Source organism: Hominiventricola aquisgranensis, assembly GCF_040096225.1.
Lineage (GTDB): Bacteria > Bacillota > Clostridia > Lachnospirales > Lachnospiraceae > Hominiventricola > Hominiventricola aquisgranensis.
In genome coordinates this window covers 1-57,671 of sequence record NZ_JBBMFC010000017.1, presented here as the reverse complement: position 1 = coordinate 57,671, position 57,671 = coordinate 1, and the positions used below count along the sequence as shown (strand labels likewise).

The window sequence follows — 57,671 nt, the reverse complement described above, 5'->3', positions numbered from 1 at the left end:
CCCATAGAGGTTATGAACTTGTCAAGGTACTAAAAGAGTGTAGGGATCATCCGGTATTACCAAATGATCCGATACATCCTATAAATAGGCAGGGAAGAAAGAACTTCTGCAAAGAGGAAAGAAAATTTAAAGAAAATCCAAAAATCAATATATAGAATATTTGAATTGACAAGCACTATATATTGTGTTAGAATTGCAATGTAATTGATTTTTGTGCGTTGCCCGTCAGGGTACACAGGCTTTAGGGCTTGTGTTGCGGAGTAATGACTGCATTGCACACGCTGTTAATTTTGTACTTGTGTCAGTAGTATCACTGCGCCTTTTCAGGCCGGTATATTGCTGGCTTTTTTTATTTTATGGGATTTACCCACCATTGCGAGAATGACATCGGTTCATAGGCAACTATGGGCGCCAGGCTTTATGCCGTCTGTCATTCTCGCTTTTTTATTGCCTGTAAGCCTGAAAGGGCTTTAAGGATAAATCAAAACTGAGAAAGGCAGGTCATGTACATGAATGTGAAGCAGAAAAGAAAGCAGAATGGTCGGCGGGTCAAGCCGGCACATTCCACGGACTGGAAGATGAAGAGACAGGCAGTATCTTCGCTCCGGCCCCGAAATGTTGCACCAATGGCGAGGGCAGTTATTTTGCCCCGAAGATCACGAAGGGGGATTTGATATGTCCGGCAGCAATAGTGCTGAACGAAAGCGGCATGAACCGCTGGTGCTGGTAGAAACGGCAGATATTTCAGAAGAAGACTGGCTGGATTACCGGCGCCGTGGAATCGGCGGCAGCGATGTATCGGCGATCTTTGGCACTTCTCCATTCCGGACAGCCAGGGATCTGTACTACGACAAACTGAACATAGCGTCAGTGGAAGATGATGAGGGCAACTGGGTTGCCATGGAAATGGGGCATTTGCTGGAGCCTCTGGTAGCAAAGATATTCGAGCGGAAAACCGGATATCGGGTCTACCAAATCAAAAAGATGTTCCAGCACCCACAGTATCCTTGGATGCTGGCTGATGTGGACTACTTTGTGGAACTGCCGGATGGCACCACAGCGATCCTTGAGATCAAGACCACAAACTATAATGCCAGAGATAACTGGTGGATGAATGGGAAGGAGACTGTTCCAGTCTACTATGAATCTCAGGGGCGTCATTATATGGCAGTAACGGATCTTGACCGATGTTTCTTTTGCTGCCTGTATGGTAACAACGAGGAGGAAGTTATTATCCGGGAGGTCAAGCGTGATTTCGAGTATGAGGCTGAGATGGTCTTTTTGGAGCAGTATTTCTGGGAAAACCATGTGCAGCGCCATGTGCCGCCGCCCTATACAGAAAGTGGGGCCTTGATTATTGAGAGCGCACGCAAACACTTTGGCCCGGCAGATAAAAATGCCCCGGCCGTTGCACTCGACCTGGATATGACTGCAAAACTCATGCAGTATTTGCGGCTTCTGGATGAAAAGAAAAATGCAGAGGTGTACTCCAAAGAAATCGACAAGGATATTCAGCGTCTGAAGGCGCTGTTGATTGCGGAAATGGGTACCAGCTGTACTGCAGTCTGTGAGCAGGAGGGAGTGAACTATACGGTTACCTATACCCCTGTTCGCAAGTCCATCATCGACAAGGATAACCTGCTTCGGTTGAAACTGGAGCATCCGGATATTTACGAACAGTTTGTTACAGTATCCGAATCCAGACGGTTCAGTGTTAGAGCCTCGATTATGGAGGCCGCTTAGTGAGGTGAAAAAGGATGAATTGTATTGGTACCTACGACGGGACGATTTTTTATAATCCTGCCAATAAGTTTTGTATCGTCAGTGTAAAAACCGCAGACCAGAGCGTGCCAGCTGAGGCCAGGTCAAACAGGCGGTACAAAGACCATTTGATCCGCTTTACAGCTGTGGGGTATGAGATTCCACGGACAGATGCGGTAGAGTTGGAACTGGATGGGGAATGGGCAAAAGGCAAGTATGGTGTCCAGCTCCAGGTGGAGCAGTGGCGTGAAATTGTGCCCAGAACAAAAAACGGCGTAGAGGGCTATCTTGCCTCCGGGCTTATCAAAGGGATTGGTCCCAAAACCGCCGCAGACATTGTGGAGCGGTTCGGTGTGGACACACTGGATATTCTGGAACACCAGCCGGAGCGGCTGTTGGAGATCCGGGGCATTACGGAAAATAAATTGGAGGACATCAAAGCTTCTTATGCAGAAAACCGTATGCTCCAAGGAATTATGACCTTGCTGGCACCGTTTAAGATTACTCCCAAGACGGCATTGAAAATATATCAATATTTCGGCCCGACCAGCGTAGAGATTTTGGAAAAGAGCCCATTTGAGCTTTGCCAGATCTCCGGCTTTGGATTTCGGCGGGTAGATGCAATCGTACAAAAGAGCGGGGGCAATCTCCATGACCCTATGCGTATCAAAGGGGCTGTCTTTTGTGCGCTGGATGAGGGCAAGAGTAAACGAGGCCATCTGTACATCAGTTCTGAAGAACTGGAGAAATCAGCGCTGAAACTGCTCAATGAGAAGATACCTGTACCGGAGCTTCGCCTGCATCAGCAGGAAGTCAGGGATATGATGCAGGAAATGATCCTGAATGGAGCAATCGTTTCCGTGAAGGATAATATCTATCTTCCCAGAGTGTTTGCCCAAGAGGACGAAACGGCGCGCCGGATCGCCCAGCGTCTGGTCGCCCAGATGCCAGTAGAGCATATTGCGCCGGTACTGGAACAGGTCAAGGTTGAAATGGGACTGCGCTTGTCTGCACAGCAGGAGGCTGCGGTCTATGCAGCATTTAGGCATGGCTTGTCAGTGATTACGGGTTCTCCTGGTACTGGTAAAACAACAGTGCTGCGGACGATACTTGAGGTTTACCGGCGGCTGTACCCTGATGGCAAAATTGCTCTTATGGCACCTACCGGTCGGGCAAGCCGCAGGATGTCGGAGAGTACCGGCTTTGAGGATGCCCGAACATTACACAGTGGTCTGGGACTGACCAGTGAAGAGGATGAGGGTAGCCGGAACAGAAAGTCAGAGCCACTGTCGGCCGATTTAATCATTGTGGATGAGTTTTCCATGGTGGATATGTGGCTTGCTGAGAAATTTTTTGAACGCATGAAGATAAATGCCAGAATCGTGCTGGTAGGCGACCCAGATCAGCTTCCGAGCGTAGGAGCCGGAAATGTGTTTCGTGAAATCATCGAAACCAAAATCGTCCCAGTAACGGTGCTGGATCAGATTTTCCGTCAGTCGAAGGATAGTCTGATTGCCTATAATGCCAAATTTATCAACGAGGGCAATACCAAACTGTTTTACGGACCGGACTTTGTTTTCGTGTCTGGTGATAGTCAGGAAGACACCGCTGAAAAGATTACAGAACGGTATTGTTTGGAGATACAGGAGAGTGGCATTGAGAATGTGCAGATTCTTTCACCTTTCCGTTCAGAAGGCGCCGCGTCGTCGGAACAGCTGAATGAGACCATTCGTGAATTGGTCAACCCATTCCGCTCTGCGGAGGAGGAAATCAAGTTTGGCCCCAAGATATTCCGGATCAATGACCGCATCATGCAGACCAAGAACACAGAAAAGGTATCTAATGGTGATTTGGGTTTCATCCGGTATATTAAGGACACTGACCAGGGCAAAAAGATCGGCATGGATTTTGGTGCTGGCAGGACGCTGGAATATGGCGTAGATGATTTGAGCAATGTGGATCTGGCTTATGCTACTACGATCCACAAGGCTATGGGCTCTGAGTATGAAACAGTCATTATGCCGCTGCTCAAAGCGCACACTATCATGATGTATCGTAATCTGCTCTACACTGGAATCACGCGCGCTAAAAAGCGGGTGGTGCTGATTGGGCAGAAACAGGTATTGTTTATGGCAATCCATCGTAATGAGATTGGAAAGCGAAATACGCTGCTGGGTATGCGTATCCAGATGTATTTCAAAGCCTACGCAAAGAAAGCCGGTATCCCCATTCCAGCTGCATTGGAAGAACAATTGAAGAACGCAAGTTAAAAAAGAGAGGTCAGATGCAGAAATAGCACTTGGCGTCTCCTATTTTTATGTCAGAAAGGAGTTTCCAACATGAACGAAAAAAGTAATCCGATGCCTATGATGTACAAAACAATTCCGGCAGTGGCAGAACTGAACAAGGTGCCGGGCTTTGACCCGCTCAAATTTCTGCGCCATAAGGTGTCCAGAAAGACAAATGAGGAAATGCTGCAGTTGGAATTGCCTTATCAGAAACTGTGGTTCCGTCTGCGCCACCCCCAGGGCCGCATGAAACTGACTACCCTGCGGATCACGGAACAGCTTGCGATTATGGAGGCCAGAGTCTATCTGGACCGCAGTGATGCAGAGCCCATTAGCAGTTACATCTCGCAGCACAGTGCGGAAGAAGGTACCGACTATGTGCAGGCTGCCCAGGATGAGGCATTGAGTGCTGCGCTGTCGGATGCCGGTTTTGGTCTGCAGTTTGCCGATGTTGCTGTTGACAGTACGGGCAAGGTGTTTGGAAGCAGTATTCCGCTTTCCGGGACAGCTCATATCCAGCAACCGATGCCAAATGCGGCGCAGAGGCCCGTAGAAGCCCCTGGAGCGGCGCTGCGGCAATCTGGTGGGGAAGTTCATGCCCAGCTGGAGAGAACGCCTCAGAACGCCGTAGAGCGCCGTAATGCGCCTGCTCGTCCGGCGCCTATTCAGAAACCTGCGGCAAAGCCGGTTCAGAATGAACAGTCCCCGGTTTCTCCGGTACAGCCCACTGTCCAGCAGATGGCTGCAGAAGAGAAGGAGAATATGGATACACTGCCTGCCGGCAAGGTAGAGGAGAATGCTCCCAATATGGAGCTGCCGGTACCGAGCCGCGAGGTTACATTGGATAGCAGTCCAAAACAGGATGATGCGTCTGAGCAGCCGGCCGCCTCCGTATTCCAATCGGATGAACCGGAAGAACTGCCTGTGGCGCCTGTTGTCCAACAGGAAGCACCCGATCAGCCTGTGGCGCCTTCTTATACGGAGAGCACTCCGGTAGAAGACATCTTGAAGGTAATGACCTTTGAAGAAGCGCAGAATGTGGTGGTGGATAGCGGTCTGAGCAAAGGAAAGACCATGGCAACAGTTGCCAAGGAGCGTCCGGTGAGTCTGAAATTCTACCTCACCCCAGGCAACAAGAGCACCAACAATATCGTTCGTGCTGCGGCGCAGATCATGCTCGATGGTATGGCCGCACAGAAAGCCGGATGATAAGCAGCCCCATCTATGGGGCCAAGAAGGGAGGGAGAACAGATGGACTCATATCCAGGAGATTTTCCGTTCGGTATTATGGATGTAGTGGAACTTCTACATCTACGAATCAGACGCCGACAGGCAAACAGTGTATATGTGGATTGCCCGTTTTGTGGTGACCGCCGCGGCAAGATGAATGTGAATTTCGTCAAAAATGTCTGGCGGTGCAATTATTGTGATGAGCATGGCGGTATGCTTGCGCTTTATGCGCGGCTAAACAATACGACTACATCCGATGCGTATTGGGAGATAGGAGAAGCCCTGTGCAACGATTTTCACAGGGAACGGCCGAACTCTGGATATGAGATGGCAGGAAACCAGCAGGCTGGCACTGGGTCCCCGGTTTCGGGGACTCAGACCGACCTTGCCGGATATGAGAGGAGGGGCGAACTAAAAACAGTGCAGCAAGCAGAACGGGCCAGCGGACAGGAAATTCATCAAACGCTTTCGCTGCTGCTCGCTATGCTGCCTCTTCAGCCTGCCCACCGCAACCATCTGCACTCCCCAAAACGGGGACTGTCGGATGAACAGATCGACCGGATTGGGTTCAAGAGCACTCCACCCCCTTTCCTTTGCCGCTCCATTACCGAGCGGCTGATGAAACAGGGATGCAAGGTGGAGGGGGTGCCCGGCTTTTATCTGGATGACAGCGGGCGCTGGACCATGAACTTCTACCGAAAAAACGCAGGGATTTTGATTCCAGCTGTGGGATACGACGGTATGATACATGGCCTGCAGATACTTTTGGATAGTCCGCTCAAGCAAAAAGATGATCCACCGGATAAGTCAGGAGCCAAATACATCTGGTTTTCGTCCTCGTCCAAAAATATGGGTGTCACATCCGGGAGCCCGGTACATTTTATCGGCAATCCATCTGCTCGGGTGGTCTATGTCATTGAGGGATTGCTGAAAGCAGACATCTCACACTGCCTGACAAACCGGACTTTTGCGGCGATTGCCGGCGCAAACAACACAAGCCAGTTGGATACGCTGTTTGCACTGTTGGCACAGAATGGCACTGAGGAGATCATTGAGGCTCATGATATGGATAAGTACAGTAACCAAATGACCTCTAATGGGGCATCTAAGATCTATCTGATGGCCCGAAAAAATGGAATGGCATGTCGTCGGCTGACCTGGAATCCGAATTATAAAGGGTTTGATGATTGGCAGCTTGCCCTTCGGGAGAAAGAACAGAGGGAAAAGGAGGTGCAGAGAATGAATTTTAAGCAGCAATATCTGTGCGGTAAGTGTGATTTTACTTATATAGATGGCTGCGTCGAGCTTTGGCACACCAGAGCGGAGAAAGATTTGGACCTGACAGAGTATCTGGGGCTGACAAAGGAAGAGTATCAGATATTTCTTGCTCAGGGCAATCAGGTGCTGAAGGATCTTCTGGACAGCCAGAGAGTTTTCCGGAGGTTTTGCATTTACCAGCTTTGCCTGGGTGAGACACAGACGGTACCTTTCGCGTTCAAGCAACTGGATGCACTGCGTAAGGCTGGATATGAACAGCCGCCTGCTGCCGCCTATCAGACGGTATGGAGCGCAGAGGTCTGTTGCCCAAAGGGGCAGAATGACATGGAAGTGCTGGGGCGCCTGTTCCTGGACTTTAATGAGCATTTGCCGGAAGATTACAGAGGCCGTCCGTTGGCTCCATCTGATGTGGTGGAACTGGACTGCCAAGGCAAACGCACATACTTCTATGTGAATGACTGCCGGGATTTTGCGCCGGTACGCTTCTCCCCATTCTTGTGTAAAAGACTTCCGGAGCCTGCTCAAAAACAGGAATGAAGGGATAGGGGTCAGATGCGTATTGCAGAAAAGAAGAAAAGCCAGATTACAGCACTGTATGAGCAGTGCTCCAATCTTCCGGCAGATGTCAGAAGTTGTCTGGAGAATGGCTACTTTACCGTAACGGTACCTCCACCCTGGAACATGAGCAATCAAAAGACTGCGCAGGAGGTGCAGGACAAAATCAAGGAATGGTCAAGGCAGTATACTGGCGTGGTCTGCTACTGTTTTGACAGCTTCAGCACACTTTTATATGTGCTGTGAGCAACACACAATGGCATGGAAAGGGTCATAACGGCCTACTCCATGCCATTTTTTGCGAAAGGAGATTTTACAATGGGTGTTTTTTCAGAAATAGCAATGGAGCAGCAAAACAGTATGTTCGATTCGTCTGCAGCCTTTGAGGATGATGAAGCCTTTGAGCTGGAGGAGATGGAATCTTTGCCTGTGCCGCCTGTAGGTACAGACACTGTCCCAGTATCGGCGGCTTCGGTTTCTGCCGGTGAGACTGCTTTGGCTGATGCAGAGGAGGAACCTGCGGATGAAGTAGCGCCTGCTGGGGAAGAGAAGTCTGCTGAGGAGGGGAATTCGGCACAACCGCCCGCCGCAGAAGATGAAGAAAAAAAGCGTGCGGAGCATGAGGCGGCTGAAGCCCAGCGCAAAGCGGAATTTGACGCCAAACAGCAGGCGAAGAAAGCCGCGGAGCAGGAGCAAATCGCCCGTCTGGAAGCGATGAGTGATGAAGAAGTAATCGCGGCCTCTACCCAGAGGGTGAGTACCGATGTAGAAAAACTGACACGGCGAAATATGAAGGAATGTGTGTCCGAGCATATCCAGATGCTCTGTATGGAAGATACGGCGTTTGCCCGTCTGACGATGCATCCGAAAAAGAACATGATCCGCTGTTTCCAGTACATCAACCGAAAGGCATGGGATTATGTGCAGGATGAACTAAAAGCAAGCGGAACCCGCCCTGGTCCCGGACAGCAGACATATGGCTGCGATGTGCCGGATGATATGTGCTATCAGTGGGCGGAAGATTATTTCCGTGACCCTGATGCCAAGGAAGACCATGAGGATGAGGAGAAGTTTGTTCCCAAGCCGTATGCTGGGAAGTCCTCTGCAAAGAGCAAACCCAAGAAGGCGGCAGAGAAGAAAAAGACGGAACCCAAGGCGGCACCCAAGCAGGAGGAAAAAAAGCCTTCTCAGGATGGGCAGATGTCGCTGCTGGATTTTGGGATGGCAAAGGCAGGCTGAGCCGGCAAAGGAGGAAAAATGCAGAATGATTGCTTATAAGGGTTTTCGCCCCGGGCTGATATGCCGTGGCTATCAGTTTGTGATGGGGCTCAATACGACTGAAAAAGCAAATTGCAGGGAAAATGGATTTCACTGTGCGGAAAATCCGCTCGACTGCCTTAGCTATTATTCCAGCCTGGAGCATTCGGAATATTATATTGTCAACGCCGGCGGCGACATCGATGAAGATGAGCATGACTCCAAAATCGCCTGTACGGAGTTGACTGTGATTAAGCGGCTAACCAAAGAGGAGCTGTTTTTACATGGTTTGGCCTACATGGTAGATCACCCGCGCAGGGTGTGGAGTTCCCATGTGGCAGCCAACCGGGCAATGGCGAACTGCGGTTATGCGGTGGTACGGGGGAAAGACCCCGTTGCCACCGGCAGACTGGGAGACATCCTTGCTTTTGCGAAGGAAGCGCCGGATTCGGAAAGTATCGTACAGGTTGCTGTAGGACAAATTGATGGTGTCACATTACTGCCGGATGTGTGGTATGGCGTGGATTTGACAAGAAGGACGGTGAATTGAGATGAAAAAAAGAGCCCTGATGGCACTTCCCAAGCTGACAGCGACGGATGAGATGAAGCAGATCGCGGCGTCAGACTTGCCAAGAAAAGAAAAAATCGCCTACGGATATGTTCAGGAGGTTTGTGAGTATTATGTTTACCTGAGATGCATCACGCAGGATGGGATATTGAAGGTGGCTTTCTTTTTCCCAGAGCATCTTCGCATAGACGGGAATAGCCCAGCTTACGAAGTGTATCTGGATAAAGAAAAGCGGCAATTTATTACTTATAATAGCCTGAACCAGAAATGGTGTGAGGCCAAACTGGACAGATTGGACTGGAAGCGCCGATACTGGTATACCAAAGCCTACTGGGTCAGCGAGGAAGATGAGACATCTATACAGGCATATCTGAACATCAATAAAAAAGCGGTAGAGGCAATCCGGCAGTTTCAGCGGAATGTGCGTGAGGAACAGCTCGAACAGCGGCACCGGCGGGAAACTGATCCATGGGATAAGGATATGGAACAGGTGCCGGAGCTTCCCAAGGACTGGAACCGCTGGGTGGATAAGGTTGCCATCCGGCAAAATTACATTTACTACCACTACAAAAAGGGCGGCGCCAAAACAGGTTACTGTACCTACTGCGAAAAGGAAGTGCCGATCAAGGTGCATCCCCATCACAATCAACAAGGCCGCTGTAGCTGCTGCCGACATCCGGTGGTATTCAAAGCCTATGGACGAGCGGGGTATATGCAGACAGAAAAACATTTTGCCTACCTAATCCAGCGATGCAAAGACGGTTTTGTAGTTCGTGAATTTCAGGCTGACCGGACATATGGGAAAGAAAGCCTTCCAAACTCCAAGCTTTATTGTCAGGAAATCCGGCGCACGATTTATGACCGGGAAAGAAAACCAAGAACCTACTATTGGGGTCTGTATAAACAGCGAAATATGCGCTGGATTTCCGGAAGCCCCTGTTCTTATAGTTGGTCTGGTTCACATGATGGACGGGTCTATGGAAAAACGCTGCCAACTCTGGAACAGAAGGAACTTCGATGCACAGGGCTGGTCAACTGGATTCGGAAGCAGAAAAGTGTTGACCCGGAAAAATATCTGGCAGTGCTTGAACGGATACCGCAAATGGAGCAGATCAGCAAGGTGAACCTGCCGAAGCTTACCAAGGAATGTTTCAGTTCCTGCGGAACAGTCAGTGAACTAATCAAAAACCATAGTGCCGGGAGTCTGATTAAAGCTCTGGGCCTTGACAGCAGGAGGTTTCAGCGACTTCGGCTCCATAATGGAGGCTGTGATCTGCTGCGGTGGCTGCAATATGAAAAGGGCACCGACAGGGAAATCCCAGATAATGTCCTTTTGTGGATGTGTCAGCAGAACATTAGCCCCAGGGATGTCCAGTTCATTGCTGACCGCATGAGCATGGTGCAGGTCTATAACTATGTACGGCGTCAGATGCCATCCTTCCGGAGAAACAGCCATGAGGTATTGCGTACCTGGGAGGATTATCTTTCCATGGCAAAGAAATTGCACATGGATGTATATGATGAGATCGTATATCGCACCAGAAAACTGCGGCGGCGCCACGATGATCTGGTGCTCAAATGCCAGGAGAAGGATATTGAACTGCAGGCCGAGGAGATGGAGGAGAAATTCCCCCATGTTAATGCTATCTGTCAGGAAATCAAAGCGAAATATGAGTACGCCGATGCGGATTACATGGTAGTGGTGCCAGACGGTATTCTGGACATTATTACCGAGGGGCGTGCGCTCCATCACTGTGCAGGCAGCAGTGACCGCTACTGGGACCGGATTGAGCGGCGAGAAAGCTTTGTGATGTTTCTGCGTAAAACGGCTGATCCTTTCCATGCCTATTACACGCTGGAAGTGGAGCCAGATGGAACAGTGCGGCAGAAACGGACGGAATATGACCGGCAGAAGAAGGACATTGAGCAGGCGACCGAGTTTCTGCAGAAGTGGCAGCGGGTGATTACTGCCAGGCTGACAGAAAGCGACAAGGCGCTGGCTGCGGAAAGCAGGATTCTTCGTGAGAAGGAGTTTATCCAGTTGAAGAAGGATCGGGTCATCATTCATACCGGCCATTTGGCAGGAAGGCTTTTGGCGGATGTGCTGATGGCTGACCTGATGGAAAACACGGATAGCATCCAGTCTCCGGCATTGGCTGCTGCAGCGTGACAAAATGAGAATGGCCGGGCGTCCTTGAGGGCGTCCGGTCATTGATGAAGAAGGAAGGAGCAGAGCATGAAACAAATTGGAAATCTGGCAGTGGTTTGCGCCAGGCGACAGGATGTGCTGCTGCAGGTTGGCAGTGAAAAGGTATGTGTCCATGTGGGAGCCGGGCCAGAGCGGAATACGCTTCACGCAGCGTGGGACGATGATGACGCCATTCAGCGTATTGTCCATGAATTGAATTTTGGCAGATATGCAGCCGGCAGAAATGGGCTGCATACCGCACAGCAGGATTGCCCTGTGGGGCGGGGAAAGGAGAAAATTGCATGATCAAAAACCTGAATCAGCTGCGCAGGACACTTCGGGAAGGGACGCAGTTGGAGATATTGGATCACTGTCGGCCGGAATGTATTGGGCAGATACGGAACATTACGCTGGTAAACACGCAGGGCTTTTATAGTACCGTAGCGAATCAGCCAGATGCGTCTGCCAACAGAGGCAACGGCGGCCGCGGCCCGATCCTTTGGTGGGGCAGAGCCGCCCACTGGCAGTTTGCAGACGGTGTTTGCAGTGTTTTCGACAGTGAACAGAAGCATACGGAAGAAGAACTGGTTATGTCCTTCCGGGTACTTGAAAAGGAGGCAGCATAATGGAACGGAATATTTTTGAAAAGCAGAGAGACTTGAATGACCGGCTCAACCGTTATCGGGATGAGTATTATAACCGCAACGCTCCCAGTGTGTCAGATGAGGTCTATGACAGACTCTTTGACGAGTTGAAAGAGCTGGAACAGGAAACGGGAATCCAAATGGCAAATTCGCCAACCCAGACAGTAGGCTATCCTGCGGTGAGCAGGCTGGAGAAAACCAGACATGAGATCCCGCTGCTGTCTTTGGATAAGACTAAGAGCAGTATGGATCTTCTGAATTTCATGGGTGAGCAGCAGGTGATGCTGATGCTCAAACTGGATGGCTTGACTGTAAAGCTGACCTATGAGAATGGAGAACTTCTGGAGGCGGCTACCCGTGGCGATGGTGACGAAGGGGAGATCATTACCCATAACACCCGAGCCATCAGCGGTATCCCTTCCCACATCACCTACAAAGAGAGACTGGTTGTGACGGGCGAGGGCTTTATCAGACCCAGTGATTTTGAGGAACTGAAGACCAGCCTACAGGACAGCAGCGGTAAGCCCTATAAAAACGGCCGCAATCTGGCTGCCGGTTCCATCCGTCTGATGGATGCCAAGATATGCCAGGAGCGTCGGCTGGTTTTCATGCCGTTTGGTGTGCTGGAGGGCTTTCCGCACCTGACCCGGAAATCAGATAAGCTACGGGAACTGCGCGCGTTGGGGTTCCAGCCCTGTAAGTATCTGGTCACAAAGCAGAAACTGACGCTGGAAAATGTGGAAGCCGGTATCTATCAGCTGCGGCAATATGCCACTGACAAAGATATCCCCATTGACGGTATCGTGGTTTCGTTTAACGACATCGCCTATGCCCAGAGCTGCGGCCGCACCGGACATCACTATAAGGACGGTCTGGCCTATAAGTTTGAAGATGACCTGCATGAGAGCCTGCTGCAGTACATCGAATGGACGCCGGGCAGAACTGGAGAGATTGCTCCGGTAGCAGTGTTTACGCCGGTGGAAATCGATGGCTGTGAGGTCAGCAGGGCCAGTCTGCACAACCTGTCCTTTATTGAGGATCTGGAACTGATGGCTGGAAATCGGATTCTGGTAAGCAAACGAAACATGATCATTCCCCACGTGGAAGAAAATCTGGACAGAGGCGGCTTCTCTATGGTGGATACGATTCCCCGTGTTTGTCCCTGCTGTGGACAGCCTACCCGCATCCATGAATCAAGTGGAAAGGGCGAAAATGGCGAGGATCGCATCATCAAGACGCTGTACTGTGATAACCCTGACTGCGAGACACGTCGGCTGAAAAAGTTCGTCCATTTTGTCAGCCAGAAGGCAATGGACATTGAAGGGCTGTCGGAGGCTGCATTGGAAAAATTCATCGGTCAGGGATTTATCCATAGTTATCTGGATATTTACCGTCTGGATCGTTACCGGGCTGAAATCGTCCGCATGGATGGGTTTGGTGAAAAGTCCTGGCAGCGCCTTTGGGACGCTATCCAACAGAGCCGAAACACCACCTTTGAGCGGTATCTGATTTCTATGGATATTCCTATGATCGGCAACACTGCCAGCAAGGTATTGGGTCGTGTGTTCCACTATGATTTGGATGAGTTTCGGGATGCGGTCTATGGCGGCTATGATTTCCGGCAGCTTCCGGATTTCGGGGAGACATTGCATAACAATATCCACGACTGGTTCTGTGTAGAAGATAATTTTTGTATTTGGGAGGAGTTACAGACTATGATGAATATTCAAAAGCCTGCTGTGGTAGAACACAGCGAAGACAGGGAGCAGGATAATCCCTTTGTGGGAAAGACTATCGTAGTTACCGGCAAGGTGGAACCCTACACCCGGGACGGAATCAATGACCTGATTGAATCACTGGGCGCCCATGCCGGCAGCTCGGTGTCCAAGAAGACGGATTATCTGGTCTGTGGCGAAAATGCCGGCAGCAAGTTATCCAAGGCCAGGGATTTGGGCGTTACGGTGCTGTCACCTGCGGAGTTCTTCAGCATGGCCGGCGCTGAGTAAGAAAATATAGCATACTATCGGTATGCTGTCAGTTGATCAATGGGGAGAGAGCCATGTTGCGGCTCTCTCCCCATATCTTTTATGGAAGATTTCAAGTAGGAGGGATTTTAATGCATATCGACAGGATACCGGTTTACCGGGTATATCAGAGGGCTATTGATTTGGAGCTTTACCATGCCTTTGCCGAATTGGTAGTACAGACTTCTCAGGACGATACGGCGAGAAGGACTTACCGACAAACAAGGGCGATGCAGATATGGCAGGTGGAAACGGATGTGTCCGGCTATTTTGAACCATATCATCTGCGTTATCCTGGCGAGGTGTTGGAGCGGTTTGAGGAAAAACTGGGCAATGATGTCCGGGTTCTCCGCGCTCTGGCCCTGGCGCTGGGAAATACCTGTGCGATCCAGTCTGACAATATGTTTGTGGGCAATCAGCGGGGAGCATTCCTCCAGAAATTGCGGCGGTCTGCCGGAGAAGATGTGTACCTGCAGGGCGCTCTGTATCTTCTGGAAACAGATGCGGCACAGCGCCATGCCCTGTTGGAGAAACTGGCAGAAAGGGAGTGTACGAGAACGGAAGAAGCCCTGTTTGTACTGTCGTTATTTGATGATAGGGAACGCGGCTATGAGGTGATGCATACCCAACTCAGTCATCTATTCACACAAAATCTGACACTTTCACTGGTATATGATTTTGGTGTGCTGGAATGGTTCATCCGGTTCTATGCAGAGCAGGCAAAGAGGTACCGCGGGAAAGCCGACCTGGTGCTGCGCACGCTGATGAAACTGCCGTATATGAATATGAAGCCCGACAGCCGCGAATTTTCGGTTTTGACTAAAGCAGGGTATCGCTGCGATGAAATCATTTTGGCAAACTCTCTCGCTGTATGGGCGGACAGGCTGCCGGACCGGTTGAGTTCCAAGAGTATCACTGCCGAGAAAATCGCAACAGCGTGTGGGCGGATGCTTCTGAATGCTCCAAAGGATTTTTCGGAAGAATTTTACGAGTATCTTGGCTGGCTGTTTCAGTTCTATAACAGCTTTACGGTCAAGTACGAAGGATTTCAGGGACTCTGGGAAGCGGTTCAATATGGTTTGAACCCCACAGCACCGAAAACACTGTTATGGATGAATCAAACGATACAGAAGGATTTTCCGTACCGATTTGATGTGTTTGATCCTCAGTACGATAATCTGGCGAAGGAACTGGAGCGGGATAACTACATGGAGTTGTTTACCCTGCAGATGCTGCATTCCAGGCAGACGATCCCTTTGAAACAGTGGCTTTCCAGATATCAGGAACTGACCGGAGCTGACTATGGAGAATATTTCAGAAGTTGGCATACGAACGGTAGGCGGGCATTTGCCTTTCTGGTGGAAAAGAAGGAAATCAATCTATGGGAGTTTTTCAAGCAGCATCGGCAAGATGGTGAAGATGCGCCACAACTGAAACTGCTGCGGGAGTATGCCCTGAGAATTTCAAGTTGGAGGTGTTTCCGGTTTGTAGAGAGGCTACTGGCTGAGTACACTTTTTCCCAACTTCAAACGATATTTGGCAAGCGGTTTTACTTTCACGAATGCTTTGTCAGGAGTGAGGGGTATTACAGCAGAAGGGAATATAAAACATACATCAGCCGTCCATTCCTATCTGCAGAGCAGCATCGACAGCTCTATGACTGGGTGGAGCGTTCAGTTTTCCAGACTGAGCCGGAAAAATATGAGGACTTCGTTTTAAGTGCCTTAAAAGCACCGGAGATCCAACGCCTTTATGATAAAAAAGCGCTGGCAGCGGTGTTGCGGCAGTTTTTGCTCCACAGGGAGTATAACGGCTATGAAATCAACCGGCTGAAGGAAACATTCTATTCCAAGGAAGAGTTGGAGGATGAGCACAGAGCCGAAGCTGAGAGAAAGGAGCAGGAAAAACGACTGGAGCAGGAAAAACGGACCATACAGAAACGGGAAAAGCTGCAGCAACTTTATAACGGCAGCGCCGAATCTCTTGTGAAATTCATAGGGGGATATTATTACAGGGATGAGAAGAAAGAGGTACTGGATATGGCATTTGATAAGTTGGTGGAATGGCCCGCCGGTTGTGTGCAGACAATGGATGCCAAAGATGCACACGCCTTTTTTGAGCTGTGTGGTGAACTGGTAGAGTCTGAACCCCGGCCAAGGCATGAGATTTTGAATATGGTACTGACAATGATCGGAGGTGAAGCAGCATGAGAAATACATTAAAACATCTGACCCTATTGACCAGAATGAAAGATGACGGATTGCTTCCGACGCTTACAGGCAGCTTTTCAGAGGATGCCATAGCGCAGGCATGTGGACAGGTGGAGACACTTCAATTACAGGAACGGCTGCACATCCGAAAGACAAAGCGGATACAGGAAGAACTGGTTCGGGTGCCGGACTTTGCAGCGCTCTATGGTACGTTGTGCAGGCAGGAGATTGGCGATGAAGAAATTGCTTCAGCCTTAGAGTCGGCAGACGGGTATGGAGAGAGACTGACAGCGTATTCCCAAGAGCAGGTGCTGGCAGTCATGAAATTGGAACTGTTGCCTTCCCTGAGGTTTGAATACCTGAAATACTATTTTCCCTTTGTGATGTATGAAGAAGAGGAGCAGGTCATATTGGATAACCTGCAGACTTTTCCCATTGCGGAGTGGAAGGGACTTTCCATGCTGACGGAGCACCAGCGGGATATGATGCGGCAGCCGTTTCTTGGTTCGTATCTGTTTTTCTGGCATCAAAATGAACGGAAAGCTCTGGAACTGTTGGAACAGAATCGTCCGCTCCAGAGAGTCTGCATCTTGCTTTATCGGTATGGTGTGCGGCTGTTTCTGTCAGTAGAACGCCTGAAAGCTCTCCGGTGGATGAAAATGACCGATGTAGGAAAATTCCGCCGGCTGTTGGCTGTATTTGAATATGACGCAGAGGATTTGTCTGCTTTTTTTGACCTCTGGCTGGACAACCATGCCGGACAATATGACCTCAACTGGTTTATCTCCCAGCCACATCCTTTGAGCAAGGAACAGAGGGAAGAAATTTTATGCAACCAACTGAGTTATCTGAATGCTCTGTATGCCGGCAGGCTCCATCTGGATTTTAATGCTGTCCGGCAATTCCAGTTTTCAATTCTCATTTATGCGGTGGAGCATAGAAAAAAGCATTTTTTGGAATTGGTGAATCAGAACAGTGAAGTGTTCCTGTCCTTGGGGCGATACTCTCTATTGTTTGAGCCGGGCTTTTGTGAGCACTGTAACATCAATTCCCTGACGCTGAAGAATTTGAAAGCCAGCGATTCTGTGAACCGCAGCGACAGCTTTTTTACGCTTCTGGAAGAAGGGCAGCAGTACACCTTTGAGGAAATGTATCAGCTTTGGCATCAGAAAGAGGTTTATGTCCGGTTATACACTATGCTGACACCTCTTTCCATAGATCAGCGTTTGCTGACACTGCGGCAGCTGATAAAACGGGATCTGGTCAGCCAATATACAGGAGATGCAGAGTTGGAGCAGCTTGGAAAATGTCTGTTGGAAAGGCCGTTTAGCGAATGGTATCGGGGTTCATTTGGACATATCTGTGGGCTGACCCGGCGGATTGCCATGGGGCTGCTACAACACTATACGCAGCTGCAGGCATTCATACCGGATTTCACTACAGAGTCGGATGTGGTATTTGCCCTCAATAATATGAAGGCTCTTTTGGAAATGACGGATTGGAAGCAGGTGCGGAAAGATATTCTGACAACAGATGCAGACTGGCTGGATCTAAAAGAAAAACTGGCATTTTCGGACGATTTTGTGGAGCAGAACCGGGAGACTGTCACGGAATTTTTACTGCAGGGCGGCGCGGCTATGGTATGCGCTCTCTATGGGGAACTGGACGGGCAGGAGCTGGCTGTTGAAGCGCTGCGACGGATCGTACAGGCTGAATTGATGGGCCAGTTCTATAAACTCAAATATTTTGCTGGTGACCTGCAGCGTGAGATTCGCTACCCTGTCAGCGAGATGCAGGAGAGCCTCTGGAAGAAAAATCTTTCGTTGGCGCGAGGTGCATTTTGGGCAGAAGAGGTGGATGATTTTTACCACACTCTGCGGCTTGGTGAACTTCCTCATAGTACCTGCTTGTCTTACCGTACTGGAAGCCAGAGGGAGTGCCTGTTAGCTGCCTTTGACTCTAATAAGAAGATTGTCCTTGTGAAAAAGGATGAAGCGGTGGTGGCTCGTGCCTGTCTCCGCTTGACAAAAGGTGCATTTCAAAAACCGCCTGCCGTCGATTTTTCTTTTGCTGATCTGTCGCAGGAGAACATGGATATCGGAAAGCCTGTCACCAGTGAGAAGCCTGTGCTGTTCCTGGAGAGTATCTATACTTTCGGACTCAATGATATTGAAAAAGAGGAAGTAATGAAACTGGCAGTTTCCCTGACAACACAGAAAGCGGCAGAGCTGGGTGTTGTGGCAGTACTTGCAAGACGGTATCTGGGCTGCTATGAACGGGATGAGTATGTGCTTGCACCGTTCTATGTGTACATCTCAAAATCCAAAAACGGATGGCAGTATCTGGACTCTTTGGGTGGAGCGGCATATACCTCAGCAAAAGAGGAGTATGTAGAGCACCCCTTCCTGGTCATGCAGACTGCCATGCATCAAGCAGAGGCAAATAGCAGAAATGAGGTGTATTATGAATAATAGGACAATGGCAACAGTTTATGTGAATCAAGATAGCATTTCCGTCAAGACCTGTTCCAGAAAAGGTTGCTCACCGCAGCGCTTTATTATTTTGAAAAAGGAATTGCAGCGGTTGGAGGAGAAAAAGTATTTGATCACCAAAGATATCCATTCCTATGCAGAACTGCGGCTGTGTGATGCAGTAGGCGGTGCCAAAGTGCTGGAGCTTTCCTTCACATGGCTGAAGGATGCTGGCAGAGACAACGTTTCCGGTTATACCGAGCGGGTCAGGCTGCCATATGAGCCGTTTCGCTCATATGCGGCAGGTGAGGAAGAAGTCGCCGATGGAACACGGTGGCGGCTGCTGTCCATTCCGGAACAGAACAGGCCAAAGCTGGAGTTTCACAGCAGGAAGAATCTCAAGGCCGTAGTGGGGAATCCTATCTTGCGGCACAAGCTGGGAAAGTTTCTGGATCAGCATTTTAATTGGTACAACTACGAACGCATCGTCCTGACGGATGATTACCTGCCTTACAGCTTCTTTTTTGAGGGCTACATGGTACAGGGTGCCAAGACCTGCGGCGGGGTAATCCTGCATGGCGAAGAGAACATCCAAACGGCGAAATACGGGATACATACTTAACAGGTTAATAGGAGAACGGAGCCGCAGGTCAGAGATGATCTGCGGCTCTTTATGTAAGCATAATCACAATAGTCAGCTTGTATTATTCGAGATAAGGAACTATAATATGTCCTATGGAGGTGCAAAATGGACTATATGACACTAAAAGATGCCGCCGAACAGTGGGGCGTGACACCTCGCAGGGTAAATTATTATTGTGCGGGTGGGCGTATCCACGGCGCTGTGAAAATGGCCGGTGTTTGGCTGATCCCCAAAACTGCAGAGAAGCCGATTGATGGCCGGACAAAACAAGGGAAGGAGCTGAGCCATGAATAAAATTTTAATTATAGATGATGACAGAGAACTGTGTGCTTTGATTAAACGCAGTGTGCAATCGGAACATATAGAAGCCGATTTTTGTAATACCGGAAAAGAGGGTTTGCAGAAATTAAAAGAGCAGGAATACCAGCTTGTGGTGCTGGATGTGATGATGCCCGGTATAGATGGCTTTGAAACGCTGGAAGAAATCCGCAAAGAGAACAGCTTGCCGATTTTGATGTTCACATCCAAAAATGACAGCGCTTCTAAAGTGCGGGGCTTACGGGCCGGAGCGGACGATTATCTGACAAAGCCGTTTGACATGGATGAACTGATTGCCCGTATTGCGTCCCTTATTCGCCGCTACACCCGCTTTAATCAGCAAGCCGGAGCCATGCAAAAATTGGATTTTGATGGATTGCAGATTGACCTTGAAAATCGTTCTGTTACGACGGAAAACGGCACTTTTGAACTTCCACCAAAGGAATTTGATCTGCTCCTGTACTGTGCAAAGCATCAAGGGAAAATTTTGACCAAACAGCAGATTTATGAGGAAGTATGGGGCGAAGAATATTTCTATGATGACAGTAACATTATGGCGATTATCAGTCGGCTTCGTAAAAAATTAGAAGTCAATCCTTCCAGTCCAAAGTATATCCAAACGGTTAAAGGGATTGGCTACCGCTTTAATAAGGAGGTGTAGCTGGTATGGAAATCATCGTTTTCTTGTCTATTGTGATTGCTGTTGTAGCTGTGCTGACTTCCATCGTTCTCGTTCGGCGCGTAAAAAAGCAAATCGCAGAAATGACCGATGTGCTGGTTGATGTGAAAAACGGAAATGGCAACCGGCGTATTCTGTCTGCAACAAATGAACTGACAGCACCTCTTGCCTATGAAATCAATGAGATCGTTGTGTCCTATGAAAGCAGACTTTCAACTGTACGGCAGACAGAGGAAACCAACCGCCAGCTTATGACGAGCCTTTCCCATGATGTGCGAACGCCCCTTACCACTCTGATTGGGTATCTTGACGCTGCACACAAAGGACTGGTCACAGGAAAAGACCGGGATGATTATATTGAAACCGCCCGACGGAAAGCCCATGATTTGAAAGAATATATTGATGTACTCTTTGACTGGTTCAAGTTAAATTCCGACGAGTTTGCTTTGGAAATCCAGAGCGTTGAAGCCGCAGAGTTGACAAGAAATATCCTGATCGACTGGATACCGATTTTTGAAGATAAGCAAGTCGATTATGACATTGATATTCCCGAACAGCCTATCCGGGTAAGATTGGATACGGACAGCTATATGAGGATTATCAATAATCTCATTCAAAATGTAATCGCTCACAGCCATGCGGACAAAATTAAATTTGCCCTATCGAAGAAGGAAAACAACATAGAGCTGCTGCTGGCGGATAATGGAGTGGGGATTGAGAAAGAAGATTTGAAACACATATTTGAACGGCTTTATAAGTGTGATAAGGGTCGGTCTGAAAAAGGCAGCGGTCTTGGTCTTTCTATTGTCCATCAGCTTGTAGAAAAGATGGGTGGAAGCATAACAGTTGAAAGTGTACCGGGAAAAGGAACTGAATTTGCTTTGCTTTTTCCTTCGGAGATTTAAGCGGGTTCCCGTCTTTATGGCGGGAGCCTTTGTCATTTTGCCGGATTTCAAATTGCAAGGTTAATGCAAGGTTGCGGCAAGGTTAATGCAAGGTTGGCGTGATAGAATACCTTACAGAACAGGAGGTTTTGAATATGGATACAAATTACATCATTGAAACAAAAAATCTGACGAAGCAATACGGCTCACAAAAGAGTGTGGCTGACTTGAATATCCATGTGAAGCGTGGGAGAATTTATGGTCTGCTGGGGAGAAACGGAGCCGGAAAAACTACTACCATGAAGATGCTGTTGGGCTTAACAAATCCGACTTCCGGGGAGGTCAAAATCTGGGGAAAGCCTTTGCAGGGGAATGAAAAGAAATTGCTGCCCCGTATCGGCAGCCTGATTGAGTCCCCAGGCTTTTATCCCAATCTGACCGGCACAGAAAACCTGCGTATCTTTGCCACCTTGCGGGGTGTACCAAACAATCATGCCGTCAAAGACGCTCTGGATCTGGTAGGACTGCCCTACAAAGATAAAAAGCTCTTTTCCCAGTATTCCCTTGGTATGAAACAGCGGCTTGCCATCGCCCTTGCTGTTATGCACGATCCGGAACTTTTGATTTTGGATGAGCCGATCAACGGTCTTGATCCCATCGGTATTGCAGAGGTACGCTCCTTTATTCGGGAGCTTTGCGACGCAAGAGGAAAAACGATTCTGATTTCCAGTCACATTCTTTCAGAAATTTCCTTGCTGGCTGACGATATTGGAATTATCGACCACGGTGCATTGCTGGAAGAAGAAAGCCTTGCTGAGTTGGAGCAAAAAAGCAGTAAGCATATCCGGTTTACGCTCTCTGATACTGCACAGGCGGCAAGAATTTTGGAACGCAATTTCCACGAAACCCATTTTTCCATACAAGACGACCACAATCTGCGTCTACACAATATGGAGTTGCCTGTGGGGAAAATTGTAACTGCTTTTGTAGAAAACGGATTGGAGGTATCAGAAGCACATACCTGTGAAGAAAGTCTTGAAGATTACTTCAAGCGTGTGACAGGGGGCGAAGGAATTGCTTAAACTGATTAAATGCGAATTTTGGAAATTAAAGCGGAAAAGATTATTATACGCACTGATGTCATTATCGTTATTTTTTCCGTTGATTTTGGCATATATGGCAAAGGCGGGAACAGGTGCAGATACAACGGAACATTATCTTCAAACCCGATTTGATTATGTTTATACAATGATGTTGGGATATGGATTGGTTTTTTTGCTTCCATGTCTAATTGGTATCATTGCCGCTATTTTGTTTTTTATAGAAAGAGATTGCGATACTTCCAAAAACCTTAGAACAATTCCTGTTACAAATACACAACTCATTATGGCAAAAATTTCTATGCTCTTTATTTTTAGCGTTGCGTTTTGTCTGACAAGCACATTATCTGTTGCGTTGTTTTGTAAACTGTTTCATGTAGGAATGGTTTATGGTATGACTTATAAGATATTTATGAGCCTTATTTTTGGAGTTCTTATCGTAGCAGCTTCTTTGCCGATTGTATTTTTAATTATTTGTTTTAACAAAAGTTTTTTGCTTTCTATCCTGCTTGCGTTTTTTTATTCTATTTTTAACTGGGGCATACTAGGGACAGTTGGAACATCTATAAGTGCTGCAAAAATTGCTTTCTTAAATTCTTTCCCAGTTATATGTGTTATGAACTGGACAAGCGGCTTAATGATGGATCATTTGCAAAAAGACAATCTTTTGCCGGAAGCCTATGCGATTGTACCAACCACTTGCCATACAATTTTTATTATGGCAATTACAGTTATACTTTCTTTGTGGCTGATCATTCGCTTCTACAAAAAATGGACGAGGTAAAAGATATGAGAAATATTATAAAAACCGAATTTTTAAAATTAAAGCGATATTCCGTAATAAAAGCCGGAATTATTATGGCAACACTTTCTCCGTTACTGTCACTGTTTTATTCCACAGCCAACGGTGGACAGACATGGACGTTTGACTATTTTATGCAACAGGTTATGATTAGTAACTGTACCTTGTTTTTTCCAATTATCATTGCATTGATAGCAGGTTATATTATAACAAGGGAATATACAGACGATACGATGAAGAATATATCAACAATTCCTATTCCATATAAACAGTTACTTTCTGGAAAACTACTTGTCCTATTGTTGTTGACAATCTGCTTTAGCCTTATAGGATGCGTGCTAACATTAGTAATCAATGTTATTGCTGGATTTCCAGGAGTGCATTTTGGCAATCTGCTCAATATGTTTATTCGTGTTACTGGGGCGAATATAGGAATCTATATTTCAGTCTTGCCGATTATTTTGCTATTTTGTTGTTCGGCAAACAATTTTTTGGGTGGGGTTGCGCTAGCTTTTGTGTATGGATATTTCGGGACTTTTGAAGGAACACTGTTAAATTATTATCCGATTAAAGCAAGCATGATTTTAGTAGACCCTACTTGTGGCGCGGAATATGGTTATACTTATCACATTTTCCCTGCCTTTATCATAATGGTTTTGACATTCTTGATTTCTGTAATTATTCTTGCAAATAAAAAGAAAGACGCTAGGATATTGACTGTTGCTAAGAAGAAAAAAATAGTTAGAAAAAAGGGATGGTAGAATAGTATTCAGACAAAGACAATAGAAAAAATAAGTCATTGCAGGTTCTATATGTTAAAGTGGAGGGATATATGGGAAAAATCTTTGTACTGTCGGTAACAGACCATGAAGAATACATACTTAGCAGAATTATGGAGATTATTGCGGCCGAGCCAGGATTTGACCATACTGTGTCATCCCATCCGTGTAATATTCTTGTTTTTCCGGGATTGGAACTCCGCCTGAAGGAGAGAACGGTACATCGAAATGGTGAGTTGATTTCTATGACCCATCGGGAATTTGCGACATTGGTATACTTGGCAAACCATCCATCCTGGGTATTTTCTGCTGGGCAGATCTATGAAGAAGTGTGGGGGGGGGGAGATAGCGAAAACTGTGGAACGGCTGTTGCCAGCGTCATTGGTCAGATCCGCAGAAAACTGACTCCGGATATGCCGAAAGCGGGTTATATTCGTACTGTTCTGGGGAGCGGATACAAATTTGAAGTTCCGCAGGGTATAGCAGAATAGAGGTTTTTTTAATTCAACTGCACCATACCCATGTAACTACAAAAAGATTTTATACATAGTCAGCACCGCCGCAATCGTATCGTTTGCGGCGGCGTTTTGTTGTACAACATAACATTGAAACTATTGTATGTATTCGCATTTTTGCCCTTGTGCTGAAAAGTAGGCTATCCTATAATTAAAAAGAAAAATATCTGATTAGGACATTTCTGTAACATTTGGTGTTTATCTTATTAGTATAGCTGAAAAATAAGGAAGGAAGTGAAGGTCTTGAAGAAGATTCTAATTGTAGAGGACGATCAGCTTTTGAACCGGACCTTGGCATATAATCTGACCTCTGATGGATATGAGGTCATTTCTGTTTTTAATTTTGACAGCGCGGTAAGAAAGCTGCGCGAAAATGAATTTGATGTGGCACTATTGGACATTAACCTGCCCGATGGCAGCGGACTGGATCTGTGTGAAGAAATCCGGAATCGCGGTCAGCATACCTATATCATCTTTATCACAGCCAATGATAAGGAGAGCGATATGCTCAAGGGATATGAAGTCGGCGGTGCGGATTATGTGACCAAACCATTTTCTGTGACGGTGCTTTGCAAAAAAGTAGCGGCGGTTTTTGCAAATCTGGAACTGCGGACACCTCGGCATGATCTGTTTGATGATGGCTTTTTGAAAATCGACTTCTCCGAACAAAGTGCGTCCCTTGCCGGAGAATCCCTGGACTTTACACCGAAGGAATACCGCACCCTGTTCCTGTTCGTAAAGAACCCCCGGATTATTCTGACCAAGCGGCAGATTTTAGAGAAGCTGTGGGACATTGATGGGGACTTTGTGGATGAGCATACGCTGACGACGATCATCAGCCGTATCCGCAAAAAAATCGAAACAGATGAGCGGAAATATATTAAGACAGCTTATGGAATGGGCTATCAGTGGATTGGCGGTGAGCCTCGATGAAGCTGCAAAATTTATCTGTCAGGGCATTTTTGAGAAAAATTGTGGCGGGGACTCTGCTCACTGCCGCATTGCTGCTGTTGATTTTTTTCCTGTTGACGAAAGATGTGCGTGTTGTCATTTGCTGCATTATTTTTACAGTTGCGTTTTATATTTGGGGCATGGTTTTTCTGCACTATTTTCAAAAGAAACTTTCTCTGTTCACCGATGGTTTGTGCCAGACATTGGATCACATGATGGACAGTACAGACCGGCCCCAGGTAGACTATGAAGCGGAAACACTGCTGTCTCGGATCAGCCATCGTCTGGAACGACTCTATAATGTGATGCAGAAAACCAGACACATGGCAGAGGGAGAAAAGGAAGAACTGCAATCCCTGGTATCGGATATTTCCCACCAGACCAAAACCCCCATCGCAAATTTGAAGCTAATCAACGATACGATGCTGACAAGGCCATTGACAGAAGAAAAGCGCAAGGAGTTTTTGCAGGCCACAGGCACACAGCTGGATAAACTGGATTTTCTCATTCAGGGAATGGTGAAAACTTCCCGTCTGGAAACGGGTGTCATTACGCTGGAGAAACAAGATGCTGTGATCGGGGATACGCTGGTGAGCGCCATCAATGGTGTTTTGGCTCCGATGGAACAAAAAGAGATCAGCCTGTCGGTGGACTGCCCATCTGATTTGACAATATCCCATGACAGCCGCTGGACTTCCGAAGCATTGTTTAACATTCTGGATAATGCGGTAAAGTACACCTCTGCCGGTGGCAGCATCCAGGTGAGGGTACGGGATTGGGAAATGTATTTGAGGATAGATGTGACGGATACAGGCAGAGGCATCCCGGAACATTCTCAGGGCACGATCTTCAAACGCTTCTATCGGGATGAAGCGGTGCATGATATAGATGGGGTCGGAATCGGCTTATACCTTGCCCGTGAGATCATTACCATGCAGGGCGGCTATATTACCGTCGAGTCTAAAGTTGGGGAAGGATCAACTTTTTCCGTGTTCCTGCCCATAAAATAATTCTGAGGCAGTCTGTTTTGGCAGGCTGCCTTTTTTGAAAAATTTTTAGAGGACAATGGATTTTAGGACAATTCTGCAACATTTGGGATTTATGCTGACAGCAACATCATGAAATTGGAGGTGGCCTTATGGAAATCACAAAGACATTACTCATCAATGCAGCTTGCTTGCTGATCCCGCCGGTCGTTGTTGTTCTGCTGCTCCGGCACTTCTTTCCAAGAAAAATCAGATGGTCGGCTGGTGTGGTGGCTCTGGTAGATCTGGTGATCTTCTGGACAGATATTTCTTATTATGAGAGCGTTTGGCTGACGCTGTTTTTTGTTGTAATTCAGTTAGCAATGGTTTTGCTTATATCTATCCGGCTTTATAAAAAAGACACACGAAAATGAATTGTCCTAAAATTGAAGCAATTCACCCTAAAACTGTTGAGCCTTTGGGATATTTCTGCAACATTTGGGGGTTAGGATAACAGCGAAAGGAGTGAATGGCTATGACGTTACCATTTGAAAATGATACCCGTATCATTGTAAAGAAGTTGGCAAAACGAAACTTAAAAGCAGATAAAAGTCGAAACATCCTCATTATCATTACGATTGCCTTAGCTACCTGCTTGATAATGACAACGACCTTGTATTTTTTTGCTTCTCAGCGAAAATCATTAAATGATGCGGCTGGGCGTTATCAAGCAATTATCAATGAAGTCGATAATGATACCATTACGAAATTAGTAAATGACGATAGGGTTCAAGTGGGGGTAAGTCATTTATTGGGTTTAGTATCTTATGGGGACTACAAATTAACCGTTCGTTCAATAGATGAAATACTAATGAAATTAGCAAAATATCCTGATTTAGAGGGAAAATTGCCCAAATCTACAAATGAAATTGCTATCACAAAGGCGTTTCTTGATAGAGCTGGATTGTCCAAATCCATAGGCGATACTATATCGTTAAATCTGGGAGATGGAGAAAAAGATTATACCTTATGTGGTATTTTGCCTGTCGAAAATTCAAATTATTCCGTATTCGTGTCGCAGTCCTATATTGAAAACAAGATCAGCGAACCGGCATACTCCGCTTATATCCGTTTGAATGAATCTGATGGTTGGTCTAAGGCTGCTATACAAGCTGAATTATCAACATTGTGCAGAGAATTGGAAATACAGCCGGAGCAAATGCAGTTTTCAACATATTATTTTTCTCTCATTGAACAGAGAAGCAGTCAATATATCACTGTAATAGCATTTATCAGTCTTATTATCGCTTTGGCGTGTACCCTTGTTATTTACAGTCTGTTCTATGTGTCCATAGCCAGAAAAACAAAAGAATATGGAAAACTGCGGACAATAGGGGCAACTGGAAAACAGATGAAAAGAATCGTTTTTAGAGAGGGATTTCATCTTTCCAGAATTGCTATTCCGATTGGAATATTAGCCGGTGCAATAGCGGGATATGTCCTTGTCCCGCAAGGCTGGAACACTTTAATGGTATTTGTAATTGCCGCTGTCACAGCTCTGTTTGTGTATCTATGCGTTATGATTGCTGTAATTAAGCCAGCCAAAATTGCTGCTCATGTTACGCCTATTGAAGCAGTCCGTTATATGGCGGGCAATAATGATGTAATGTCAAACAGTACAAAAGTGTTACATCGTTCTCTATCCGCGAAAAATTTAGCGTTCCTTAATTTTGCGAGGAACAGAAAGAAAACCGCTTTAACGATCCTGTCGTTAGGGGTATGTGGAATTTTGCTGATGGCAAGCTCTGCATATTTTAATTCCATTGATCCCTTAGCGATGGCGCGTAGGAGTTTTCCTTACGGAGAAATTCGCCTTGAATTAGGCGATTACGGGCCGCAGGCACATAACAGCGAACAATATTCAGAACTCCAAAAATCGAATCTGCTTACAGAAGATTTTAGAGAATCCATTTTGGACATAGATGGTGTGGAAGAAATAAAAGAATACCAAGGCACCGTTTTGAATGTTCGTATGCCAACGGGAGATATTGAACCGATTGTTTCAGACGCATATACGCCAAGCTCTCAAAAATTGCTTGAACAATATTTGATTGATGGTACAGCGGATTTGCAGGAACTACTTAATAATAATGGCATTATTATTGAAAATGGCCCACAGTGGAAAGAAACTTTTGGGTGGGATGCCGCGATTGGGGACGAACTTCTGATTGAAGTTGGCGGACAAACATTGGAAGTAAAAGTAATGGGAATTGTGGATGCGAATATCCCGTATGGCGGATATGATACGCTATTTATTCCTTTAGAAATGCTGTCAAAGATCGTTCCTATTGATAACCTCAATTATCAATTTATTGTAGATACAGATGACAGTAAATGGGCAGCCGCAAAAGATGAAATACAAAAGATAATTCCACCGACTTCCAGCCTCTATGTTAGTACCTTGAATGATTGGGTAGAGGCATACAACGAAAAACTATTGAACTATCGTATGCCAGTCTACATTTTTATTATGTTTATTGGGGTTTTTGGCATTATCAATCTGCTAAACACACTGATAACAAACATCTTGACACGGAAGCGAGAATTGGGTGTTTTGCAAGCAGTTGGTTTGAGCAGTAAACAGCTTTCAAAAATGTTATTGATAGAGGGCCTGTTCTATACATTAGGGGTGTTGCTTCTTTCCATATCATGCGGAACTCTTATCGGGTATCTTCTCTGCACCGTCTTTAGTGCAATGAGTATTTTTGGAAAAGTAAGCTATCATTTTCCGACAGTTGAAATGTTCAGTTATTTTATACTGATGCTTGCTGTCCAAATGCTTTTCTCGTGTTTCGCAATTCGGCAGATAAAAAAACAATCTCTGGTAGATCAAATACGGGAATTGTCATAAGAATTTTTGAAATGTCCGAGCATTGTAACATTTCGCGGACATTCATGATTTACAATTATGTCCTCACCCCAAATAGGAGGCAAAGACCATGAAAAAAACGATGGTGATTTCATTTATAGCTGCTGCGATGCTATTGATACCATGTACAGCTTGTCATGTAGCAGAGAGCCACAATGAAGTACTGGCACAAGAAAACAAAGAGAACACTGTTAACGGAGGATATACCATTACAGATATTACTGACCCCGTTGAAGTTCAAAGTTACATTGAGCAGCAAGGCGGTGAATATACTGCCGATATTATGGCTGTTCATCAGGTTACATTTACCGATTATACCGCAAACGACATTACAGATCCGGCAGAAATCAAAGCCTATCTGGAAAGTCAGGGGCAAGAATATAACGAGAATATTACCGCTATTCATCAGATTACTTTCATTGACGGGGAAGCGACACCAGAGGGTTCCCTTTGCGAAGTTGAAAAATGAATTGTCCTAAAATTGAAGCAATTCACCATGGATTTTTATAGCGTTTAGGACAATTCTGCAACATTTCTCCTTTACTCTATATGCAACAAATTAAGAAAGGCAGGTAACTGTTATGAAAATTTTGCAGACAACGGATTTGAAAAAATACTACGGCACAGAGCCGAACATTACCCGCGCCCTGGATGGCGTGAACTTCTCTGTGGAGGAAGGCGAATTTGTGGCGGTGGTCGGCACTTCCGGTTCCGGTAAGTCCACCCTGCTTCACATGATGGGCGGTCTGGACACACCCACCTCCGGCAGCGTGATGGTGCGGGATAAGGAGCTGGCGAAGATGAACGATGAGCAGCTTACCATCTTCCGCCGCCGCAATATCGGCTTTATCTTCCAGAACTACAATCTGGTGCCGATCCTAAATGTCCATGAGAACATCGTCCTGCCGGTGGAGCTGGATGGGGATACGGTGGATCAGAAATTCATGGCGGATGTGGTGTCCATGCTGGGACTGGAGGATAAGCTGAAGAATATGCCAAACAACCTCTCCGGTGGCCAGCAGCAGCGTGTGGCTATCGCCCGCGCTCTGGTGTCAAAGCCCGCTATCGTCCTTGCCGATGAACCCACCGGAAACCTGGACAGCAGGACCAGCGCCGATGTGCTGGGGCTTTTGCAGAGAACGAGTCGTGAATTTAACCAGACGCTGGTAATGATCACACATAATGATGCCATTGCCCAGCTTGCAGACCGTATCGTGCGGATTGAGGATGGCAAAATCGTTGGATAAAGGAGGTGGCAGACATGACATTGCCTTTTGAAAATGATACAGGGCCGGTTATTAAAAAATTGGCGTCACGAAGTATTCAGACAGATAAGCGGCGCAACCTGTTTGTGATCGTAACGATTGCTCTGGCAGCCGCTTTGATGGCAGCGATTTTTTGTGCAGGAGCGGGAAGTGACAGAAAACTGGAGGCGGACATTCGGGGACAGTATCAGGCGGTTGTGGTGAATTGTGACCATGATACGATTGAAAGACTGAAAGACTGCCCGGAAGTGGAACGCTGGGGCCTTTCCCAGAATTACGGTTCTGCCCGCTATGGTGACAGCGTTCTGACTGTGGAGTATGCGGATGCCAACTGGATGGAATTGGGTAAGAAGCCTTCCTTTACTGGGACACTTCCGCAGGCTGCCAATGAAATTCTGGTAGAACGGGCATTTCTTGATTATTTTGAAATCCCCGCAGAAGTCGGGCAGACCATAGAAGTGAATCTTGGAAACGGAAAGCAGACCTATACCGTCAGCGGTATCATGGATGTGGAGAATGACTCCCGTATGTTCCAGCTTTATGTATCTGAAGCATTTGTGGAGGAGATGGCGCAGGGAGAGCCGCTGTTTGAATTTCGGCTTCGTTATACTGGTGCTGATAGTATGGAGCTGGAGCAGCTCAAGGCGGATATTGCAGCATTCCTTTCTGCCAACGATGTCTCAGAGGATCAGATTTTTTACAGTTCCAACTATTTCGATATGCAGGGCTTTAAGTCCGGCGTGATGAAATATTACATTCCCGTGGCAATCCTTTTGCTGGTTGCCTGTGCCGTGGTCATTTACAGTATCTTTTTCATTTCCGTAAAGGGCAAAATGCGGGAATATGGACGCCTGAAAGTGATTGGCACAACACCAAAACAGATCCGGCGGATCGTGCGGCGGGAGGGATTGCTGTTATCTCTTTGTGGTATCCCGCTGGGGCTTTTGGTTGGAGGGTCTATCGGGTTTGCTATTTTCCCGGCACATTGGAGCTGGATGGGCAATCTGCCCTATCTGGCTGCGACCGCAGCAGCCTGCGCCCTGACGGTATTTCTGTCCATTCATGCGCCTGTCCGAATGGCGGCGAGGGTATCCCCAATCGAAGCGGTCCGCTCCAGTGGTTATGAAACGGCAACAGACCGCAAAGATCAGAAAAACCACCGCATTACGCCGTTCTCCATGGCACAGATGAACTTTAGGCGGAGCAGGAAAAAGACGGTCATCACTCTGGTATCTCTGGGATTGACGGGTGTGTTTCTGGTAACAGCCGCTACGGTACTCAACTCCATCAGTCCCGAAAAGATGGCGATAGAAGCCATGGGAGATCACTGTAACTATGAGGTCAGCTGGATGGATTCGGGAGGCGCGGAAGGATTGCCTGCCATCGCGCGGGAAAATCCATTGACAGAAGAACTTCGTCAGGAGCTTCTTGCCATAGATGGTGTGGAATCTATCACCAGCCATGAAGTGACATCCGTAACGGTGAAACTCCCTCAGGAAAGTGTTGCATTAAAGTTCCCTGTGTTTGACAGAGAGCAGATGGAACAGTGGCTGCCGGAGGAAAATCTGGAACAGGGCAGCGCAGATTATGAGGAGCTTGCCGCGAACAACGGTGTGGTCGTGACTGATTCGGAAGATCATCTTTTAAGTATGTTTTATGGCTATACGCCTGCTGTCGGGGATGTACTGACCTTTGAATCCATGGACGGTAAGGCCATAGAAGTAACGGTCATGGGGATTGCGAAACCGTCAGTGACATCAGGCACCGGCGCATGGGGCCTGTTTACCCTTACAGAAGAACTGGCCGATCAGCTCTACCCGGACATTGAGAACAGAGAGGCTGTTTGGAATGTCCATACATCGGAGGACTCGGATGCGCTCAGGGCATCTATTTTCAGCCTGCTGGAAAATCCGGTGCTGACGGTCTTTTCCAGAGCAGACCATGCGGCATCCCTGGAATCGCAGCTAAAGATGATGACCCGCGGTGTTTATCTGCTGCTGGCGTTCCTGTTTGTGTTCTCCATGGTAAATCTGGTCAACACCCTGATGACCAATCTGCTGGCAAGGCAGCAGGAGCTTGGGATTTTGCAGTCTGTGGGAATGACCGGAAAGCAGGTTTCCCGTATGCTGATTGCAGAATGCCTGTGGTACGCAGGGGTTACGGTATTTTTGTCGGTTGGCATTGGCGGGATACTGGGCTGGATCTTTGACTATGTGATCAGCAGTTTTAATATTTTCGGGGAACTGTCCTATCAATTCCCTTTGATGGAAACGGTTGTTTTTGTTCTGGCACTTTTGGTCGTGACCGGAATCTTCTCTGTGGTTGCTGTCCGTTACTCTAAACGGCTTTCCCTTGTAGAGCGGATCAAGACCATGGACTAACCAGAGGCGGCGGCTTCCGATGTGAAGCCGCCGCTTTGCTGACAGCAGAAATATAAGACTTAAAGGAGATGATCAAAATGACAGTACCATTTGAAAATGATACAGGAAATATTGTCAGGAAACTGGCAAGAAAAAGTTTGAAAAGCGAAAAACGCCGGAATTTGATGGTGGTGATCGCCGTTGCGCTGGCATCCTGTCTGATCTGTTTTTCGATTGTGATGGCTTTGTCTACCCGGCAGATAGAGAAAAATCATGTGGAGGATACTTATGAGGCGGTCTATACCAGGATTACTGAGGAAGATGTGTCCACCCTGAAGGGGCTGGATGACTTCTCAAGGGTAGGAGAGTATTATATGCTGGCTGTGGAACCTGCGGAGCAGGGATACAATGCCTCCTATATCTATTGTGATGAGGAAACGATGTATATTGCCCGTGACCAGATGAAGCTGCTGGAAGGCCGACTGCCCCAAAAGGAGGATGAGGTGGTGGTGAGCCGTTATTTCCTTTCCAACTATGCTGCAGACGCCGGGATTGGCGAAAAGGTTATGCTAAGCAGCGAGAGCTTTCACGGAGAATACACGGTGACTGGCATTATGGAAGGCTATAAGGAAAAAGAGGTAAATGGATCTTCCATCCTTCTTTCCAAAGAAGCCCTGAAAGGATGGAGCGGCTATGACCCCGCTGATTATCGAGCCTATGTGCATTTTAAGAATGAGCAGCAAATGGATGAAACAGAGCTGACTGCCCGCAGCAGGGAGATTGCCAAGGAATATCAGCTGGAAATGCCGATCATGAACCTCAGCTATATGAAGTTCTATAAGCAGCCTGTGAATGTCAGTATGCTGGCGCTGGTTGCCGGAATTGCAGTTCTGGTCATCATCGGAGGGTATGTTGTGATACAAAGTATCTTCCGAATTTCTATCAATGATAAAATCCAAAGCTATGGACAACTGCGGACCATCGGCACAACGCCAAAACAGATCCGCCGTATTGTCAAAAAAGAAGGCCGTTTCTTAGGATGGGCTGGCATTGGTATCGGTATTTTGCTGGGATGTGCAGCCGGGTTTGCACTGTTTCCCCGTGGGTTTAATCTGCTATTTTATGCAGCCGCGATTGTTTTGACTGCACTGCTTGGCTGGTTTATGGTATCCATTGCGATCCGCAGACCGGTAAAGATTGCCGCCAGTATCTCCCCGATTGAAGCAGTCCGCTTTACCGGCAATCAGAGCGGAAAGGCCCACACACATAAGAAGAATATGCGGTTAAATCCCCTCTCCATGGGAATTGCAAATTTCAGGCGTGACCGCAAAAAGACGATCAGTATCGTGGCTTCCCTGAGTCTGGGCGGGGTGATCCTTTTGGTGACAGCTTCTATTCTTTTGGTTCGTTCGCCGGAGCGGATCGCAAGACAGTATTTCCCGGATGGGGATTATAAAATCTATATCCATTCTGAAAAAACAGAATATGAGGTGATGTCAAAAGGAAATCCTTTGAATGAAGCGCTTCGGCAGGAGGTGCTGGCCGTGGATGGCGTAACAGATGTGATAGAAAATCGTCAGGCGGTTCATGTGCGGTTTGAAAATGAGGAAAGTTCTTCCGGCGGAATGTGTGATCTGTTGAGTGACCGAAACAGGGATCAAATGGAAGCGGCGCTTGTGTCCGGAACTTTACCTCAAGATTCCCATAGTATTGCACTTGATATGGATTATGCAGAAGATATGATCGGTGTAGATGTGGGGTCAGTTATCAAACTTACCATAGGGGATCAAGAGATTCCTGTCACTGTTTCCGGTCTGCTCATAAACGATGGGCTTAAAAATGGTCATGGTCCTCTGGCATTGGACAGCACCTGCATGGTTGCAACCAAAGAGCTATTTCAGGAAGCAATGCCAAAGATCAACTGTTTTGATTATTCCTGGAGCATTGTCAGCGATCCCAAAAAGGCGGAGCAGATTGAAAACAGTCTGAGTGCGATCATTTCTTCCAATCCGGATCTTGACTTGGATACCATTGGGATACATAAGGATTATGAGGAAATGGAAAACCGGGTCGTTTTTGGAGGGTTTCAGGCGCTGTCCTGGCTGGTATTCCTCTTTGGCGTGGTCAATCTCATCAACACAACCCTCTCCAATCAGATGTCCAGAAAGAGGGAAAACAGCGTCTTTCGTGCCATCGGTCTGACCAGAAAACAGCTCTGTCAAATGACCATCTATGAGGGAATTTGCTATGCGTTTTCTGCTGCGCTGGCAACCCTGGTAGCGGGCCTCCCGATTGCAGTGATTGCTGCCCGGAAATTCAGTGAAATGACTTTCCATGGAGTCATCATGCCATATTCCTTCCCCTTCCTGCAAATGGGGCTGTTCGTTCTGGTGCTGTTTGGCCTGGAGGTGATTCTGTCCTTCTGGACAATGCGCAGGCAGAAAAATCAATCGCTTGTGGAAGAAATGCGAGCGATGGAATAAGCATATAGAATCGGCGGGGCGGCGTGTGCTGCCCCGCTTTTTAAGTTTGCTGTTATATTTTGGATCGTTATTGACTTCTATTACGGTTAGTGATATATTTATTACAGTAACCGTAATAAGGAGGCAGGTGTTATGCGAGACAATGCGAAAGGCGGTGCGCTCACAGAGGTGACATTCTTTATTTTGCTTTCCCTTTATACCCCGAAACATGGATATGCTGTCATGCAATTTATTGAAGATAGTACAAAAGGGCGGCTCACGCTGGGGGCAGGTACTTTATATGGTGCGTTGAACTCGTTGCAGGAAAAAGGCTGGATTGCACCTTTTGGAGATAGTGCGGGACGGAAAAAAGAATATCTCATCACAACACAAGGAAAAGAAATTGCAGAAAAGGAACTTATAAGGCTCAATGAACTTGTAGGAGTGGCCAATGGAATTATTGGAGGTGCAGTATGAGCAAAAAGTGTTATCGTTTCTTTGGCGGTTTGTTGACTGCCCAGGAACATTGGTTGAATAAAATGTCTGAAAAGGGCTATCGTCTGATTCGGACGGAAAAAATGTTGTATGAATTTGAGGCGTGTAAACCGGATCAGGTAAAATACTGCGTGGAGTTTATCGGGCAAAAATCGAAAGCCAACGCGTCCGATTATCATGAGTTTTTAGAGGGGATGGGTTACAAAGTATTTTATAAAAACATCAACCTGAACTACTCTGTTGGTAAAGTACGCCTACGGCCATGGGCTGAAAAAGGCGGACGCATAGCAACAAATGCCACCACCTTTAATCGGGAACTGTTGATTGTAGAAAAAGATAATGACGGTAAGCCGTTTGAACTTCATACTTCTTATGAGGACAAGGAAAACTATTACAGAAATCTGCGTAATCCGTGGCTGCTGCTCCTGCTTATGTTCGCAATATTTGCGGTTGTAAATCGCTCGGCAGTTTTTGGTGTGCTTGCCCTGGTTTCTCTGATTCCTGTCCTCGTATATCAAACCCAGGTGATGCAGAACAAACGCGAAGGTAAGACAAAAGAATGGTGAGGTGTTTATATCATGAATGAACGAGAAAAAACAATCCGATTATGGTTTGATATGTGGCTCAATCAGCAGGATATGGGGATTGATGATATTTTTACAGAAGATGTGATCTATACAGAAAGCTGGAGTCCCCAGTATAACAACCGAAAAACAGTAAAGCATTGGTTTCAGGAATGGAATACCCGTGGCAAGGTGGTCATTTGGGAAATCAAGCAATTTTTTCATAAGGGAGATCAAACGATTGTGGAGTGGTATTTCAAAAATGAAATGAACAATGGAAGTATAGAGGAATTTGATGGAATCTCGCTGGTTGAATGGACAGAGGATAATAAAATAAAGGCATTAAAAGAATTTGGGTGTAATCGCAATACCTATAATCCATACCAGGAAGGCGATACCCCTCAATTCAAAGCAGAAAAAGCAAATTGGTTTTGAATTGAGTGCTTATGGAGGTAAAATATAATGTATCGGACAGAATTAGTAGAAGGAATTACCGTGGAAAATGTAACAGAGAAAATCAATGCAAAAATAGAAGAAATGGAAAAGGAAAGCTATCGACTTGTTACGATGTCTTTTTGGGGAACCGAAAGAGCTGTACTGGTTTTCAAAAAAGGCTTAAAGGGTAGTTTGCTTTAACATATATACTTGACTTATTCGAATGTCAATGGGAGAATGAGCAACTGCATATCGTATTTTTTTACGGAGGCTGATATGAAAGAAAAAATATTGATAATAGAAGATGATCCGTTGATACGGAATGAATTGAAAACGCTGCTGCAAAGCAACGGCTATGAAACGGTGGCTCCGGAGAAATTTGCTGATGTGATCGACCGGATCAAAGCCGAGCAGCCACACTTGATTTTGCTGGACATCAAACTGCCGGGGACCAGTGGCTTTTCTCTCTGCACCGAGATTCGCACATTTTCCGAAGTGCCAATCATCTTTGTGACAAGCTGCAACACGGATATGGACGAGCTGAATAGCATTATGCTGGGCGGAGACGCTTTTATCACGAAGCCCTATAACACAGCGATCCTGCTTGCGAAAATCGCTTCTCTGTTGAAAAAAGCCTATCCCACACAGCAACGGGAACAGATCGTCTATGGAGATGCGGTGCTGCGTCTGGAATCCAGCAGTTTGGACTATCATGGACAGAGCGTAGAACTTACCAAGAACGAATTGAAAATTCTCTATTACCTGTTCAAGAACGGTGGAAAAATCTGTTCTCGCGGAGATATGATTGAGTATTTGTGGGACAATCAGCTATATGTGGATGACAATGCTTTGAGCGTCAATATCAACCGCATCCGGGAAAAACTGGCGGGCATCGGTCTGACGGATTTTATCAAGACAAAGCACCGACAGGGGTACACGATATGAACAGCAGACGATATTGGAAAAACAGGCTGCCATTTCTGCTGACAAACCTTGTTTGTATGGCTGCACTCACTGTATTTCTGCTGGTGTGCGGCAATTCGGTTTCCGCAGTAGTATTGATCCTGATTGTATGGGCATTGATTTTGCTGACGGGACTTGTCCTCACTTACTGGAAACGGAAGCGGCAGATGAAAAAACTTCTGGATATGGCGGAGCAGCTTTCCGAAAGATACCTCATTTCCGAAGTGATGGAGCTGCCGGAACAGGCCGAGGATCAGGTTTACTATCAGCTTTTGAAAATGGCTGGAAAATCCATGTTGGAACAGATTGGAGAAGTCGAGCGGGAACGCCTGGAGTACAAAGAATACATTGAGCAATGGATTCACGAAATCAAAACGCCCATTACTGCCATGAAACTCCTATGTGAAAACCACCGGACGGACTGGACAAAGGAACTTCTGCTGGAACTGGAAAAGACCAACCGTTTTACCGAACAGGCTCTTTATTACGCCCGCAGTGAGCATACAGAGAAAGATTATTCTGTCCGGGAAATGGCACTGTCCCAAGTGGTGCATCAGGCGATTGCAGATAATAAATATCTGCTGCTCCAAGGTGGTATGCGTCTGGAAGTGGAGGAAATGCAGGACACGGTTTATTCAGATGAAAAGTGGGTGCGCTTTATTCTGAACCAACTGATTGCCAATGCGGTCAAGTATCGTACGGAACAACCGGTTCTCCGCATTTCTACTCATAAACGGCAAGATCAGGTTGTCCTTGTCGTGGAGGACAATGGAATCGGAATTGCTGCGTCCGATCTGCCCCGTATTTTTGAAAAGGGATTTACAGGCCAGAACGGTCGCAAGATTCAGCAATCCACAGGAATTGGTCTGTATCTGTGCAAACGGCTTTGTGAAAAGCTGGGCATTGGCATTGCGGCGGAATCGTCGGAACATGGCACAGCCGTTTCCCTTTCTTTTCACATCAACTGTCTGATTCATGAAGTGCAGGACTGAAAAGCGTTCTGCACTTCTTACATTTTTGTTAGAACTTTGTAAGAAAACTTGATACAAACGAAGCCGCTCTTATTTTACAATAGAGATCAGAGGTGATAAAAATGAAAGAAATTTTGAAACTGGATCATATCCAAAAATATTACGGAAATGGCGGGAATGTTACAAAAGCAATTCAGGACATCAGCTTTTCCGTTCAAGAGGGAGAATTTGTAGGAATCATGGGAGCATCCGGTTCCGGCAAGACTACCCTGCTCAACTGTATTTCCACCATTGATACCGTCAGTGCGGGACATATCTATCTGGATGGAACCGATGTGACGGAAATCAATGAAAAACAAATTGCCCGGTTTCGCCGGGAAAATCTTGGATTTGTGTTCCAGGATTTTAACCTGCTGGACACGCTGACCATTTCGGAAAACATAGCCCTGGCGCTGACCATCAACAAGGTTCCCGCAGGCGAGATTGATGGGCGGGTGCGGGAAATGGCCGGAAAGCTGAATATCACGGATATTCTGGATAAGTACCCCTATCAGGTGTCCGGCGGCCAGAAGCAGCGGTGCGCCTGTGCCAGAGCCATTATCAACCAGCCTAAGCTGATTTTGGCGGATGAACCCACCGGTGCGTTAGACAGTCACTCGTCCCAGATGCTGCTCTCGACGATCCAGAGTATCAACGAAGATCTCGGAGCCACGATCCTGATGGTGACACACGATGCTTTCTCGGCAAGCTATGCCAATCGTATTCTCTTTATGAGGGACGGGGCAATCTTTATGGAAATCCGTAAGGGTGGTGATTCCCGCAGGACTTTCTTTGAAAAAATCCTGGATGTCCTCACCATGATGGGAGGAGGCATGAGCGATGTACGCTAAATTGATTTTTAGAAATGCGAAACGCTCTGCAAAGGACTATCTAATCTATATTGTTACCTTGACGATCTGCGTTACTTTGTTTTATGCGTTTCTATCTATATCGAGCAGCTACTACCAGCCAGATATTGGAACTGCTTATGAAATTACAGCGTTTAGTGATGGTATCAAATTGGCGGTCTGTGCGATCACGCTGTTGTTATTGTTCCTGATACGCTATGTAAACAGCTATATGCTGCGGCGCAAGCAAAAGGAATTTGCCGTACAATCTATTATGGGGATGGAGCAAAAAACAATCGGCTGGCTCTTTTTTGCAGAAACTTTTTTGATGGGGGCTATATCTATTGCTCTTGGTATTGCTCTTGGTGTGTTGTGTTCGCAATTTATGTCCGCTATGCTGCTCGCTTCCTATGGTCATAGTTATGAGCTGACATGGACACTGTTCCCCGATACCGTTCTTTGGACAGTCGGCTTTTTCACAATCAGTTTTTTCGTGGTTGGACTGTTCAATGTCCGTACTATTCGTAAGATCAAGATTATTGATATGCTGTCTGCGGACAGACAAAATGAACCTGATTTGAAGAAGAACCGGTTTATACCGACAATCCTTGTGATCTACTTGGTGCTTTCTATATGGATGTTGGAAACAGGGATTCAAAAGATGATCTTTTTCTTTGATCCACGATTTGCTTTTCCTCTCCACATCTTGTTTTGGGGAAATATCATTTTTCCGGCGCTCACCCTGCTGTGGTCGTTCGTTTGGCTACTCAAAAAGAAAGTATGGACATTGCAAACTTTGCTTATCGGTCTCTTAGCCTGCACAGTTCCAAATACTGTACTTGCAGCTCTCGTACCGGTTTTTGAAAGCAAGTATTATCTAACTCTGGGCGCTGGTACGATCAATCAATATTTGCTGTTCGTTGTTGCAGATTTACTTTTTTTGATATGCGGAATTATTTATCTGTCCAGCAGCGCGATTGTTGCATGGAAAAGCAAATCCCCTGCACACAGGTATCAAGGTAATAACCTGTTTTTCTTTGGACAGATCATATCCAAGCTCACAACAACGACAAAAACAATGACCTTGATTTGCATTACGCTGACAATAGCCATTCTTATGTTCATTATCGCACCAGTACTGACAGAATGGAGTACGGGGTATTTGGATAGTCGCTCCATGTATGATGTTCAGATCAATTCCCGATATAATGATGTGTACGAAAAAAAGGATTTGCCAACAGGCGATTATGAAGCGGTCACAGATTTTTTGACGGAAGAAGGAATTGCGGTAAGCGCAGACTGTGCCTTTAGCCTTTATCTTCCAAATTGTGAAGATTTTCATGACCGTGTAAAACATGAATTTCCTGTGGTTGCTATTTCTCTTAGCGATTATAATGCTATCAGGGAAATGCTGGGATATGAGGCTATTACGCTTGAAGAAAATGAGTTTACGACCCAATGGCATACAACTGCAACAACGGATGAACAAGAAGAATTTATACGCAGTCATGCAGTGGTAGATACCGATGTAGGAAGGTTAACGCTTTCTGAACAGGCCAGTTATCAAGAGGCAATGGGCGAAACCTTATACAATTCCTATACACAAGTTGTATATGTATTTCCAGATAGTGTTTGTCAAAACCTTCTTTCTGTCAAGCGGAACCGTTATATCCAGACATCAAAAGAACTTTCCTACTCAGATGCAGCGGCCTTAGAAAACAGGTTTATAAAGGTCTATCCAGAACTTTCGGAAAAGGGTGTTGGGTATTCCATTCGATTGAGTACGCTGCAAATCAATGAAACAAAGGGTATGAACTTCATTCTAAAGACAGCGATGATTTATGGCGCTGTGGTTTTAATGGTAATGTGCCTCACAATACTTTCTTTGCAGCAACTCTTAGATGCAGGAAAATATAAATATCGTTTTGGAGTTTTGCGTAAATTGGGGACAGAGGAATCCGATATAAAGAAATTGATGCGAAAACAGCTTAGAGTGTGGTTTGGTTTACCGATTACAGTAGCGGTTATTGTATCCTTCGTTGTGGTAGCTTATTTTATTCAATCTGTCTCAAATGAGATTGCTTCTTATATTGGATTTGATAAATTGCTCCTGCAAGTGGGCATTACGGTCGCTGTACTTATTTTGCTTTTGGTTTGCTATTATATCAGCACATGGATATTATTCAGCAAATCCACATCCAATTCAGATTGAGGGGGTGTGATGATGTACTGGAAGTTAGCAATTCAAAATATTCGCAGAAGCCTGCGGGATTATATCATTTACTTTGTGACGCTTACCTTGACTGCGGCATTGATGTACTCATTTTTGGCATTGGGCTTTTCATCAGATGTTCTTGCTATGGCAGAAAATATGTCGATGCTGACTACTGGAATTCTGCTTATGTCAGCTCTGGTTGCTTTTATGTCCTCGTTTGTGATCGGTTATGCGATCCGCTTTATGCTGGGACGACGGAAAAAGGAGTTTGCAACCTACGAATTGATTGGCATGGAATCAAAGACAGTACGGAATTTGTTCCTTGCTGAAAACAGTATCATCGGCACTGGGGCCTTTCTGCTTGGTTCTTTGGTTGGCACAGGGCTTTCCGGTTTGCTGAATCAGGTGGTAAAAAATATCTTTGAGGTGCCGCATACCTATCAGGTTTCCTTTTCTCTCCAGGCATGGGCAGTAACATTTTTGTTTTTTGCCTTGATGTATGGTTTTGGGATGCTCCGAGCAGCAAAGATTATCCGGCATCAGAAAGTAATCGATCTGCTGTATGATAACCGCAAGAATGAAGAATACCGTTTCAAATCATTCCGCCATAGTCTTTTGGTAGTATTGCTCTCAATCGCTGCAATGGTTGCAGGCGTGATTTTGCTTGGGCGGATGCTTCAGACACAAACCAATGAAGCATTTTTGTACCTTGGCGGAGCCTGCCTGCTCATTCTGGTGGGTGTTTACGAGCTGCATCGCCAGATTCCGCTTTTGTTGCACCGATTTGCAAAACAAAATCTGCGCCATAAGTACAAAGAAGAAAATCTGTTCTTCCTGGGGCAGATTGGGCGGCGCATCCATTCTGCTGGCCGGACAATGGCTGTGGTGGCGATTCTTTTAACCATATCCCTGGCAACCATGTTTGTGGGGCTTACAATGGGAGCAGGCTACAAAGCCAACATGAAAGCCTACTATCCCTATGATGCAGGCGTGGCGATTGATGCACCTTTGGAGAAATCCAGCATGGATTCCATCGTTTCCTTTACAGAGGAGCATTGTGGAGTCGAGGATTCTGTGAGCTATTATCTGTATGCGGTTCCTGAAAAACCGATCGAAGCCTTGTCCTTGTCCGACTATAACCACCTGCGTGAGATTTTGGGACTTTCTCCTGTTTCCATGAGCGACAACGAGTTTTTGGTTCATTGTGATACATGGAACTATATGGACGGAATCCGGCAGGGCTTGAAGCAGCAGCCAGAGATCACATTAAATGGTCGAACCTTGACTATTGCAGAGACACCGATTCTGACGGAGCCGATGGAGCAGTATCAAATGGCCGGAACGAAGGGATATGTACTTGTTCTGCCGGATGAAGCAGCTTCACAATTCGTCGGAGAAAAAATCCGTCTGGCGATGAAACTGGAAGATGGCGGATACCCGGAATTGAAAAGCGACTTGAAGCAATTCCTGAACAGTGGGAAATGGCAGCCGGAATTGCAGGCAGGTCAACAGCTCCCGGAAAAAGTAACGATGGGTGTTACAGTAAAGGCGTGGGGCGTTGCCAATTCGCTGACTGGATTTACAGCCATTTCGTTCTGCGGATTGTATTTAAGCATTATTTTTATCATTCTATCCTGCTCGGTTCTTGCATTTGAGCAGCTTTCTGCCATAGACAAAAACCAGAAGAATTATGCAGTCATTGACCGTTTGGGTGTACCGGGCCGCAGGCAGGCTTCCCTGATCCGCAGGGAACTGTCCACAGTCTTTTTGATCCCACTGCTATTCCCTCTTTTACTGACGGTTTTGCTGATCACAGGGGCACAGTTCTTTTTCGGAGAAGCAATCTTGCAGCAGGGACTTGTACCTCTTTATGGTCTGGTGACGATTCTGCTATTCTGTGCAATCTACCTGACCTATTTTGGTGCAACAATGTTCTTATTCAAACGGGTTATTCTTCGGCCTGAAATGAGATGAAAATTGAATTGCTACAAAAATGAAGCAATTCCGCCTGTTTTCTTGCCGAAAAAGAAAGCGATTAGGAGATTTTTGCAACATTTGGCCTTTATCATAGAGTAATAAATTAGAAATGCTGATACCTTACACTATGCAAAGGAGTGGATTACTATGGCAAACAAAGAAAAGCGCTTTGAAACAATCTATACACAGGGAACTTCCTTGAGTATTGTTGTAGACACCGAAACAGGTGTAAACTACCTTGTCCATGATACGGGGATTACCCCTTTGCTGGATAAAAACGGAACAGTCGTTATTACTGAAATAAACAAGTAAACTTTATATTGGCTGCAGGGTATCAGCATTCTAATTATGAATAAGGGAGGGACATATGGGAAAAATCTTTGTATTGTCGGTAACAGACCATGAAGAATACATACTTAGCAGAATTATGGAGATTATTGCAGCCGAGCCAGGATTTGACCATATTGTGTCATCTCATCCTTGTAATACTCTTGTTTTTCCGGGATTGGAGCTTCGCTTGAAGGAGAGAACGGTACACCGAAACGGCGAGTTAATTTCTATGACCCATCGGGAATTTGCGACATTGGTATACTTGGCAAACCACCCGTCCTGGGTATTTTCTGCCGGGCAGATTTATGAAGAAGTATGGGGTGAGGATGGTGAAAACTGCGGAACAGCCGTTGCCAGCGTCATTGGTCAGATCCGCAGAAAACTGACACCGGATATGCCGAAAGCGGGTTATATCCGTACTGTTTTGGGGAGCGGATACAAATTTGAAGTTCCGCAGGGTATGGCAGAATAGAACAATCAAATATATATTAGCTGCGCACATTATGAAGCAGCCAAAAGCGGGAAACCTTTATGATGGGTCTCCTGCTTTTTGTTTTTAGAAAATAGTGTGTGATTGTTGAGAATAGGCGTCATATAGGCGTAAAGGATATGTATAAAGCAAAAAGGAGGCATTACATATGCTTATTGGCGTTGATCATGGCAACAAACAAATTAAAACGGTTCATTGCAACCCCTTTGTGTCCGGTCTGAAGCAGAGTGTCACCCGTCCCTTTGGACAGAATGTGCTGAGGTATCAGAATACCTACTATACGCTGTCTACTGAGCGGATTCCTTATCGGAAAGATAAAACGGAGGATGATCGCTTCTTTATCCTGACCCTATTTGCTCTGGCTGGAGAGATTGAAGCGAGGGGGGCATATTCCTCGGAGGTTCAGCGTATCCAACTGGCAGTTGGACTGCCGCCGGCACACTTTGGCGCCCAGGTGGAACGGTTCACACAATACTTCAGACAGCGAGGAGTGATAGGGTTTGAGATGCAGGGGAAGCCGTATTCCATCTATATTGAAGATGCGGCCTGCTTCCCCCAGGCTTACGCAGCAGCAGCCACCATGCTTCACACGCTCGTGGAGGAACCCAAAGCGGTGATTCTGGATATTGGCGGGTTTACGGCTGACTATCTGCTGATGAAAAATGGAGAGATTGACCTTACCTCCTGTGATTCGTTAGAAAATGGTGTAATTCTGTTGTACAATAAGGTGCGTTCAAAGGTGAATTCGGAGCTGGACCTGCTGTTGGATGAAGGAGATGTGGACGCTATCCTGATGGGAAAAAAGACTCAATATCCGGATGCAGCCATACGGCTGACAGAACAGATGGCGCAGGAATTTATCAATGACCTGTTCAGCACGCTGCGGGAGCGAATGTTGGACTTGCAATATTGCAAGGTAGTATTTGTAGGCGGTGGCGCCATTCTTTTGAAGCGGCAGATCGAAACTTCGGGCAAGGTGGGAACACCATTCTTCGTACCGAAAATCAATGCAAATGCGGATGGCTATGAGTATCTGTACCGGATTGAAACAGCAGGCAGGTGATGGTATGGGCGAGAAAAAAGAACGAGGACGGTTTACGCTGCGCTTTAATGAGGGCGATCCCATACACGAGACTGCCATTGGATTACTGGAGTTACAGAGTCCCCGCACAAAAGCGCAATATGTGGCAAATGCAGTGGTCTACTATAATGAGCACTTTGGGCAGGAGCCGCAGCCACTAAATGCTTCTATTATCAGCAAAGAAGCGGTAGTGGCTATCGTCAAAGAGATTTTGCGGCAGGAAGGTATGGGACAGGAAAAAGCAAAAGAGCAGGCGATCACAGCCAGATTGGTTGAGGGGCCCGTAGCGCCTGTGATGCCTTCAACTGCACAGGAAGTGGACGATGATTCGGAAATGGACGATAGGACACGCAGACTGATTGCTGGTGCCTTGTCTGCATTCCGCAGCCGGGGATAATCAAAAGAGGCATGGGAGCCAGCGATGCTCCTATGCCTCTTCCTGTATGGCCGCGATAAAACTGTCTAAAATATCTTCAAAATGCCTGTATTGTTTGGGTGTTAGTGTGGAAATCTTCTCCATAAGAAGGGAGGAATCTGTTTCTGTGATGACGCCTCGCAACAAATACTCGGTGCTGATGTGAAGTGCATCACAGACTTTGAGGATCGTCTCAGGCCGCATAGCCTTTTGACCCAATTCTGCGGTGGAGATGGTCTGTGGTGTGACATGAGCCAGCTCTGCCAGAGTTTCTTGGGTCATATTTAGTTGTTTCCTCCGGTCGAAGATCCGTTTACCCATATCTTTCAGTAGATTTTCCATGCGTCACCTCCATGCTATAGTTACATTTTATCCGCTATGACATGGATTATTAAGCGGTCATGGTTGATTTATCTCGTCCATGGCAAGTATAATATGCAGAGGAGTACGCCAGGAAAGGAGAATTATATGAACAGTTTTTCGTGTGTGATTACAGGTCACAGACCGACCAGATTTAAGTTCAAATATAATGAAAAGGATAAACGCTGCCAACGGATTAAAAAGTGTCTGCAGGAGCAACTCATACGACTCTATCATCAGGGAGTACGATGCTTTTGGGTTGGAGGAGCAATGGGCGTTGATATGTGGGCAGCGGAGCTCCTGCTACGTATGAAAGAGCAGCAAGCGTATCAAGATGTGGAATTGTGTCTGGCTCTCCCTTTTGAGGGTTACAATGCAGACTGGGATGACTGGCACCGAAAGAGGATGGATTTTATTTGCAGATATGCTGAGAAGGTCTTAGTGCTGGGCGAAATGCCCTCAAGCGAAAGCTATAAGAAACGCAATTACTATATGGTGGAGCAGGCCGGGCATATGATAGCTGTCTATGATAATGCACACAATATGCGGTCCGGAACCCAGCAGACGGTCAACTATGCCAAGAAGAAAGGACTCCAGATCATTTATATCCATCCAGATACAGCCCAGGTAACAGAGGAAGATATAACTAAAAAATAAAGGAAGGGCTCTAAAGCGGGACACTGAGAGAGGTTGAAAAGCAGTGTGTCCGTTTTAGAGCCTGTTTTGTCATATAATGTCGAATGATTTTCTTTTTACTCGAAAGCGACTCCAATGCTACTCCAAAAGTTTCCGAAAACTGTCAGTTACACTGTAATTATGGCAGTGATCCCAAAACCAATGAAAACTCGATAAGTGGAGGTGGGGGGATGAGATCAGTACAGTACCCAATGAAAATCGGAAGAAGAGGGTGGTCTTTATCCTGACAATAAGGATGAAGGCCGCCTTTTGTTTTAATTTCATAGATTCATAGAATAGTTGGAATAGCATTTGAAAAAAGTATTATTTCACAATTTAACAATTATCAGCAGGGCGGCAGCGTTGCGCTGCCATATCGCGAAAGAAAGGGGATGATGCAGGCCGCCTGTGTGCCGTCCGCATAACTGCGGACAGGGAGTAACGATGTTATGGAAAAAGGATTCCACAACATCGAGCAGTTCATTGCTTTCATAACTCCAGGACACACGGCTTTTCATGAACGGCTCTCAATAGGGGTATATCGTCGAGGCAGGACGAGAGAGTTTTCTCCACATAAGGAAAAACCTCCACCTGCTCGGATGGTATCTATTGAACTGCTCGATGCAGCAATTCAGGGAACAGCTGGTTTTGTCCATTGGTACAAAGCTGGCTGTTTTTGTTTATCACAGCCAGGTTTTGTCCGGTGCAGGTCACCGCCAGAAGCTCAGGAAATTCATAGAAATTCTTGAGACTTTTGGAGGTAAAGCCATGTGGCAACGGAACAATGGACAGGCAGAAGATGACCTGCAATTCAGGTTTACAGCATATTTAGTTTCGGCGGTCAAGCGCCGCAGAAAAGATTATTTGATCCAGCTTTATAAGCGCAGCAGTATAGAGAGTACTGTGGAAGTGGTCTATGAGTCCGAACCAAGCTCAGAGGAAGTGGTTTTAGACAAATTGCCGCTTATGGATGTCATTGAAAATGGAGCGCTTCTGGAGGCACTTCAGAAACTCAATGAACGGGAGCGCCAGATCTTTCTGGCTCGAACGCTGGAGGAAGAAGATTTTGAAACTCTGGGAGTAAAGTTTGAACTGTCCTACAAAGGGGCAGCTGCGCTTTACTATAGGACGATTCAGAAAATCAGAAAGAGCATTGAAGGAGGTGACAAGAGATGAATTTTGAATGTCTGCTTCTCAGCGCCAAGGCGGGAAACGAGGATGCCATTACGACGATTTTGCAGATGTATCGACCATTGCTGCTCAAGTATGCCATTATTGATGGTGTGCTGGATGAGGATTTGTACCAGGAATTGAGCATTATTTTGTTGAAGGCGATTAAGTTGTTTAAGATTTAAGTCAATGAGAAAGGCTCCGAGATCATTATGGCCTCGGAGCCTTTCTTGCTGACTTAAAATGGAGAACTGTTAAATTTATATCCGCTGCCCAGTACAGTCCGGATATAACCGCCCTTCGGCGTATCCGGTGTCAACTTGCGACGGATCTGACCGATTACACTGGCAACAGCGGTACCGCAGTGTTCACCGTCCGCAGCCCACACAGCCTCATAGATTTGGCTGGCAGAAAAGACCCAGCCAGGATGGCGAGCCAGATAAGCAAGGACAGCAAACTCATGATGAGTTAGTGTAACAAGTTGACCTCTGCAGAATACTGCCTGCTCCTTCAGGCGAATCTCAAGCTCCGGAAAGGGGAGAGTGTCATCCGAGAGTGGGAGAGCAATATGGTCAAGCTCTGGTTCGTCTGCAAGGGCTTCCATAATTTTATTGAGTATGTGTTCTTCATGGTCTGCAACGGATAATATTAAAAATTTGCCCATATTGTTCACATCCTTTCTTCTCTCTATATGAATAAGCAGTGGTCTTGTTTTTGGTGAAACCTAAATGAACTGGGGGATAGTATCAGAGCCGTTTCTGTTTATAAAAGGTTGCTGAACACGAAGACTTCAAAATTTTGAGAATGGCGCTATTTGCTCTTGTGTTTACCACCTTACTCGGAATTGAATTTATAACCATAGCCAATTACTGTTTTTATATACTCGTGTCCCATGCAATATGGCTTTAGCCTTTTTCGTATTTGAAAAATCGTGTTTTCTACTGCATGCAAATGGTTATTTGTGGGTTCATGCCAAATCTGTTCATAAATCTGTTCTTTTGTGAATGCAGTTTGAGGAGATTGCAGTAACAGATAAAGGACTTCAAATTCGTTTGTTGATAAATAAACTTCCTGCTGTTCTAATATTACACAATGCCGGTTAACATCAATGTGTAAGGTGTGATTTGTTTGCTTTAATCCCCAAAATTCTTGTGCCATTGTCCGGTCATTCGCAATTTGTTCAAGCAGCAAGGATAATTCATTGAATTTTCTGACTTCCCTCAATTTCTTATATAGGTTGACAGTTATCGTACACCCATATATATCCTTATCAAAATCAAAAATATATGTTTCGATTGAAACAAAGCTATCATTATCAAGTGTAGGGCGCGTCCCAATGTGGGTAACACCGTAATATCTCTTATCGCCTAAAAGAATATCTGCCACATATACTCCTGTCTTTGGCAAAAAATCTTTTTTTTCGATTGCTATGTTCGCGGTAGGTGTCCCCACATGCTTTCCAATACCTCGGCCATGTATAACGGTTCCTGTTAGTGTGTAAATAGGCTCATTTAGTTTTTCTTTCATTTCAATCCTCATATAATCCCATTCATTGACAGGATAATCAAAACACAAGTTACAATAATAAAACTTGCCAATATAAGCAGACCAGTATGCTTTTGTCTTGCTTCATTTTCCGAAGCAGCAACATATCCGCTTTTTCTCAAAGCGGTAACTATGGGCTTATACAGTAAAAAGGTAATGGATGCATTTAACCCACCTTTCAACAAGTTAAATGGAAGAAAGGCAGGAAGTAACAATTCTACAACTGCTTCTCTTGGATACCCCATGTAAAGCGGTGTTACCAAATAGTTCCACAACAGCATAACAACAACCGTTATGAGCCATCCCGATGCCAGACCAATCACTGCACCAGATAAAGTGTGCTTTTTTTTGTAAATGACAGATGCCGTACACGCAAAAGATAGTGTTTGTACGATATTCATGATACAACCTAATATTCCAGTATCGCTTACTGTAATCATTTCAAGGATTGCCACAATGACAGATACGATACAAGAAGTCATCGGTCCCCAAATAAAGCCGCCCAAAGTTACAATAACATCGGATGGGTCGTACTTTAAGAATAGAATAATCGGAATCCTGCCGACAACCATGGTGGCATAAGTGATCGCACATAGCATCCCAATAGTGGTGACTCTTTTTGTTTTACTGTTCATAATTGCTTTCCTCCGTGGCAAAAAATTAACACCCAAAAGAAAAGGTCTTTCGGGTGTTAACATTATAATTAGGCCACAGAAAAGAAAGTAAGCCCCTTAAAATCTGCGGAAATCTAACCATATCTTCTTTCATCCAGACTATACTGTTGGTTTTGGAATTACACCAAATCGTGCGTTTTACGCTCGCGGACTTTACCGCCAATCGGGAATTTCACCCTGCCCCGAAGACACTTTTATTCAGTTGTTTCCCCGCAATTATAACATCAACTATTTTTGGAAGCAATGAGTTGAAGATAGTTCGGAAGTATTTCGGAAATCGAGTCATACTCGGTTACAGTTTTTCATACGAAACTAAGTCAGTGAGTGGAATCCTCATGTGTTCATGTCTTTCTGTATCTGATGGCGCTTCATTTCCATAACCGATTACCAAAATATTGATTGGCTCTAAATTATCGGGTAAATCAAATTCTTTCCGGATAACATCAGGCTGAAAGTAACATACCCATACGGTACCTAAACCTAATTCTGTTGCCTCCAACATCATATGGTCTGTTAGGATAGCTGCGTCAATGTCTCCGGTTTGCTTTTGGTCAAAGGGGCGAACCCATGCTTTGTTATGATCTGCACATACAATAATTGCAAGAGGAGCATTATAAATATTTGCCCCTTTGCTGATTTTTTCCAGTCCCTCTTTGCTTTCTACTGCAATTAAGTGAACCGGCTGTAGGTTTGCTGCTGTTGGTGCAACATGAGCAGCCTGCAAAATTTTATCAAGCTTCTCTTTCTCCACTTTTTTGCCACTGTAATTGCGTACAGAATACCGTTTTTTTGCAATCTCAATAAAATTCATCATGGTCAATCCTTTCTTGGTGCTGTATAATTTAGTTGACATGTTCAATCGTCGTACTAATTTTAACATGGTGCAGTAGAATAACAAGATTGCACTTTTCAGGTAGATACTTCCCTCAAAGAAAGTACCCAAAAAGGAGTGAATATATAAAAATGAATTATCAAAAAGATCAATTTAGTTGTCCAGTGGAAGCCACACTTTTTCTGATTGGAGGAAAATATAAACCTCTCATTCTTTGGCATTTGATAGAAAAACCTTTGCACTACATGGAATTACAACGCTTAATTCCAAAAGCCACACCTAAAATGCTTTCACAACAACTTCGCGATTTGGAAGAATGTGGCATGATTCACAGAGAAGTAATTCCAGAAAAACCACCTAAAACCTTGTATTCACTTACCGCCTTTGGAAAAAGTATCATTCCGGTATTAGATTCTATGTGTAACTGGGGAATACACTTTCTTGAAGGATTGGATATTACACCGCCTTGTGGTTCAAAACTGTAAATAGTCTATTTGGGGAAGAGTAGACTGCCGTTTGTCGAATTTATATATGTTTTTTTCAAGTAATACAGGAAGCAATACTTGCAGCCTTATTTTATATAAAAAGAAGCGCCGGACAGAGCCAATAAGCCTATGTCCGGCATTTCCTGTATCACGGATTCAAATTTATATCCACTACCCAGTACAGTGCGAATATAGCCACTCTTTGGTGTATCCGGCGTCAACTTGCGCCGGATCTGACCGATGACACTGGCAACGGCGGTGCCGCAGTGTTCACCGTCTCTATCCCATACGGCCTCATAAATCTGGCTGGCTGAGAATACCCAGCTGGGATGACGAGCCAGATATGTAAGGACAGCAAACTCATGGTGAGTCAGAGTAACAAGTTGACCTCTGCAGGATACTGTCTGCTCCTTTAGCCGAATTTCCAGATTTTTAAAAGAAAGAATGTTGCAAGGGAGAGGAGGCGCAATATGGTTAAGCTTCGGCTCGTTTGCGATAGTTTCCATAATTTTATTGAGTATATGTTCTTCGTGGTCAGTGACGGATAATATTAAAATTTTGCCCATATTGTTCGCCTCCTTTGCTTGGGGTAAATGCGGAAAACTGTTGTGCCAGTGGCCGCCAACTGTACCAGAATCAGCACAGCAAATAGACAAAAGCTTCTTTATCCACCTGCTTTCACTGATAAGGTCATTCTAAAACCTAAATGTCCACAAAATATTAGAAAGTTCGGACAGTTCAAAAAATAGTGTTCTACTCAACCGTTTCAATCGAATCCACAATATTCATTTTTGAAATTTTCCGTAGCGGAATTGCTGTTGCCAGCAAGCAAGCTCCTACTGCCAAGAGGGTTGCTTCAAGAATGGGCATGACAGGGATTGCAACAAGCTGGATGGTGTCGCTCGTGGCCGCCTCAATGAAGATCGTACAAACATATCCCAGCACGCTTCCAATCACAGAGGCAATGATTCCGTAATATGCACCTTCCCAAAGGAAAGTTTTATAAAGGCTATCGGCACTCATTCCAATGGCCCGCTGCATACCGATTTCTGTTACTCTGGTGTGAATATTTGTGTAAACGGTATTGATGATATTAAGAATACCAATCAGGCCAACGAAAAGAATCAGCCCCCATGCCAGCATTTGAATTTGTGCAAAGCTCTCTTTTAGTTGCTGGTCGGTTTCTTCATATGACAAGAATGTTGTCCCCGGTATTCTGTTACAAAACGCCTCGATAAATGTATCAAAGTTTTCCCTGTCAGCACCCTCGTTCAGTGTAGGCAAAAACTCTGAATAGGTATCTTTTCCCGTCAGGCGTTCATAGATAGCATCATCAACGATCACTTGAACACCATTTGTGAAACCGCCATTTCCAATACCAAGATAACCGTCATAGCCATCCAAGGTTTTCAAAACATTCAGCTCCATTCCCGCAACACAGATGCTTTCTCCGGCCTCTATATTTGTAAATTCAAGAACATCTTCGCCGTAGCTCATGGGAATAGGATTCCTTACTATACAGGCGTTCCCTGATTTCAGTTGTCCAAGCTGTTCTTCTGGTAATTGATCCCCCATAAAATAATCCCAATATTCATTGTTCAATCCGACAACCTGAAAAGTTTCGCCGGGTTTCAGTTGAAATTCAAGACTGATTTCATCGAGCAGCCCATTTTCATTTTGTTCGTAAAGCGAAAATTGTATGGCGGCTACACTTTGCACAGCTTCATTTTTCCGCAAAGTGTTCAGATCATCTGTGGTAAATCCAATACTTTCATTTGTGATCTGATAATCTCCTACATGATTATCTTGCAGGGCGCTTGCAGCGTTCAGGAGAGAGGAAAACCCTTGCAGGGCAATAAAAACCGTGATACTCATAACAAGGGACAAAATTGTAATTGCAGTACGGCCTTTATTTCTCTTTAAGTTCAGGCGGGCATAATATGCTTCAAAATGATGGATTTTCTTTGTTTTACGCTTTCTGCGCCGAATTTTTAGATTTGTTCCAGACATCGCCATAATGGGAGATACCCTTGCGGCTGATCTGGCTGCTGGTAATGCTGCAAACAACGCAAACGCCAAAGTGATTGCTCCGCTTAAAACCAGTAAGGTTCCATTCAAAGAACTGTTCTCTGCTATTAGAGTTTTCAATTCAGAAGCATCCTGAACCAAGAACAATTCAGGGGAAACCAGGCCGGTAGCTGCCTCTAAAATTCCTCTGGCACTCAGGAAACCAAGAAGCATACCAATAGGAATCCCCATCAGGCACAATAGGATTACTTCAATTACAATGATCTGATAAAGCTGTCCTTTTTCGCCTCCAATAGCCCGAAGTGTTCCATATCCCTTTATCCGTTTTGATACAGATATTTTCAGAATGTTGTAAATCACAAGACCAGCAGCCAGCAAAATCAAAGTACCCACTAATATCCCTGCGACTGTCATAAAAGAGAATCCCTTATCATTAGCACCCTCGGAATTTGCAGTATAGGAAATTCCCAAGGCGTTCAAATATACAATATTATAGCTGGTATCAAGCTCATGGATATTAAATTCCTTATTGATGTCATCGACAACTGCTTGAAAATTCTTTTTATCGGCAGTCCGAATATCCACATTGTAATAAATATAAGATTCCGTTAAAAGTTGTTCAGCAGTTCCTTCCCCTACAACTCCCGTAACAGTGCCGCTTGTATATCCCAAGTAGTTATTTTTCAATATCCCTGTAAGAACAAATTCTGCTGTATAGGAATAGCTGTCCGCAATGTTGTGGCGAAGATTTTTTTGCAGTGAAAGTGTAATCTTATCTCCAATACCGCCCTCAAAGCCAAGATATTTCAGAATATCTTCAGAAAGCGCTATTTCCATCGGGGCTTCCGGCAGACGACCTTCTTCTACACTGGTACTGGATGGATAGATAGCGGCAGTATCATCCCAATATTCCATCAAACCAAGAGTAAGAGATGGGGAGAGTTCTAAACTTCCCATATAAATAGATTTGCCTACATAGGAAAGACGCTCATCCTGTTCCAGTGCATGAAGCTGCTCTGCATTCATCTGCAAAAAAGTGGCATATCGGTTTCCTCCGATAGCGATGGCCTGCTGTTCCCGCATTGCACTAAGTACGCCAATGGATTGTCCTACAATGGTTGTCATCATAGTAGACAGCACAACGGCAATCAAAATAAGAATAGAAGTGACTTTTTGGGACAGTAGTTCTTTCAATGCTAATGTACGATAAGATTTCATTTCGCTGTCACCTCCGCAAGCACACCATCTACGATCTGAAACTGGCGGTCTGCCATTCGCGCAATACGGCTGTCATGGGTAATGACAACGAGAGCTTTACCCATCTTTTTCCATACATTTTGAAGCAGTTCCATGACTTCGCCGCCGCTTTTGCTGTCCAGATTTCCCGTAGGCTCATCAGCAAAAATTACATCCGGCTTTGCAATCAAAGCGCGGGCGATGGCTACACGCTGCTGCTGGCCGCCGGATAACTCATGGGGCAGATGTTCCAAGCGGCCCTGAATGCCAAGCAGTTCTGTAAGCTGTTTCAGGTATGCTTCATCCGGTTTTTGTTTATCCAGCAAAAGAGGCATGATAATATTTTCTTTCGCCGTCAGAACCGGAAGCAGATTAAATTGCTGAAAAATAAATCCAATCCGCTTCCGGCGGAATGCCGACAACTCCTTATCGCTGTAACTGTAAATATCTTTACCATCATAGGTCAGCGAGCCGGAAGATGGCTTATCCAAGCCGGAAAGCAAATGAAGCAGGGTACTTTTTCCGCTTCCAGATGGTCCCATAATAGAAATAAAATCACTGGATACAATTTCGAGATTCGCATGATCCAAAGCCACCACTCGGTTTTCACCGTCACCATAAATCTTTGATAAATTCTTTGCCTCAATATTCATAAAAAACACTCTCCTTATTTGTGGTATAAGGAGAGTGTAAATGATAAATCTCAAAAATCGCTCAAGGATTACACGAAATGAAAAATAGCAGTTGCGGATGCACCGCCCCCAACCCTATTTTCCAAAATCAATCGGCCACCATGTTTTTCACATAAAATTCTGCTGCTGTAAAGCCCCATTCCGAAATGTGAGGAATTACTACTTGTCGTTTCAAAAGGGTTTGGCCCATTCTGCACGAGAGACAGCGGATAACCAGCACCATCATCTTCTACATTCAAGGTCATAGAATCATTTTGCAGCGTTATTTGAATAGAGATTGCTTTTTCTGCAAATCGCGCCGCATTTCCAATCAGATTTTCCGCTACGGTAAGAAATAGCCCGTGATCTATACAAACAGTTCCGCCTGATGGGACTAAAACAGAAACTTTTTTGGATAGCGCCAACAGTCGTGCTGTTTCCTGCAATTCACTCTGCAAAACGGATAGTCTGATTTCTTTTGGCTTAACAGAGAGTTGTTCCAACTTTTGAACACTGCTCATAGCTTCTACATACTGCTCAATCCGTAAAGTGTAACTTTCCAGCCGGTCTATGGTCTGTTCGTCCTGAATACCTTGCCGTAAAAGTTTTACACTTCCTTTTAATACCGTAATCGGGTTACGCAGATCATGGGAAAATGCGGCATTGAGCCGTTTGCGTTCCTCGGCCTGTTGCCACAACAGCCGATTCGATTTCAGAAGTTCACTCCGCATTTCTTCAAAGGCAGCACATAGTTGTCCCATTTCATCGTAAGACAAAATCGGCAGCGAAAAATCCAGATCATTATTCTGAATCCGCATAATGCCATTTTGCAGGCAGGAAATAGGCTGCTTCAATTTGAGATAATAAAAAAGAAAGACTGAAACAATCAATCCACCTACCGGGAAAAGAATACAGGAAAGCGTCTGCACAATATTTAGGATAGCCAAAATGCGCTGTTGTGACGCCGTAGGAGATGGCAGGGGTACGATTGAACCATCCGATAGGATTTCTACACCGCCTAAAGGATAATAGTTTTCAATGCCACGGCAAAGAAAGATAACCGCACCAAGCAGGAGAAATGCCACCGCTAAACAGGAGAGGGATAATAACAGGAAAGATTTCTTTAGTCCCATATTTTTTAGGCGTTCCACCGATACCCACACCCCCAAACTGTTTCAATGTAATTGTGCAATGTATGTGCTGCAAATTTAGCGCGTATTTTCCGGATATGCTCCATAATTGTATCGCTGTTTCCGTCCCCATCTAATCCCCACACACGCTCATAAATCCGCTCACGATCAAAAACCTGTCCTGCATTGAGGGATAAAAGTTCTACAATCTCAAACTCCCTCTTAGATAGCGGGATGTTCTGATTATTGATTGTAACTGTTCGGGCGGAATAGTCCAGTATCAATTCACCAAAGAAGCGTACTGCCGAATTATTTTGGCGTCGCTGCTCACGGCGCAAATGTGCAGCAATACGCGCCCCCAATTCATCCAAATCAAAGGGCTTGACGATATAATCATCCGCCCCGGCCTGAAATCCAATAATCTTATCGCTGGATTCAATACGAGCAGTCAAAAAAAGAATGGGACAGGCTATGTGTTCCCGTATCTTCTGGCATACAGTCAGGCCATCCATTCCAGGCATATTGATGTCTAATAAAATTAAATCTGGTTTGTAGGCTACTTTTTTGAGTGCTTCTTGGCCGCTATAAGCGGTCAGAATATCATATCGTGTTTGAAAATAACTCTGTATCATATCAACAATACCGCGTTCATCATCAACGATCAGTAATTTAGGATTCAAAATCATGCACCTCCATTCTTTATATGATATATGGTAAATCTCAAAAATCCCTCAACTTCCTTTGCTTTTGCGGATATTATAACAGGCAAATGTCTGCGAAATATTACAACGGACAGATTTTGAAAAATATATTTCTTTATAATTATATAGCAGGTTGACTTTTGCAACAAGATTTTATAAGTGTACATAAAAATAAATAACTATTTCATAGAGAAAAATGCACCGAATACAGAGTCG

Annotated in this window: 57 protein-coding genes and 1 riboswitch; of the genes, 47 read left to right on the top strand and 10 right to left on the bottom strand. The window is 45.6% G+C overall.

Annotation, left to right across the window (positions count from 1 at the left end):
- Nucleotides 1-675 precede the first annotated feature (675 nt).
- The 42 genes from WMO62_RS10500 (at nucleotide 676) to WMO62_RS10295 (ending at nucleotide 45,930) form a co-directional block, all read left to right on the top strand.
- Nucleotides 676-1,743, top strand: coding sequence for a YqaJ viral recombinase family nuclease (locus tag WMO62_RS10500; RefSeq protein ID WP_118668484.1), 1,068 nt, complete (start codon nucleotides 676-678; stop codon nucleotides 1,741-1,743).
- A 14-nt stretch (nucleotides 1,744-1,757) separates the two neighbouring features.
- A complete protein-coding gene (gene recD2, locus WMO62_RS10495; protein ID WP_118668485.1) occupies nucleotides 1,758-4,031 on the top strand; it encodes an SF1B family DNA helicase RecD2 in 2,274 nt (757 codons plus the stop codon).
- 69 nt (nucleotides 4,032-4,100) lie between these two features.
- Entirely contained in the window at nucleotides 4,101-5,258 is a 1,158-nt protein-coding gene (locus tag WMO62_RS10490) for a hypothetical protein (RefSeq protein WP_118668486.1), read from the top strand.
- Nucleotides 5,259-5,300: 42 nt separating this feature from the next.
- Entirely contained in the window at nucleotides 5,301-7,094 is a 1,794-nt protein-coding gene (locus WMO62_RS10485; protein ID WP_118668487.1) for a YodL domain-containing protein, read from the top strand.
- Between the two features lie 15 nt (nucleotides 7,095-7,109).
- The gene (locus WMO62_RS10480) at nucleotides 7,110-7,358 is read left to right on the top strand and encodes a hypothetical protein (RefSeq protein WP_025529719.1); all 249 of its coding nucleotides are present in this window, start codon (nucleotides 7,110-7,112) and stop codon (nucleotides 7,356-7,358) included.
- Between the two features lie 72 nt (nucleotides 7,359-7,430).
- Nucleotides 7,431-8,351: a PcfK-like family protein gene (locus WMO62_RS10475; protein ID WP_182439116.1), complete on the top strand. Its 921-nt coding sequence runs from the start codon at nucleotides 7,431-7,433 to the stop codon at nucleotides 8,349-8,351.
- Between the two features lie 25 nt (nucleotides 8,352-8,376).
- Nucleotides 8,377-8,919 carry a DUF7666 domain-containing protein gene (locus WMO62_RS10470; RefSeq protein ID WP_050624134.1) on the top strand — a complete coding sequence of 181 codons (543 nt, stop codon included), beginning with the start codon at nucleotides 8,377-8,379 and terminating at the stop codon, nucleotides 8,917-8,919.
- Nucleotide 8,920: 1 nt separating this feature from the next.
- Nucleotides 8,921-11,107 carry a PcfJ domain-containing protein gene (locus tag WMO62_RS10465; protein WP_118668488.1) on the top strand — a complete coding sequence of 729 codons (2,187 nt, stop codon included), beginning with the start codon at nucleotides 8,921-8,923 and terminating at the stop codon, nucleotides 11,105-11,107.
- Between the two features lie 66 nt (nucleotides 11,108-11,173).
- A complete protein-coding gene (locus WMO62_RS10460) occupies nucleotides 11,174-11,431 on the top strand; it encodes a hypothetical protein (protein ID WP_025529721.1) in 258 nt (85 codons plus the stop codon).
- Nucleotides 11,428-11,751, top strand: a complete 324-nt coding sequence (locus WMO62_RS10455; protein WP_003501931.1) for a hypothetical protein — start codon at nucleotides 11,428-11,430, stop codon at nucleotides 11,749-11,751. Before WMO62_RS10460 ends, WMO62_RS10455 begins: the two co-directional genes overlap by 4 nt.
- Complete coding sequence (gene ligA, locus WMO62_RS10450; RefSeq protein WP_003501932.1) at nucleotides 11,751-13,775, top strand: NAD-dependent DNA ligase LigA; 2,025 nt, start codon at nucleotides 11,751-11,753, stop codon at nucleotides 13,773-13,775. Before WMO62_RS10455 ends, ligA begins: the two co-directional genes overlap by 1 nt.
- A 110-nt stretch (nucleotides 13,776-13,885) precedes the next feature.
- Nucleotides 13,886-16,003 carry a hypothetical protein gene (locus WMO62_RS10445; RefSeq protein ID WP_118668489.1) on the top strand — a complete coding sequence of 706 codons (2,118 nt, stop codon included), beginning with the start codon at nucleotides 13,886-13,888 and terminating at the stop codon, nucleotides 16,001-16,003.
- On the top strand, nucleotides 16,000-18,474 hold the full coding sequence (locus WMO62_RS10440) for a hypothetical protein (protein WP_227589433.1): 2,475 nt from the start codon (nucleotides 16,000-16,002) through the stop codon (nucleotides 18,472-18,474). Before WMO62_RS10445 ends, WMO62_RS10440 begins: the two co-directional genes overlap by 4 nt.
- Nucleotides 18,467-19,096, top strand: a complete 630-nt coding sequence (locus tag WMO62_RS10435) for a hypothetical protein (protein ID WP_118668491.1) — start codon at nucleotides 18,467-18,469, stop codon at nucleotides 19,094-19,096. The genes WMO62_RS10440 and WMO62_RS10435 overlap by 8 nt, the downstream gene beginning before the upstream one ends.
- A 126-nt stretch (nucleotides 19,097-19,222) precedes the next feature.
- Nucleotides 19,223-19,411, top strand: a complete 189-nt coding sequence (locus WMO62_RS10430) for a helix-turn-helix domain-containing protein (RefSeq protein WP_118560428.1) — start codon at nucleotides 19,223-19,225, stop codon at nucleotides 19,409-19,411.
- Nucleotides 19,404-20,096 (top strand): response regulator transcription factor, encoded by a 693-nt coding sequence (locus WMO62_RS10425; protein WP_227589432.1) that lies wholly within the window; start codon nucleotides 19,404-19,406, stop codon nucleotides 20,094-20,096. Before WMO62_RS10430 ends, WMO62_RS10425 begins: the two co-directional genes overlap by 8 nt.
- Before the next feature lie 5 nt (nucleotides 20,097-20,101).
- Nucleotides 20,102-21,019: a sensor histidine kinase gene (locus WMO62_RS10420; protein WP_118646872.1), complete on the top strand. Its 918-nt coding sequence runs from the start codon at nucleotides 20,102-20,104 to the stop codon at nucleotides 21,017-21,019.
- A 134-nt stretch (nucleotides 21,020-21,153) separates the two neighbouring features.
- Entirely contained in the window at nucleotides 21,154-22,080 is a 927-nt protein-coding gene (locus WMO62_RS10415; protein WP_118646870.1) for an ABC transporter ATP-binding protein, read from the top strand.
- On the top strand, nucleotides 22,073-22,882 hold the full coding sequence (locus WMO62_RS10410) for an ABC transporter permease (protein WP_118646868.1): 810 nt from the start codon (nucleotides 22,073-22,075) through the stop codon (nucleotides 22,880-22,882). The genes WMO62_RS10415 and WMO62_RS10410 overlap by 8 nt, the downstream gene beginning before the upstream one ends.
- A gap of 5 nt (nucleotides 22,883-22,887) precedes the next feature.
- Nucleotides 22,888-23,661: an ABC transporter permease gene (locus tag WMO62_RS10405; RefSeq protein ID WP_308459191.1), complete on the top strand. Its 774-nt coding sequence runs from the start codon at nucleotides 22,888-22,890 to the stop codon at nucleotides 23,659-23,661.
- A gap of 71 nt (nucleotides 23,662-23,732) precedes the next feature.
- Nucleotides 23,733-24,170, top strand: coding sequence for a winged helix-turn-helix domain-containing protein (locus WMO62_RS10400; protein ID WP_148336047.1), 438 nt, complete (start codon nucleotides 23,733-23,735; stop codon nucleotides 24,168-24,170).
- Nucleotides 24,171-24,437: 267 nt separating this feature from the next.
- Nucleotides 24,438-25,127 carry a response regulator transcription factor gene (locus WMO62_RS10395; RefSeq protein WP_039959333.1) on the top strand — a complete coding sequence of 230 codons (690 nt, stop codon included), beginning with the start codon at nucleotides 24,438-24,440 and terminating at the stop codon, nucleotides 25,125-25,127.
- The gene (locus WMO62_RS10390; RefSeq protein WP_118646862.1) at nucleotides 25,124-26,155 is read left to right on the top strand and encodes a sensor histidine kinase; all 1,032 of its coding nucleotides are present in this window, start codon (nucleotides 25,124-25,126) and stop codon (nucleotides 26,153-26,155) included. The genes WMO62_RS10395 and WMO62_RS10390 overlap by 4 nt, the downstream gene beginning before the upstream one ends.
- Nucleotides 26,156-26,283: 128 nt before the next feature.
- The gene (locus WMO62_RS10385; RefSeq protein WP_025532026.1) at nucleotides 26,284-26,544 is read left to right on the top strand and encodes a hypothetical protein; all 261 of its coding nucleotides are present in this window, start codon (nucleotides 26,284-26,286) and stop codon (nucleotides 26,542-26,544) included.
- Between the two features lie 101 nt (nucleotides 26,545-26,645).
- Nucleotides 26,646-29,021, top strand: a complete 2,376-nt coding sequence (locus WMO62_RS10380; protein ID WP_158580898.1) for an ABC transporter permease — start codon at nucleotides 26,646-26,648, stop codon at nucleotides 29,019-29,021.
- Nucleotides 29,022-29,109: 88 nt separating this feature from the next.
- Nucleotides 29,110-29,508: a hypothetical protein gene (locus WMO62_RS10375; RefSeq protein ID WP_118646858.1), complete on the top strand. Its 399-nt coding sequence runs from the start codon at nucleotides 29,110-29,112 to the stop codon at nucleotides 29,506-29,508.
- Nucleotides 29,509-29,620: 112 nt separating this feature from the next.
- Nucleotides 29,621-30,286: an ABC transporter ATP-binding protein gene (locus WMO62_RS10370; protein ID WP_003501940.1), complete on the top strand. Its 666-nt coding sequence runs from the start codon at nucleotides 29,621-29,623 to the stop codon at nucleotides 30,284-30,286.
- Between the two features lie 14 nt (nucleotides 30,287-30,300).
- A complete protein-coding gene (locus WMO62_RS10365; protein ID WP_227589430.1) occupies nucleotides 30,301-32,685 on the top strand; it encodes an ABC transporter permease in 2,385 nt (794 codons plus the stop codon).
- Between the two features lie 77 nt (nucleotides 32,686-32,762).
- On the top strand, nucleotides 32,763-35,147 hold the full coding sequence (locus tag WMO62_RS10360) for an FtsX-like permease family protein (protein ID WP_227589429.1): 2,385 nt from the start codon (nucleotides 32,763-32,765) through the stop codon (nucleotides 35,145-35,147).
- A 132-nt stretch (nucleotides 35,148-35,279) separates the two neighbouring features.
- Complete coding sequence (locus WMO62_RS10355) at nucleotides 35,280-35,603, top strand: PadR family transcriptional regulator (RefSeq protein ID WP_004841007.1); 324 nt, start codon at nucleotides 35,280-35,282, stop codon at nucleotides 35,601-35,603.
- Entirely contained in the window at nucleotides 35,600-36,187 is a 588-nt protein-coding gene (locus WMO62_RS10350) for a DUF2812 domain-containing protein (RefSeq protein ID WP_148336069.1), read from the top strand. Before WMO62_RS10355 ends, WMO62_RS10350 begins: the two co-directional genes overlap by 4 nt.
- Nucleotides 36,188-36,199: 12 nt before the next feature.
- Entirely contained in the window at nucleotides 36,200-36,619 is a 420-nt protein-coding gene (locus WMO62_RS10345) for a nuclear transport factor 2 family protein (protein WP_004841005.1), read from the top strand.
- Nucleotides 36,620-36,646: 27 nt separating this feature from the next.
- On the top strand, nucleotides 36,647-36,820 hold the full coding sequence (locus tag WMO62_RS10340) for a hypothetical protein (protein WP_158575090.1): 174 nt from the start codon (nucleotides 36,647-36,649) through the stop codon (nucleotides 36,818-36,820).
- A gap of 75 nt (nucleotides 36,821-36,895) precedes the next feature.
- Nucleotides 36,896-37,564: a response regulator transcription factor gene (locus WMO62_RS10335; protein ID WP_148336070.1), complete on the top strand. Its 669-nt coding sequence runs from the start codon at nucleotides 36,896-36,898 to the stop codon at nucleotides 37,562-37,564.
- Nucleotides 37,561-38,574, top strand: coding sequence for a sensor histidine kinase (locus tag WMO62_RS10330; protein ID WP_227589428.1), 1,014 nt, complete (start codon nucleotides 37,561-37,563; stop codon nucleotides 38,572-38,574). Before WMO62_RS10335 ends, WMO62_RS10330 begins: the two co-directional genes overlap by 4 nt.
- Before the next feature lie 101 nt (nucleotides 38,575-38,675).
- Nucleotides 38,676-39,443: an ABC transporter ATP-binding protein gene (locus tag WMO62_RS10325; RefSeq protein ID WP_004840998.1), complete on the top strand. Its 768-nt coding sequence runs from the start codon at nucleotides 38,676-38,678 to the stop codon at nucleotides 39,441-39,443.
- Nucleotides 39,433-41,652: an FtsX-like permease family protein gene (locus WMO62_RS10320; RefSeq protein WP_227589427.1), complete on the top strand. Its 2,220-nt coding sequence runs from the start codon at nucleotides 39,433-39,435 to the stop codon at nucleotides 41,650-41,652. The genes WMO62_RS10325 and WMO62_RS10320 overlap by 11 nt, the downstream gene beginning before the upstream one ends.
- A 12-nt stretch (nucleotides 41,653-41,664) precedes the next feature.
- Nucleotides 41,665-43,629, top strand: a complete 1,965-nt coding sequence (locus tag WMO62_RS10315) for an ABC transporter permease (RefSeq protein WP_227589426.1) — start codon at nucleotides 41,665-41,667, stop codon at nucleotides 43,627-43,629.
- A 150-nt stretch (nucleotides 43,630-43,779) separates the two neighbouring features.
- Nucleotides 43,780-43,944, top strand: coding sequence for a DUF6440 family protein (locus tag WMO62_RS10310; protein ID WP_117497604.1), 165 nt, complete (start codon nucleotides 43,780-43,782; stop codon nucleotides 43,942-43,944).
- Between the two features lie 55 nt (nucleotides 43,945-43,999).
- Complete coding sequence (locus WMO62_RS10305; protein ID WP_029465871.1) at nucleotides 44,000-44,434, top strand: winged helix-turn-helix domain-containing protein; 435 nt, start codon at nucleotides 44,000-44,002, stop codon at nucleotides 44,432-44,434.
- Nucleotides 44,435-44,600: 166 nt separating this feature from the next.
- The gene (locus WMO62_RS10300; protein ID WP_227589425.1) at nucleotides 44,601-45,515 is read left to right on the top strand and encodes a ParM/StbA family protein; all 915 of its coding nucleotides are present in this window, start codon (nucleotides 44,601-44,603) and stop codon (nucleotides 45,513-45,515) included.
- A complete protein-coding gene (locus WMO62_RS10295) occupies nucleotides 45,478-45,930 on the top strand; it encodes a hypothetical protein (protein WP_253057963.1) in 453 nt (150 codons plus the stop codon). Before WMO62_RS10300 ends, WMO62_RS10295 begins: the two co-directional genes overlap by 38 nt.
- A gap of 30 nt (nucleotides 45,931-45,960) precedes the next feature.
- Here the strand turns inward: WMO62_RS10295 and WMO62_RS10290 are convergent, their stop codons facing one another.
- Entirely contained in the window at nucleotides 45,961-46,290 is a 330-nt protein-coding gene (locus tag WMO62_RS10290) for a helix-turn-helix domain-containing protein (RefSeq protein ID WP_003501971.1), read from the bottom strand.
- Between the two features lie 126 nt (nucleotides 46,291-46,416).
- Here WMO62_RS10290 and WMO62_RS10285 point away from each other — a divergent pair, with 126 nt between their 5' ends.
- The 4 genes from WMO62_RS10285 (at nucleotide 46,417) to WMO62_RS10270 (ending at nucleotide 48,338) form a co-directional block, all read left to right on the top strand.
- Nucleotides 46,417-46,965 (top strand): SLOG family protein, encoded by a 549-nt coding sequence (locus WMO62_RS10285; protein WP_118560398.1) that lies wholly within the window; start codon nucleotides 46,417-46,419, stop codon nucleotides 46,963-46,965.
- A 467-nt stretch (nucleotides 46,966-47,432) separates the two neighbouring features.
- Nucleotides 47,433-47,732: a hypothetical protein gene (locus WMO62_RS10280; protein ID WP_227589423.1), complete on the top strand. Its 300-nt coding sequence runs from the start codon at nucleotides 47,433-47,435 to the stop codon at nucleotides 47,730-47,732.
- Nucleotides 47,733-47,751: 19 nt separating this feature from the next.
- On the top strand, nucleotides 47,752-48,159 hold the full coding sequence (locus WMO62_RS10275) for a sigma-70 family RNA polymerase sigma factor (protein WP_227589422.1): 408 nt from the start codon (nucleotides 47,752-47,754) through the stop codon (nucleotides 48,157-48,159).
- A complete protein-coding gene (locus tag WMO62_RS10270) occupies nucleotides 48,156-48,338 on the top strand; it encodes a helix-turn-helix domain-containing protein (RefSeq protein WP_025529780.1) in 183 nt (60 codons plus the stop codon). Before WMO62_RS10275 ends, WMO62_RS10270 begins: the two co-directional genes overlap by 4 nt.
- A gap of 53 nt (nucleotides 48,339-48,391) precedes the next feature.
- On the opposite strand, the gene WMO62_RS10265 is transcribed toward WMO62_RS10270, so the two are convergent.
- From WMO62_RS10265 to WMO62_RS10250, 4 genes are all read right to left on the bottom strand, one after another.
- Entirely contained in the window at nucleotides 48,392-48,817 is a 426-nt protein-coding gene (locus WMO62_RS10265) for a winged helix-turn-helix domain-containing protein (RefSeq protein ID WP_029465888.1), read from the bottom strand.
- A gap of 170 nt (nucleotides 48,818-48,987) precedes the next feature.
- Nucleotides 48,988-49,680, bottom strand: a complete 693-nt coding sequence (locus tag WMO62_RS10260) for a riboflavin kinase (RefSeq protein WP_227589421.1) — start codon at nucleotides 49,678-49,680, stop codon at nucleotides 48,988-48,990.
- Between the two features lie 8 nt (nucleotides 49,681-49,688).
- Nucleotides 49,689-50,333, bottom strand: a complete 645-nt coding sequence (locus WMO62_RS10255; protein ID WP_227589420.1) for an ECF transporter S component — start codon at nucleotides 50,331-50,333, stop codon at nucleotides 49,689-49,691.
- Between the two features lie 117 nt (nucleotides 50,334-50,450).
- A riboswitch (FMN riboswitch) is annotated at nucleotides 50,451-50,566 on the bottom strand.
- 98 nt (nucleotides 50,567-50,664) lie between these two features.
- Entirely contained in the window at nucleotides 50,665-51,183 is a 519-nt protein-coding gene (locus tag WMO62_RS10250; RefSeq protein ID WP_227589419.1) for a nitroreductase family protein, read from the bottom strand.
- 152 nt (nucleotides 51,184-51,335) lie between these two features.
- Between WMO62_RS10250 and WMO62_RS10245 the strand changes: the two genes are divergently transcribed.
- Complete coding sequence (locus tag WMO62_RS10245) at nucleotides 51,336-51,689, top strand: winged helix-turn-helix transcriptional regulator (RefSeq protein ID WP_118024187.1); 354 nt, start codon at nucleotides 51,336-51,338, stop codon at nucleotides 51,687-51,689.
- Between the two features lie 86 nt (nucleotides 51,690-51,775).
- On the opposite strand, the gene WMO62_RS10240 is transcribed toward WMO62_RS10245, so the two are convergent.
- The 5 genes from WMO62_RS10240 to WMO62_RS10220 all read right to left on the bottom strand — a co-directional run bounded on the left by WMO62_RS10240 (nucleotide 51,776) and on the right by WMO62_RS10220 (nucleotide 57,434).
- Nucleotides 51,776-52,255 (bottom strand): winged helix-turn-helix domain-containing protein, encoded by a 480-nt coding sequence (locus WMO62_RS10240; RefSeq protein WP_349144598.1) that lies wholly within the window; start codon nucleotides 52,253-52,255, stop codon nucleotides 51,776-51,778.
- A 187-nt stretch (nucleotides 52,256-52,442) separates the two neighbouring features.
- Nucleotides 52,443-54,935: an ABC transporter permease gene (locus tag WMO62_RS10235; protein WP_227589417.1), complete on the bottom strand. Its 2,493-nt coding sequence runs from the start codon at nucleotides 54,933-54,935 to the stop codon at nucleotides 52,443-52,445.
- Nucleotides 54,932-55,606: an ABC transporter ATP-binding protein gene (locus tag WMO62_RS10230; RefSeq protein WP_148336085.1), complete on the bottom strand. Its 675-nt coding sequence runs from the start codon at nucleotides 55,604-55,606 to the stop codon at nucleotides 54,932-54,934. Before WMO62_RS10230 ends, WMO62_RS10235 begins: the two co-directional genes overlap by 4 nt.
- A gap of 68 nt (nucleotides 55,607-55,674) precedes the next feature.
- Nucleotides 55,675-56,775: a HAMP domain-containing sensor histidine kinase gene (locus tag WMO62_RS10225; protein WP_204987124.1), complete on the bottom strand. Its 1,101-nt coding sequence runs from the start codon at nucleotides 56,773-56,775 to the stop codon at nucleotides 55,675-55,677.
- Nucleotides 56,763-57,434 (bottom strand): response regulator transcription factor, encoded by a 672-nt coding sequence (locus tag WMO62_RS10220; RefSeq protein WP_431833075.1) that lies wholly within the window; start codon nucleotides 57,432-57,434, stop codon nucleotides 56,763-56,765. The genes WMO62_RS10225 and WMO62_RS10220 overlap by 13 nt, the downstream gene beginning before the upstream one ends.
- Nucleotides 57,435-57,671: the final 237 nt, after the last annotated feature.

Excerpts from the sequence above, each read along its gene's own strand:
- WMO62_RS10480 (WP_025529719.1), top strand. The coding sequence starts at position 7,110 with ATGCGTATTGCAGAAAAGAAGAAAAGCCAGATTACAGCACTGTATGAG.
- WMO62_RS10455 (WP_003501931.1), top strand. The coding sequence starts at position 11,428 with ATGATCAAAAACCTGAATCAGCTGCGCAGGACACTTCGGGAAGGGACG.
- WMO62_RS10490 (WP_118668486.1), top strand. The coding sequence starts at position 4,101 with ATGAACGAAAAAAGTAATCCGATGCCTATGATGTACAAAACAATTCCG.
- WMO62_RS10315 (WP_227589426.1), top strand. The coding sequence starts at position 41,665 with ATGTACTGGAAGTTAGCAATTCAAAATATTCGCAGAAGCCTGCGGGAT.
- WMO62_RS10245 (WP_118024187.1), top strand. The coding sequence starts at position 51,336 with ATGAATTATCAAAAAGATCAATTTAGTTGTCCAGTGGAAGCCACACTT.
- WMO62_RS10375 (WP_118646858.1), top strand. The coding sequence starts at position 29,110 with ATGAAAAAAACGATGGTGATTTCATTTATAGCTGCTGCGATGCTATTG.
- WMO62_RS10400 (WP_148336047.1), top strand. The coding sequence starts at position 23,733 with ATGGGAAAAATCTTTGTACTGTCGGTAACAGACCATGAAGAATACATA.
- recD2 (WP_118668485.1), top strand. The coding sequence starts at position 1,758 with ATGAATTGTATTGGTACCTACGACGGGACGATTTTTTATAATCCTGCC.
- WMO62_RS10390 (WP_118646862.1), top strand. The coding sequence starts at position 25,124 with ATGAAGCTGCAAAATTTATCTGTCAGGGCATTTTTGAGAAAAATTGTG.
- WMO62_RS10260 (WP_227589421.1), bottom strand. The coding sequence starts at position 49,680 with ATGAAAGAAAAACTAAATGAGCCTATTTACACACTAACAGGAACCGTT.
- WMO62_RS10380 (WP_158580898.1), top strand. The coding sequence starts at position 26,646 with ATGACGTTACCATTTGAAAATGATACCCGTATCATTGTAAAGAAGTTG.
- WMO62_RS10335 (WP_148336070.1), top strand. The coding sequence starts at position 36,896 with ATGAAAGAAAAAATATTGATAATAGAAGATGATCCGTTGATACGGAAT.
- WMO62_RS10300 (WP_227589425.1), top strand. The coding sequence starts at position 44,601 with ATGCTTATTGGCGTTGATCATGGCAACAAACAAATTAAAACGGTTCAT.
- WMO62_RS10500 (WP_118668484.1), top strand. The coding sequence starts at position 676 with ATGTCCGGCAGCAATAGTGCTGAACGAAAGCGGCATGAACCGCTGGTG.
- WMO62_RS10320 (WP_227589427.1), top strand. The coding sequence starts at position 39,433 with ATGTACGCTAAATTGATTTTTAGAAATGCGAAACGCTCTGCAAAGGAC.
- WMO62_RS10345 (WP_004841005.1), top strand. The coding sequence starts at position 36,200 with ATGAATGAACGAGAAAAAACAATCCGATTATGGTTTGATATGTGGCTC.
- WMO62_RS10415 (WP_118646870.1), top strand. The coding sequence starts at position 21,154 with ATGGATACAAATTACATCATTGAAACAAAAAATCTGACGAAGCAATAC.
- WMO62_RS10365 (WP_227589430.1), top strand. The coding sequence starts at position 30,301 with ATGACATTGCCTTTTGAAAATGATACAGGGCCGGTTATTAAAAAATTG.
- WMO62_RS10295 (WP_253057963.1), top strand. The coding sequence starts at position 45,478 with ATGAGTATCTGTACCGGATTGAAACAGCAGGCAGGTGATGGTATGGGC.
- WMO62_RS10355 (WP_004841007.1), top strand. The coding sequence starts at position 35,280 with ATGCGAGACAATGCGAAAGGCGGTGCGCTCACAGAGGTGACATTCTTT.
- WMO62_RS10265 (WP_029465888.1), bottom strand. The coding sequence starts at position 48,817 with ATGGGCAAATTTTTAATATTATCCGTTGCAGACCATGAAGAACACATA.
- WMO62_RS10235 (WP_227589417.1), bottom strand. The coding sequence starts at position 54,935 with ATGAAATCTTATCGTACATTAGCATTGAAAGAACTACTGTCCCAAAAA.
- WMO62_RS10370 (WP_003501940.1), top strand. The coding sequence starts at position 29,621 with ATGAAAATTTTGCAGACAACGGATTTGAAAAAATACTACGGCACAGAG.
- WMO62_RS10250 (WP_227589419.1), bottom strand. The coding sequence starts at position 51,183 with ATGAATTTTATTGAGATTGCAAAAAAACGGTATTCTGTACGCAATTAC.
- WMO62_RS10405 (WP_308459191.1), top strand. The coding sequence starts at position 22,888 with ATGAGAAATATTATAAAAACCGAATTTTTAAAATTAAAGCGATATTCC.
- WMO62_RS10460 (WP_025529721.1), top strand. The coding sequence starts at position 11,174 with ATGAAACAAATTGGAAATCTGGCAGTGGTTTGCGCCAGGCGACAGGAT.
- WMO62_RS10475 (WP_182439116.1), top strand. The coding sequence starts at position 7,431 with ATGGGTGTTTTTTCAGAAATAGCAATGGAGCAGCAAAACAGTATGTTC.
- WMO62_RS10290 (WP_003501971.1), bottom strand. The coding sequence starts at position 46,290 with ATGGAAAATCTACTGAAAGATATGGGTAAACGGATCTTCGACCGGAGG.
- WMO62_RS10350 (WP_148336069.1), top strand. The coding sequence starts at position 35,600 with ATGAGCAAAAAGTGTTATCGTTTCTTTGGCGGTTTGTTGACTGCCCAG.
- WMO62_RS10425 (WP_227589432.1), top strand. The coding sequence starts at position 19,404 with ATGAATAAAATTTTAATTATAGATGATGACAGAGAACTGTGTGCTTTG.
- WMO62_RS10435 (WP_118668491.1), top strand. The coding sequence starts at position 18,467 with ATGAATAATAGGACAATGGCAACAGTTTATGTGAATCAAGATAGCATT.
- WMO62_RS10305 (WP_029465871.1), top strand. The coding sequence starts at position 44,000 with ATGGGAAAAATCTTTGTATTGTCGGTAACAGACCATGAAGAATACATA.
- WMO62_RS10385 (WP_025532026.1), top strand. The coding sequence starts at position 26,284 with ATGGAAATCACAAAGACATTACTCATCAATGCAGCTTGCTTGCTGATC.
- WMO62_RS10275 (WP_227589422.1), top strand. The coding sequence starts at position 47,752 with ATGTGGCAACGGAACAATGGACAGGCAGAAGATGACCTGCAATTCAGG.
- WMO62_RS10270 (WP_025529780.1), top strand. The coding sequence starts at position 48,156 with ATGAATTTTGAATGTCTGCTTCTCAGCGCCAAGGCGGGAAACGAGGAT.
- WMO62_RS10430 (WP_118560428.1), top strand. The coding sequence starts at position 19,223 with ATGGACTATATGACACTAAAAGATGCCGCCGAACAGTGGGGCGTGACA.
- WMO62_RS10280 (WP_227589423.1), top strand. The coding sequence starts at position 47,433 with ATGGAAAAAGGATTCCACAACATCGAGCAGTTCATTGCTTTCATAACT.
- WMO62_RS10440 (WP_227589433.1), top strand. The coding sequence starts at position 16,000 with ATGAGAAATACATTAAAACATCTGACCCTATTGACCAGAATGAAAGAT.
- WMO62_RS10340 (WP_158575090.1), top strand. The coding sequence starts at position 36,647 with ATGTATCGGACAGAATTAGTAGAAGGAATTACCGTGGAAAATGTAACA.
- WMO62_RS10255 (WP_227589420.1), bottom strand. The coding sequence starts at position 50,333 with ATGAACAGTAAAACAAAAAGAGTCACCACTATTGGGATGCTATGTGCG.
- WMO62_RS10465 (WP_118668488.1), top strand. The coding sequence starts at position 8,921 with ATGAAAAAAAGAGCCCTGATGGCACTTCCCAAGCTGACAGCGACGGAT.
- WMO62_RS10360 (WP_227589429.1), top strand. The coding sequence starts at position 32,763 with ATGACAGTACCATTTGAAAATGATACAGGAAATATTGTCAGGAAACTG.
- WMO62_RS10325 (WP_004840998.1), top strand. The coding sequence starts at position 38,676 with ATGAAAGAAATTTTGAAACTGGATCATATCCAAAAATATTACGGAAAT.
- WMO62_RS10420 (WP_118646872.1), top strand. The coding sequence starts at position 20,102 with ATGGAAATCATCGTTTTCTTGTCTATTGTGATTGCTGTTGTAGCTGTG.
- WMO62_RS10445 (WP_118668489.1), top strand. The coding sequence starts at position 13,886 with ATGCATATCGACAGGATACCGGTTTACCGGGTATATCAGAGGGCTATT.
- WMO62_RS10240 (WP_349144598.1), bottom strand. The coding sequence starts at position 52,255 with ATGGGCAAAATTTTAATATTATCCGTCACTGACCACGAAGAACATATA.
- WMO62_RS10330 (WP_227589428.1), top strand. The coding sequence starts at position 37,561 with ATGAACAGCAGACGATATTGGAAAAACAGGCTGCCATTTCTGCTGACA.
- ligA (WP_003501932.1), top strand. The coding sequence starts at position 11,751 with ATGGAACGGAATATTTTTGAAAAGCAGAGAGACTTGAATGACCGGCTC.
- WMO62_RS10485 (WP_118668487.1), top strand. The coding sequence starts at position 5,301 with ATGGACTCATATCCAGGAGATTTTCCGTTCGGTATTATGGATGTAGTG.
- WMO62_RS10285 (WP_118560398.1), top strand. The coding sequence starts at position 46,417 with ATGAACAGTTTTTCGTGTGTGATTACAGGTCACAGACCGACCAGATTT.
- WMO62_RS10230 (WP_148336085.1), bottom strand. The coding sequence starts at position 55,606 with ATGAATATTGAGGCAAAGAATTTATCAAAGATTTATGGTGACGGTGAA.
- WMO62_RS10470 (WP_050624134.1), top strand. The coding sequence starts at position 8,377 with ATGATTGCTTATAAGGGTTTTCGCCCCGGGCTGATATGCCGTGGCTAT.
- WMO62_RS10310 (WP_117497604.1), top strand. The coding sequence starts at position 43,780 with ATGGCAAACAAAGAAAAGCGCTTTGAAACAATCTATACACAGGGAACT.